The organism is Streptomyces sp. 3-6, assembly GCF_056323165.1.
Genome location: NZ_JBWHZP010000001.1, coordinates 1 through 57671, shown reverse-complemented (window position 1 = coordinate 57671; position 57671 = coordinate 1). Strand labels below are relative to the sequence as shown.

41 protein-coding genes, 1 tRNA gene and 2 pseudogenes (1 of these 44 running past the window's edge) are annotated in these 57671 nt (G+C 75.6%); 25 read left to right on the top strand and 19 right to left on the bottom strand.

Annotated elements, in window-relative coordinates:
• The 8 genes from AC02VZ_RS00220 to AC02VZ_RS00185 form a co-directional block, all read left to right on the top strand.
• Nucleotides 1-1014, top strand: the 3' portion of a protein-coding gene (locus tag AC02VZ_RS00220; protein WP_476474182.1) for an N-acetylglucosamine kinase. Its footprint begins 9 nt before the window's first position; the window shows 1014 of its 1023 coding nt (coding positions 10-1023); its start codon lies beyond the left edge, outside the window; it ends in the stop codon at nt 1012-1014.
• 380 nt (nt 1015-1394) lie between these two features.
• Nucleotides 1395-2876, top strand: a complete 1482-nt coding sequence (locus AC02VZ_RS00215) for a hypothetical protein (RefSeq protein ID WP_432055420.1) — start codon at nt 1395-1397, stop codon at nt 2874-2876.
• Nucleotides 2877-2887: 11 nt separating this feature from the next.
• Complete coding sequence (locus tag AC02VZ_RS00210; protein ID WP_476474181.1) at nt 2888-3946, top strand: glutamate ABC transporter substrate-binding protein; 1059 nt, start codon at nt 2888-2890, stop codon at nt 3944-3946.
• A 395-nt stretch (nt 3947-4341) separates the two neighbouring features.
• Nucleotides 4342-5697 carry a coiled-coil domain-containing protein gene (locus AC02VZ_RS00205; protein ID WP_432055422.1) on the top strand — a complete coding sequence of 452 codons (1356 nt, stop codon included), beginning with the start codon at nt 4342-4344 and terminating at the stop codon, nt 5695-5697.
• Between the two features lie 22 nt (nt 5698-5719).
• Entirely contained in the window at nt 5720-8392 is a 2673-nt protein-coding gene (locus AC02VZ_RS00200; RefSeq protein ID WP_476474180.1) for a serine/threonine-protein kinase, read from the top strand.
• Nucleotides 8393-9010: 618 nt separating this feature from the next.
• On the top strand, nt 9011-10378 hold the full coding sequence (locus tag AC02VZ_RS00195; protein ID WP_476474179.1) for a PP2C family protein-serine/threonine phosphatase: 1368 nt from the start codon (nt 9011-9013) through the stop codon (nt 10376-10378).
• Nucleotides 10379-10586: 208 nt separating this feature from the next.
• Nucleotides 10587-11954: a vWA domain-containing protein gene (locus AC02VZ_RS00190; RefSeq protein WP_476474178.1), complete on the top strand. Its 1368-nt coding sequence runs from the start codon at nt 10587-10589 to the stop codon at nt 11952-11954.
• Between the two features lie 81 nt (nt 11955-12035).
• A complete protein-coding gene (locus tag AC02VZ_RS00185; RefSeq protein ID WP_476474177.1) occupies nt 12036-13433 on the top strand; it encodes an FHA domain-containing protein in 1398 nt (465 codons plus the stop codon).
• A 252-nt stretch (nt 13434-13685) separates the two neighbouring features.
• Here the strand turns inward: AC02VZ_RS00185 and AC02VZ_RS00180 are convergent, their stop codons facing one another.
• Nucleotides 13686-14708, bottom strand: coding sequence for a methyltransferase domain-containing protein (locus AC02VZ_RS00180; protein WP_476474176.1), 1023 nt, complete (start codon nt 14706-14708; stop codon nt 13686-13688).
• 126 nt (nt 14709-14834) lie between these two features.
• On the opposite strand from AC02VZ_RS00180, the gene AC02VZ_RS00175 reads away from it, so the two are divergent.
• The 4 genes from AC02VZ_RS00175 to AC02VZ_RS00160 all read left to right on the top strand — a co-directional run bounded on the left by AC02VZ_RS00175 (nt 14835) and on the right by AC02VZ_RS00160 (nt 23008).
• A complete protein-coding gene (locus tag AC02VZ_RS00175) occupies nt 14835-15248 on the top strand; it encodes a globin (RefSeq protein ID WP_362089842.1) in 414 nt (137 codons plus the stop codon).
• A gap of 372 nt (nt 15249-15620) precedes the next feature.
• Entirely contained in the window at nt 15621-19001 is a 3381-nt protein-coding gene (locus AC02VZ_RS00170; protein ID WP_476474175.1) for an FtsX-like permease family protein, read from the top strand.
• Between the two features lies 1 nt (nt 19002).
• Nucleotides 19003-21909 (top strand): FtsX-like permease family protein, encoded by a 2907-nt coding sequence (locus tag AC02VZ_RS00165; protein WP_476474525.1) that lies wholly within the window; start codon nt 19003-19005, stop codon nt 21907-21909.
• 136 nt (nt 21910-22045) lie between these two features.
• A complete protein-coding gene (locus tag AC02VZ_RS00160) occupies nt 22046-23008 on the top strand; it encodes an ABC transporter ATP-binding protein (protein ID WP_432055430.1) in 963 nt (320 codons plus the stop codon).
• Between the two features lie 129 nt (nt 23009-23137).
• Here the strand turns inward: AC02VZ_RS00160 and AC02VZ_RS00155 are convergent, their stop codons facing one another.
• Genes AC02VZ_RS00155 through ettA form a run of 3 tightly spaced genes read right to left on the bottom strand, consistent with a single transcriptional unit; the run spans nt 23138 to nt 26079 of the window.
• Nucleotides 23138-23998 (bottom strand): DUF8010 domain-containing protein, encoded by an 861-nt coding sequence (locus tag AC02VZ_RS00155; RefSeq protein ID WP_476474174.1) that lies wholly within the window; start codon nt 23996-23998, stop codon nt 23138-23140.
• Complete coding sequence (locus tag AC02VZ_RS00150; protein ID WP_164350470.1) at nt 23995-24408, bottom strand: acyl-CoA thioesterase; 414 nt, start codon at nt 24406-24408, stop codon at nt 23995-23997. Before AC02VZ_RS00150 ends, AC02VZ_RS00155 begins: the two co-directional genes overlap by 4 nt.
• A 6-nt stretch (nt 24409-24414) precedes the next feature.
• Complete coding sequence (ettA, locus tag AC02VZ_RS00145; RefSeq protein WP_476474173.1) at nt 24415-26079, bottom strand: energy-dependent translational throttle protein EttA; 1665 nt, start codon at nt 26077-26079, stop codon at nt 24415-24417.
• A gap of 371 nt (nt 26080-26450) precedes the next feature.
• Between ettA and AC02VZ_RS00140 the strand changes: the two genes are divergently transcribed.
• The gene (locus AC02VZ_RS00140; RefSeq protein WP_476474172.1) at nt 26451-26969 is read left to right on the top strand and encodes an HAD domain-containing protein; all 519 of its coding nucleotides are present in this window, start codon (nt 26451-26453) and stop codon (nt 26967-26969) included.
• Between the two features lie 105 nt (nt 26970-27074).
• On the opposite strand, the gene AC02VZ_RS00135 is transcribed toward AC02VZ_RS00140, so the two are convergent.
• The 4 genes and pseudogenes from AC02VZ_RS00135 to AC02VZ_RS00120 all read right to left on the bottom strand — a co-directional run bounded on the left by AC02VZ_RS00135 (nt 27075) and on the right by AC02VZ_RS00120 (nt 34091).
• Nucleotides 27075-28490, bottom strand: coding sequence for a Cys-Gln thioester bond-forming surface protein (locus AC02VZ_RS00135; protein WP_476474171.1), 1416 nt, complete (start codon nt 28488-28490; stop codon nt 27075-27077).
• Between the two features lie 642 nt (nt 28491-29132).
• Nucleotides 29133-29579 (bottom strand): annotated as a pseudogene (locus tag AC02VZ_RS00130) (single-stranded DNA-binding protein); the annotation flags it as partial.
• Nucleotides 29580-29987: 408 nt separating this feature from the next.
• Nucleotides 29988-31982 carry a YfjP family GTPase gene (locus AC02VZ_RS00125; RefSeq protein ID WP_476474524.1) on the bottom strand — a complete coding sequence of 665 codons (1995 nt, stop codon included), beginning with the start codon at nt 31980-31982 and terminating at the stop codon, nt 29988-29990.
• Between the two features lie 483 nt (nt 31983-32465).
• Complete coding sequence (locus tag AC02VZ_RS00120) at nt 32466-34091, bottom strand: dynamin family protein (protein WP_432055437.1); 1626 nt, start codon at nt 34089-34091, stop codon at nt 32466-32468.
• A 323-nt stretch (nt 34092-34414) separates the two neighbouring features.
• Here AC02VZ_RS00120 and AC02VZ_RS00115 point away from each other — a divergent pair.
• Nucleotides 34415-34487, top strand: a tRNA-Arg gene (locus tag AC02VZ_RS00115).
• Between the two features lie 215 nt (nt 34488-34702).
• On the opposite strand, the gene AC02VZ_RS00110 is transcribed toward AC02VZ_RS00115, so the two are convergent.
• Entirely contained in the window at nt 34703-35452 is a 750-nt protein-coding gene (locus AC02VZ_RS00110; protein WP_476474170.1) for a ferritin-like domain-containing protein, read from the bottom strand.
• A 437-nt stretch (nt 35453-35889) separates the two neighbouring features.
• Here AC02VZ_RS00110 and AC02VZ_RS00105 point away from each other — a divergent pair, with 437 nt between their 5' ends.
• Entirely contained in the window at nt 35890-36195 is a 306-nt protein-coding gene (locus tag AC02VZ_RS00105; protein ID WP_432055439.1) for a chaplin, read from the top strand.
• A gap of 268 nt (nt 36196-36463) precedes the next feature.
• On the opposite strand, the gene AC02VZ_RS00100 is transcribed toward AC02VZ_RS00105, so the two are convergent.
• From AC02VZ_RS00100 to chpG, 6 genes are all read right to left on the bottom strand, one after another.
• Nucleotides 36464-37330, bottom strand: coding sequence for a tyrosinase family protein (locus tag AC02VZ_RS00100; protein ID WP_432055440.1), 867 nt, complete (start codon nt 37328-37330; stop codon nt 36464-36466).
• Nucleotides 37314-37919 (bottom strand): tyrosinase family oxidase copper chaperone, encoded by a 606-nt coding sequence (locus AC02VZ_RS00095; protein ID WP_476474169.1) that lies wholly within the window; start codon nt 37917-37919, stop codon nt 37314-37316. Before AC02VZ_RS00095 ends, AC02VZ_RS00100 begins: the two co-directional genes overlap by 17 nt.
• A 247-nt stretch (nt 37920-38166) precedes the next feature.
• Nucleotides 38167-38688 (bottom strand): hypothetical protein, encoded by a 522-nt coding sequence (locus AC02VZ_RS00090; protein WP_476474168.1) that lies wholly within the window; start codon nt 38686-38688, stop codon nt 38167-38169.
• A gap of 375 nt (nt 38689-39063) precedes the next feature.
• Nucleotides 39064-39348, bottom strand: a complete 285-nt coding sequence (locus AC02VZ_RS00085) for a hypothetical protein (protein ID WP_432055443.1) — start codon at nt 39346-39348, stop codon at nt 39064-39066.
• 264 nt (nt 39349-39612) lie between these two features.
• A complete protein-coding gene (locus AC02VZ_RS00080; RefSeq protein ID WP_432055444.1) occupies nt 39613-40551 on the bottom strand; it encodes a hypothetical protein in 939 nt (312 codons plus the stop codon).
• A gap of 249 nt (nt 40552-40800) precedes the next feature.
• A complete protein-coding gene (gene chpG, locus AC02VZ_RS00075) occupies nt 40801-41040 on the bottom strand; it encodes a chaplin ChpG (RefSeq protein ID WP_432055445.1) in 240 nt (79 codons plus the stop codon).
• Nucleotides 41041-41651: 611 nt separating this feature from the next.
• Between chpG and AC02VZ_RS00070 the strand changes: the two genes are divergently transcribed.
• The 9 genes from AC02VZ_RS00070 to AC02VZ_RS00030 all read left to right on the top strand — a co-directional run bounded on the left by AC02VZ_RS00070 (nt 41652) and on the right by AC02VZ_RS00030 (nt 52127).
• A complete protein-coding gene (locus AC02VZ_RS00070; RefSeq protein ID WP_432055446.1) occupies nt 41652-42017 on the top strand; it encodes a hypothetical protein in 366 nt (121 codons plus the stop codon).
• A 50-nt stretch (nt 42018-42067) separates the two neighbouring features.
• Entirely contained in the window at nt 42068-43456 is a 1389-nt protein-coding gene (locus AC02VZ_RS00065) for a glycosyltransferase (protein ID WP_432055447.1), read from the top strand.
• Complete coding sequence (locus tag AC02VZ_RS00060) at nt 43453-44901, top strand: sugar transferase (protein ID WP_476474167.1); 1449 nt, start codon at nt 43453-43455, stop codon at nt 44899-44901. Before AC02VZ_RS00065 ends, AC02VZ_RS00060 begins: the two co-directional genes overlap by 4 nt.
• A gap of 5 nt (nt 44902-44906) precedes the next feature.
• Nucleotides 44907-46265: an O-antigen ligase family protein gene (locus AC02VZ_RS00055; RefSeq protein WP_432055449.1), complete on the top strand. Its 1359-nt coding sequence runs from the start codon at nt 44907-44909 to the stop codon at nt 46263-46265.
• Between the two features lie 218 nt (nt 46266-46483).
• Nucleotides 46484-48385, top strand: coding sequence for a lipid II flippase MurJ (locus tag AC02VZ_RS00050; protein ID WP_476474523.1), 1902 nt, complete (start codon nt 46484-46486; stop codon nt 48383-48385).
• Between the two features lie 4 nt (nt 48386-48389).
• Nucleotides 48390-49160 (top strand): polysaccharide deacetylase family protein, encoded by a 771-nt coding sequence (locus tag AC02VZ_RS00045; protein WP_432055450.1) that lies wholly within the window; start codon nt 48390-48392, stop codon nt 49158-49160.
• Entirely contained in the window at nt 49157-50371 is a 1215-nt protein-coding gene (locus tag AC02VZ_RS00040) for a glycosyltransferase (RefSeq protein ID WP_432055451.1), read from the top strand. Before AC02VZ_RS00045 ends, AC02VZ_RS00040 begins: the two co-directional genes overlap by 4 nt.
• The gene (locus AC02VZ_RS00035) at nt 50368-51033 is read left to right on the top strand and encodes a YveK family protein (RefSeq protein WP_432055452.1); all 666 of its coding nucleotides are present in this window, start codon (nt 50368-50370) and stop codon (nt 51031-51033) included. The genes AC02VZ_RS00040 and AC02VZ_RS00035 overlap by 4 nt, the downstream gene beginning before the upstream one ends.
• The gene (locus AC02VZ_RS00030) at nt 51030-52127 is read left to right on the top strand and encodes a GNAT family N-acetyltransferase (RefSeq protein ID WP_432055453.1); all 1098 of its coding nucleotides are present in this window, start codon (nt 51030-51032) and stop codon (nt 52125-52127) included. Before AC02VZ_RS00035 ends, AC02VZ_RS00030 begins: the two co-directional genes overlap by 4 nt.
• Before the next feature lie 73 nt (nt 52128-52200).
• Here AC02VZ_RS00030 and AC02VZ_RS00025 read toward each other — a convergent pair whose 3' ends face one another.
• From AC02VZ_RS00025 to AC02VZ_RS00010, 4 genes are all read right to left on the bottom strand, one after another.
• Nucleotides 52201-53466 carry a glycoside hydrolase family 26 protein gene (locus AC02VZ_RS00025; RefSeq protein ID WP_476474166.1) on the bottom strand — a complete coding sequence of 422 codons (1266 nt, stop codon included), beginning with the start codon at nt 53464-53466 and terminating at the stop codon, nt 52201-52203.
• A 108-nt stretch (nt 53467-53574) separates the two neighbouring features.
• Nucleotides 53575-55119, bottom strand: coding sequence for a 4-hydroxyphenylacetate 3-hydroxylase N-terminal domain-containing protein (locus tag AC02VZ_RS00020; RefSeq protein ID WP_476474165.1), 1545 nt, complete (start codon nt 55117-55119; stop codon nt 53575-53577).
• Between the two features lie 99 nt (nt 55120-55218).
• Complete coding sequence (locus AC02VZ_RS00015; protein WP_476474164.1) at nt 55219-55830, bottom strand: alpha/beta fold hydrolase; 612 nt, start codon at nt 55828-55830, stop codon at nt 55219-55221.
• An 81-nt stretch (nt 55831-55911) separates the two neighbouring features.
• On the bottom strand, nt 55912-56541 hold the full coding sequence (locus AC02VZ_RS00010; protein ID WP_476474163.1) for a class I SAM-dependent methyltransferase: 630 nt from the start codon (nt 56539-56541) through the stop codon (nt 55912-55914).
• Nucleotides 56542-56578: 37 nt separating this feature from the next.
• Between AC02VZ_RS00010 and AC02VZ_RS00005 the strand changes: the two are divergent.
• Nucleotides 56579-57490: pseudogene (locus AC02VZ_RS00005) on the top strand (IS5 family transposase).
• Nucleotides 57491-57671 lie beyond the last annotated feature (181 nt).

Below are 57671 nucleotides of genomic sequence, written 5' to 3'. Positions count from 1 at the left end.
CCCGGGCCGACGCGCGGGGAGACGTCCCGGCCGGCGCGCGGGGAGACGTCCGGGCCCCCCCTCCTCGCCGTCGACGCCGGCAACAGCAAGACGGACGTGGCCGTCCTGACCGGTGGCGGGGAGGTGCTGGCCACGGCCCGGGGCGGCGGGTTCCGTCCGCCCGCCGTGGGCGTGACCACCGCCGTGGACGCGCTCGCCGGGACGGTCGGGCGGGCCCTCGCCGCGGCGGGCGTACGCGCGGTGGCCCACGTCTCGGCCTGCCTGGCCAACGCCGATCTCCCGGTGGAGGAGGAGCGGTTGACGGCCGCGCTGCGGGAACGGGCGTGGGGCGACTCCGTCGAGGTCCGCAACGACACCTTCGCGGTGCTGCGCGCCGGGGTCACCGAACCCCGGGGCGTGGCCGTGGTGTGCGGCGCGGGGATCAACTGCGTCGGCATGCTGCCCGACGGCCGCACCGCCCGCTTCCCGGCGCTGGGGCGCATCTCCGGTGACTGGGGCGGTGGTTGGGGGCTGGCGGAGGAGGCGCTGTGGTGCGCGGCGCGGGCCCACGACGGCCGCGGCGCCCCCACCGTGCTGGCGGACGCCCTGCCCGCCCACTTCGGTCTGGCCGGCATGCCGGAGCTCATCGAGGCCCTGCACCTCGGGGATCTGCCCCCCGCGCGGCGGCACGAGGTGACGCCCGTGCTGTTCAGCGCGGCGGCCGGCGGTGACGCCGTCGCGGGGGCCCTCGTCGACCGGCAGGCGGACGAGGTGGTGGCGATGGCGACCGTGGCCCTGGACCGGCTCGGTCTCCTCGGCGAGGAGGCGCCCGTCGTCCTCGGGGGCAGCGTGCTGGCCGCCCGGCACCCCCGGCTCGACGACCGGGTCCACGCGCTGCTCGCCGACCGCGCCCCGAAGGCGGTCCCCCGGGTCGTCACCGCGCCCCCGGTCCTGGGCGCCGCCCTCCTGGCCCTGGACCGGCTCGCCGCCCCGCCCTCGGCCGGGCGGCGTCTGCGGGCGCACTACGGGGCGTAGGGGCGCCGGGGCGTGCGGAGCAGGGGGCGCGTGCGCGGCGCGGTGGGGGCGTACGGGGGTGGGAGCGCACGGCCAGGGGAGCACCACGGGAAGGGACACCGGGACGCGGACGCCGGGGGCCGGACGCCGGATGCCGGATGCCGGATGCCGGATGCCGGATGCCGCCGAGGGTTTCCGTCTCCGTGCGGCGTGTCGCGGGAACCACGGCGCGTTCCCGGACGTGTTTCCGAGGAGGGGAGAAAAGGACCGCGGCCGGGCCGGGGTTCCGGGGGAACCGGGCAACAGCGCTGCGATCACATCAAGATCGCGTCACACCCGGTGCGGATGACGGCCCCGGCAGCGATACTGGCCCGCGACGGATGACCAGGGGGAGGTCAGCAGTGACACCGAGGCCGGACAGCGGCACGGCGCCGCCGGGCACGTCGCTGCCCGCCGTACCCTCCCCGCCCCCGTCCGGCCCGCCCGCGCCCGGCCTGCCCGCCGTCCCCGGTCAGCCTCGGCCCCCGGGCGGTGTCCGGCCCCGCCCCGCGCCCCCGCCGCCGGCCGTCCGGCGCTCCGCGTTCGCCGAGGGCGCCGAGCGCCTGCGCAGGGCCGCCACCACCGAGCCGGGCCGGCTGCGCATCATCGGCGCCGTACTGGCCGCCCTGGTCCTCGCCTTCGGCGCGGTCTCGGCGTGGCAGATGACCGAGCGGGCCGCCGCCGCGGACGACGTCCTGCACCGCAGTCAGCCGCTCAGTTCGGACGCCGCCGACATCTACCGCTCGCTCGCCGACGCCAACACCGCGGCCTCCAGCGGCTTCCTGGCGGGCGGGCAGGAGACCGCCGCCACCCGCGAGCGCTACGAGCGGGACATCCGCACGGCCGCGGCCAAGCTGGTCAACGCGGCGGCCAACTCCGACCCCGACTCCCCGTCGGCCGCCACCATCACCGAGCTCAACCGCCTGCTGCCCGAGTACAAGGGCCTGGTGGAGCGCGCCCGCACCTACAACCGCCAGGGCTACCCCGTGGGCGGTGCCTACCTGCGGTACGCGAACGAGAAGATGCAGAAGGAGATGCTCCCGGCCGCGGAGGACCTGTACCGCACGGAGAACCAGCGGCTGCGGGCCGACTACGCGGAGGCGACCCCCTACCCGTGGGCGGCGATCGCCCTCGGCGTGGTCACGCTGTCGGCGCTCGCCTGGGCCCAGCACCGCACCTACCGGCGCACCAACCGCCTGCTCAACCACGGCCTGGTGGCGGCCACGGCGACCGCTTCGGTGATCCTGCTGTGGCTGGCCGTCGGCCACACCCTGGCCCGCTCGGGCCTCCACGACTCCCGCGACCACGGCGTCCGTTCGCTCGAAGTGCTGCACGACGCCCGCATCGCCTCCCTGAAGGCCCGCGGCAACGAGAACCTCACGCTGGTGGCCCGCGGCGCCGAGACGCGCAAGGTGGGCGACGACACCGTCGACGCCTACGACCACGACTTCGGGCGCGAGATGGACGCCCTCGGCAAGGGGCTCGCGCACGCGCGGCGTCTCGCGGACGACGACGCCGGGGCCCGGCCGGTCACGGCGGCCCTCGCCGACATGCAGGAGTGGAAGAAGCGGCACGGGGCCGCCCGCGAGCAGGACGAGAACGGCAACTACCAGCAGGCCCTGGACATGGTCATCGGTGCCGAGGGCGCGACCGGCGAGTGCTTCGACGGCGTCGACGAGCAGTTGGCCGCCGCGCTCGCGCACGAGGAGTCGCAGTTCGCGCGGGCGGCCGGTGACGGCCGGGACGCGTTGACGGGGCTGCCCGCGGGCGCGGCGGTGCTCGCCGTGCTGGGGGCCGCCGGTGCGGTCCTGGGCATCGGACGCAGGCTGTCGGAGTACCGGTGAGAGGGGGCGCGATGCGTACCGCGCAGCGGGTGCGGTCCGGGCTGAGGGGCTGGGGCGGGGTCGGCGCGATGGCGACGGCCTGCGTCGTCGCGCTGGTCTTCGCACTGCTGCTGACCTGCACCGGTTCCGTCGCGCACCGGCCGGCCCGGTCCGGGGCGCCGGCCGGCCCGGCCGGCGGCGGGGTGGCCGGGGCGGAGCAGGCCGTGGCAGCCGAGGACTGCGCGGACCCGGAGAAGCAGACCCTGGCCCCCTCGGGCGACGACGGCCCCACCATCGAGGCGATCAAGAACCGCCCGGGCGAGAAGCGCAAGCTCGTCGTCGGCATCGACCAGAACAGCTACCGCTGGGGGTACCGGGACGCCAACGGCCCGGACAGCGCCCGGCTGGAGGGCTTCGACATCGACCTGGTGCACCGGATAGCCGAGGACATACTCGGCGACCCGGACGCCGTGCAGTTCAAGGCGATCCCCACCGACCAGCGCATACCGGCGATCCAGGACGGCCGCGTGGACATGGTGGTGCGGACGATGACCATCACCTGCGACCGCATCCGCGACGTCGCCTTCTCCGCGCCGTACTTCCGGACCGGGCAGCAGGTCCTGGCCCCCAAGTCCTCGCCGGTGAAGGGGTACTCCGCACTCGCCGACCGCAAGATCTGCACGGCGGCGGGTTCCACGGCGTACGCGAAGCTGGCGGCGGACAAGGAAGCGGGCCTGCTCCCGCGGTCCGCGGACATCGGCACCACGGTCCCCAACCAGCTCGACTGCCTGGTCCGGTTGCAGCTCGGCGAGGTCGACGCGGTGGTCACCGACGCGGCCCTCGCGGCGAGTCAGGCCGCCCAGGACCCGACGGTCGAGCTCAAGGGTGACGCCTTCACGACCGAGTATTACGGCGTGGCGATGAAGAAGGACGCGGACGACCTGGTGCGCCGGGTCAACCGGATCCTGGTGGACTTCCGCGAGGACACCGGGGGATGGCAGAAGTCCTACGACACATGGTTGTCGGCGACACTGGGCGGGGATTCATCGAAGTCGGAGCCCCCGGCACCGGCGTACCTGCGCACGGACTGAGGGCCCCGGACCGGCAGCGGCCCACGACGGACCCGCCCGCCCGGACCACCGCACCGACGCGCCCGACCGCACCGACCGCACGACGAGAGCCACCGCCCGACGAGAACGCCCCGCCGCACGACCCGACGACGACCGCCCGAGCACGACGGCCTCGACGACCGCCAGGCAACGAACAACCGACGACCGACAACCGACGACCGACAACCGCCCGGACCGACCTGCCCAGGGCCCGGCACAGCCACGAGACGGACCCGCACGCCGACACGGACCCGCACGACACGACGACCCGCACGACGAGACGGGCCTCACGACGAGGCCGCGCACGACCGGCCCCGGTCGGCCCGACCCGGCCGGCCGGCCACCAGCCACGACCGACCCGCAGCGAAAGGTGATCGATGGGCGACTCGGAGTCCGCCGGACCGGTGCTGGACCGGGACGAGGTGGACCGTGCGCTGGCCCGGCTCGGCGCGGAGCACGAGGCGATCGAGACCTCGCTCCTCGCCCTGCAGGACCATGCGGGCAGACGGCTCCTGGAGGGCGCCCGGCTCACCGGTGTGACCGCGGAGCGCTGGGCGGCCACCGAGGCGGCGATCACGCTGCTGTGGACGTACTTCGACGCCTACACGGACGCCCTGCGCACCGCCCGCGACATCCGGGCCCGCCGCCGCTGGTCCAGCCGCGAGGACCTGGTGGACCTCACCCACCTGCTGCGCGGCGAGTGCGTGACGCTCGCCGGGTCGGCCGCGGCCGTCGCGGGCGCCCCCGCGCCGTCCGCCGGGGCCGGGAGCGGGGTGCTGAGCGAGCGCTATTCGCTCGCCGCACTCGTGGACCGGATGAACGAGCTGTACGCGTCCTCCCTGGACACCGTGGTCACGGCGGACGCCGTCTGGTCGGCGCTGCCCGCCCGGATCGACCTGCTGGCCGCCGAACTGGGCCGCACCCGCAAGCTGGCGCACTCCGTAGGCGTGCGCCCCGGTGAGCACCCGGCGGGCGACGACCTGGAGCGGATCACCCGCACCCTGACCCGGCTGCGCGAGCAGGTGGTCTCGGACCCGCTGGCGTTCTGGACACCCGCGGAGGGCAGTTCCGCCCCCGGCGGGGGCCGGCCGGACACCACGGTCTACGACCGCGAGGCGCGCGCCCTGGAGGACGTGCGGCGGGAGATCGACGCGGTCCTGACGGTGCGCCAGGACGCCGAGAAGCGCATCGTGCGGCTGCGGGACGTGCTGTCCCGCGCCGACCGCACGCTGGCCGAGGCGCGCACCGCGCGCGGCGAGGTGCTGGCGAAGATCGCGGCGACGGAGGTGCCGGTGGTCAGCGGCCCGCCGACCGCGCTCCAGGAGCAGTTGTCGACGGCCGCCGAGTACCGGCGGCACGCGCAGTGGCACCGCCTGTCGCCGCTGCTGGAGTCGCTGGAGCAGAAGGCCGAGGACGAACTGCTGCGCGCCCGCGAGTCGTTGACCGCGGTGACCGCGCCGCTCGCGGTCCGCGCCGAGCTGCGCGGGCGGCTGGACGCGTACCGGGCGAAGGTCGCCCGGCACGGCCTGGCGGAGGACCCGCTGCTGGTCGAACGGTACGAGAAGGCGCGCCGGATGCTGTGGAGCGCGCCCTGCGACCTGCGCGCCGCCGAGCAGGCGGTGCTGCGCTACCAGCAGGCCGCGGCGGAGCTGTTCGCCACGGTTCCCCGGGTGCCGGACCAGGCGGGCCCCGGGCGCGGGGTGCCCGAGGACCGGACGGGGCCGGGCGCATGAGGGACACGGGGGAGGCGGCGTCGTGAGCGAGGCGCGGAACGAGGAGGGCACCGGGGTGCCGAACGGAGGGCCCGGCGGCTGTCAGCGGCCCGACTGCGGGGGCGCGTACGAGGACGTCGGCGGCGGCGAACTGTACTGCGACACCTGCGGTCTGGCCCCGGTGGTGTCACCGACCGGCTCGGTCGCCTCGCCCCCGACCGGCGTCACCGTCGGCGGCCGGGAGCCGCGGGGCACGTCCGGCAGCGGCGGCGCGGGCGGCGGCAGCGCCGGGGCGGCCGGCCCGTCCTCCCGCCCGTCGCACTCCTCCCGTTCCTCCCACTCCTCCCGCTCGTCGCGCTCGTCCCGCGCCTCGCAGTCGTCGAGGTCCCGGCGCTCGGTGTCGGGGCGGCTGTCGCGGTCGCTGTCCGGGCGGCCCTCGGCCCGTTCGGTGTCGGTGCGCAGTTCGGGGTCCGGGGCGGCGTCCTCCGGCCGGAGCCGGCTGGGCGCGGGCCTGGTGCAGGTGCCGCCGATCCCGCGCCCCGACCCGCGGGCGATGGTGCTGGACCGTGCCGAGGTGCCCGAACGCAAGCGGTTCTGCTCGCGGGCCGACTGCGGCGCCCCGGTCGGCCGGGCGCGCGGCGACCGGCCGGGCCGCACGGAGGGGTTCTGCACCAAGTGCGGCCACCCGTACTCGTTCGTGCCGAAGCTGTCGGCCGGGGACGTGGTGCACGGCCAGTACGAGGTCGTCGGCTGCCTGGCGCACGGCGGCCTGGGCTGGATCTACCTCGCCGTCGACCGGGCCGTCTCCGACCGGTGGGTGGTCCTCAAGGGCCTGCTGGACACCGGCGACCAGGACGCGATGGCGGCGGCGATCTCCGAACGGCGGTTCCTCGCCGAGATCGAGCACGCCAACATCGTGCGGATCTACAACTTCGTGGAGCACCTGGACCAGCGCACCGGCTCCCTCGACGGCTACATCGTCATGGAGTACGTGGGCGGCAAGTCGCTCAAGGAGATCGCCAACGCCCGCCGCACCCCGCAGGGCCGGCGGGACCCGCTGCCGGTGGAGCAGGCGTGCGCGTACGGCATCGAGGCGCTGGAGGCGCTCGGGCACCTGCACAGCCGCAACCTGCTGTACTGCGACTTCAAGGTCGACAACGCGATCCAGACCGAGGACGAGCTGAAGCTGATCGACATGGGCGCGGTGCGCCGCATGGACGACGACGAGTCGGCCATCTACGGCACCATCGGCTACCAGGCCCCCGAAGTCGCCGAGGTGGGCCCCTCGGTGGCGTCCGACCTGTACACCGTGGCGCGGACGCTCGCCGTGCTCACCTTCGACTTCCAGGGCTACACCACCGTCTTCACCGACTCCCTGCCCGACCCCGACACCATCGAGGTGTTCCGGCGGTACGAGTCGTTCTACCGCTTCCTGGTGCGCGCCACCGACCCGGACCCGGACCGCAGGTTCGCCTCCGCCCAGGAGATGGGCGAGCAGTTGACGGGTGTCCTGCGCGAGGTGGTGTCGCTGCAGACGGGCCGCGCCCGGCCGGCGCTCTCCACCCTGTTCGGGCCCGAACTGCGGGTGACGGACACCGAGTTGTTCCCGGCGCTCGACGGAGACGTGTCCCGGCTCGGCGCACGCGCGCCCCGGCCTCGACGCGTGCCCCGGCAGCGCGGCCGGCCCGCCGCCCCGGCCGCGGCCCCACCGGCCGCCCTGTCCCCCGCTCTCGTCAGACCCCTCGACACGGTCGCCGCCGGGCTGGCGCTGCCGGTCCCGCTGGTCGACCCGGGCGACCCCAACGCCGGTTTCCTGGCCGGTCTGTCGGCGTCCGCGCCCGGTGACCTGCTGCACGCGCTCGCCGCCGCGCCCGCGCCGTCCACCGAGACCCGGCTGCGGGAGGTCCGGGCGCGGCTGGAGACGGGCGACGCGCCGGCCGCGCTGGCGGTCCTGGGCGCCCTGGAGGAAGGGGACCCGGACGACTGGCGGGTGGTCTGGTACCGGGGCGTGACGGCCCTGGCGACCGGCGACCACGAGGGCGCCGCCCTCGCCTTCGACGCGATCTACGACGCCTTCCCGGGCGAGATCGCGCCCAAGCTGGCCCTCGGGCTGTGCGCGGAGGTACTGGGGCAGCTCGACAACGCCGCCGAGTACTACCGCCTGGTGTGGTCGACCGACCCGAGTCATGTGAGCGCGGCGTTCGGTCTCGCGCGGGTGCGGCTCGCGGCCGGTGACCGGCGCGGTGCGGTGGGGGCGTTGGAGTCGGTTCCGGAGTCGTCGATCCACTACACCGCGGCCCGGGTGGCGGCCGTACGCGCCCGGCTGCGGGGGCGGACGGCGGCCGAGGGCGACGTGCCGTTCCGGGACGACCTGTCGGCCGCGGCCGGGCAGGTCGAGGCCCTGGAGGCGTACGGGCTGGATCCGGCGCGCCGGGAGCAGTTGGCGGCCGAGGTCCTCGGTTGTGCCCTGGACTGGGTACTCTCCGGGGGCCGGGGTTCCGCTCCGGCTCCGGTGCCGGCCGCGGCCGGGACCGGCACACCGGACCGCGGCGCCGCCGGGGGACGGACACTGCTCGGCAGCGGGCTGGACGAGCGGGGCCTGCGTTTCGGTCTGGAGCGTGCGTACCGCACGCTGGCCCGGCTGGCGCGCAGTGGTGAGGAGAGGATCGACCTGGTGGAACGTGCCAACCGTTACCGCCCCCGGACGTGGGTGTAGTTCATGTCGCAGATGCCCCAGCAGGCCGCTTCGCCGACGTGCCCGAGCTGCGAGGAGCCCGTCGAGCCGGGTGATCGTTTCTGCGGTGCGTGCGGACACGACCTGTCCGCGGTTCCCGCCCGCCCGGCCGACCATCCGACGATCGCCATGAACGGCGCCGGCGCCGCCGCGCGGCCGACGGCGCGGCACGGCTACCCCCCGGCCCCGGCGGCACCGCCCGCCCCGGCGGCGCCCCCGGCCCGGCCCGGGGTTCCGCCGACGGCCGGACCGGTTCCGCCGCCGGCCGCCGCGAACGGCGTCCAGGTGCCCGGCGGGGCGCGGACGCCGGGAGCCGCACCGGTGCCCCCGCCGCCCCCACCGCCCGCGGCACCGCCCGCCCCACCGGCGGCGGCGCCGGCACCGGCACCGGCACCCACGGTTCCGGCTCCAGCTCCGCCGGTCGCACCCCCGTCGGCCGGTCCGGCGGCGACTCCCCCGGCCCACCCGGCTCACCAGCCCCATCCGGCCCACCCCTCTCACCCGGCCGAGGCCGCCCACGCCGGCCCGGAGGCCCCGGCCCCGGCGCCTGTCCCCGCCCCCGCCCCCGCCCAGGAGGCGGCTGCCCCGGCGGCGTCCGGGGTGCGCTTCGACCGGCGGGCCCAGGCGTCGTCCTGGGAGACGGCTCCGGCGGCCGGCCCCGAGCGGACACCCGGAACAACGATGTCCGGAGCGACGGCGTCCGGGGCACCAGGGACGCCAGGAACAGCAGGGACGCCCGGAGCAGCAGGGACGCCCGCAGCGACAGGCGCACCCGGAGCGGCGGGAGCCGCCTGGGAGGGGACCCCGCCCGAAGAGGCCGGAACCGCCCAGTCCGGCCGCGCGCCCGGCGGGAGCGACCCCGCCCGGGACGGCGGCGACTCCCGGGCGCCCCACGACGCCCCGGCCGCCCGTGAGCCGCGGCCGTCCGGTACGGCGCAGGCACCGTCCGGCGCCGTACCCGGCGGTGACGCGCACCGGCCCGGCCCGCCCGACGACTACCCCCTGCAGGCCCCGGACCCGCGGGTGGCGACGGAGCCCGCCCCGGCCGCCGGAGCCGCGGTCTGCGTGGCCTGCCGCGCGGGCCGGGTGGACGACGACGGCTACTGCGAGAACTGCGGTCACGCCCAGCCGCGCGAACGGGACCACATGGAACAGGAATGCGGCCCGGTCGCCGCGGTCAGCGACCGCGGCCTGCGCCACCACCGCAACGAGGACGCCTTCGCCGTCGGCACCACCACGCTGCCCGACGGCTCGCCGGCGTCGGTCGCCATCGTCTGCGACGGCGTCTCCTCGGCCACCCGCCCCGACGAGGCGTCCCTCGCCGCGTCCCGGACGGCCGGGGACGTGCTGCTCGCCGCCCTGCCGCGCGGGACGCACCCGCAGCAGGCGATGCACGAGGCGATCCTCGCCGCCGCCGACGCGGTCAACGCGCTCGCCGACGAGCCCGCCGCGGGCCACGAACGCGGCCCGCACCAGAACGCCCCCGCCTGCACCCTCGTCGGCGCGGTCGTCACCGACGGTCTGCTGGTCGTCGGCTGGGTCGGCGACAGCCGCGTCTACTGGGTGCCGGTGGACCGCTCCGCGCCCCCGGCCCGGCTCACCGAGGACGACTCCTGGGCCGCGCAGATGGTCGCCGCCGGTCTGATGGGCGAGGCCGAGGCGTACGCCGACCAGCGGGCCCACGCGATCACCGGCTGGCTGGGCGCCGACGCCTACGAGGTGGAGCCGCACACCGCGTCCTTCAAACCGGACCGGCCCGGAGTGGTCGTGGTCTGCACGGACGGACTGTGGAACTACGCCGAGTCGGCCGAGGACATGGCGCGGGTGGTCCCCCCGGACGCCGCCGTCCGCCCGCTGCACGCGGCCCAGGTACTGGTCGGGCACGCCCTCGACGGCGGGGGCCACGACAACGTAACAGTGGCGCTCGTGCCGTTCCCGGCCGTCCCGCAGGGGGCAGGATCGGCCTGAGGCCCGAGCACGGGAAGAGGGCGGAGCGAGTACGGGAAGAAGAGGCAAGGGACGGCGCGGCGGCGACGGGCGCGGCGACCGGAGGAGTACCGGCGGCCTCCCGCGGGGAAGCCTCAACGGCCGGAGGGGACCGGTCCGTCGGGCCGTCGCCGTCCCGCGCCACAGGGGCATCGGGGCAACGGGGCATCGGAGGGGGATCGCAGCAGGCATGGCCAACTTCGCGAAATCGAACGTGCCGCAGTTCTCGCTGGACGTGTACCAGAACGAGTACCTGCCGGAGGGCGGCACCGAGGTCAACGCCGTCGTCACGGTGACCGCGACCGGCGGCGGGACCATCGGCAGCGCGGTGTCCGCCCCGCACGTCTACGCGCCCGGTGAGGGACCGTCGGCGGCCGTCGTCCTGATGGTCGACTGCTCCGGCTCGATGGACTACCCGCCGACGAAGATGCGCAACGCGCGCGACGCCACGGCCGCCGCGATCGACGCGCTGCGCGACGGCGTGCACTTCGCGGTGGTCGGCGGCACGCACGTGGCCAAGGAGGTCTACCCGGGCGCCGGGCGGCTCGCCGTCGCCGACGCGACCACCCGGGCGCAGGCCAAACAGGCGCTGCGCGCGCTGAGCGCGGGGGGCGGCACGGCCATCGGCACCTGGCTGCGGCTGGCCGACCGGCTGCTGGCGTCGGCGGACGTGGCGATCCGGCACGGCATCCTGCTCACCGACGGGCGCAACGAGCACGAGTCGCCCGAGGACCTGCGGGCCGCCCTGGAGGCGTGCGCGGGCCGCTTCACCTGTGACGCCCGCGGGGTGGGCACCGACTGGGAAGTGAAAGAAGTCACAGCGGTCGCCTCCGCCCTGCTCGGCAGCGCCGACATCGTCGCCGATCCGGCCGGTCTGGCCGAGGACTTCACGCGCATGATGGAGACGGCGATGGGCAAGGAGGTCGCCGACGTCGCGCTGCGGCTGTGGACCCCGGCCGGGACGACTGTGAGATTCGTCAAGCAGGTCGCGCCGAGCGTCGAGGACCTCACCGGCCGCCGCACCGAGGCGGGCCCGCGCGCGGGCGACTACCCGTTGGGGTCCTGGGGCGACGAGTCCCGCGACTACCACCTGTGCGTCGAGGTCCCGCCCGCGGACCTCGGCCGGGAGATGCTCGCGGCCCGTCTGTCCCTGGTGATTCCCGGACCGCCGGGCCCCGGCGGCGACGGCGCGGGCGCCGCCGAGCGCCTCGGCGCGCAGGGTCTGGTGCGCGCCGTGTGGACGGACGACCTGGCCGCCTCGACGGCCATCAACCCCCAGGTCGCCCACTACACGGGACAGGCCGAACTGGCACAGGTCATCCGACAGGGACTGGATCTGCGCAAAGCGGGAGACAACGACGGAGCGACGGCCAAACTGGGCCGTGCCGTGCAGCTCGCGAGTGCCTCGGGCAACGCCGATACTGCGAAACTGCTTGCGAAGGTGGTGGACGTGGTCGATGCCGCGACCGGTACTGTGCGACTGAAGACGAAGGTCGAGGAGGCCGACGAGATGACTCTCGAGACCCGGTCCACCAAGACCGTCCGTGTGAAGAAGTGACCACAGCCAGACGAGCCTGACCCCTCGGGGTCGGAGAAATCCGGCCGCCCCGGCCGGACAGGGAGAGGGAGAAGCGCCGACATGCCGACCTGCCCGAACGGACACCAGTCGGGTTCCGACGACTGGTGCGAGGTGTGCGGTCACCGCATGGCCGGTGCCGTACCCCCACCGCCTCCCCCGCCGCCCGCGCCCGGCGGCGGCTACGGCTTCCCGCCCCCCGGTCCCGCGGGCCGGCCCGGCCCGAGCGGACCCGGTGGTCCCGGCGGACCCGGTGGTCCCGGCGGTCCCGGCGGACCCGGCGGACCCGGCGGACCCGGTGGTCCCGGCGGACCGGGTGGCCCCGGTGGGTACGGCGGCGGCGGGCCGGAGCTGTGCCCCCAGTGCCGCACCCCGCGGGAGGGCGCCGCTCCCTTCTGCGAGGAGTGCCGGTGGAACTTCCTCACCAACACGGCCACCTCCTACACCCCGGCCGCACCGCCCCCGCCGACCCAGGGGCACGGCCAGAACCAGGGACACGGGCAGGGTCAGGGACACGGCCAGGGACATGGGCAGGGCGGCCCGTTCGGGCAGCAGCCCGGCCCGTCGTACGGCGGTGCCGACTCCTTCGACTACCAGGGCTCGCGTCCCTCCCAGGTGAACCGCCCCGCCGAGCCGATCCCGCCGGGTCCGCACGGCTTCGGCGGCGACCCCGCGCACCAGGCCCCGCCGCCCCCCGGTCCGGGCGGCCACGGCGGCCACGGCCAGGGCGGTCACGGTGGTCCCGGGGGCCACGGCGGCCCCGGCGGTCACGGTGGCCAGGGCGGTCACGGTGGTCCCGGCGCGCCGCAGGGCTACCAGGGCGGGCCCCCGGCGCCGCCCGCGTACCCGCAGGACACCGGCCGGCCCCAGCAGGGCGGCCCGTCCTTCGGCGGCGGTGACGACGACTGGGTGATCTCCCCGCCCTCCGGCGGCCCCGGCGGCGGTGGCCCCGGCGGTCCGAACGGCCCCGGCGGGCGCGGTGGTTACGGCTACCCGCAGCCCGGTGCGACCCAGGCCCCGCCCGGCCCCGGCTACCCGCAGCAGCCGCAGGGTCCGACGACGTGGATCGCGACCATCGGCCCGGACCGCGAGTACTTCATGGCGATGATGCACCGCTCGGGGCCCGAGGCCGCGGGGCTGAACCTGCCCGCGTACTCGCCCGAGCAGCAGCGCACGCTGACCGGCAACCAGATCACCATCGGCCGCCGCCGGCACTCCACCGGCGACACCCCCGACATCGACCTGTCGACGCCCCCGGAGGACCCGGGCGTCTCGCACCAGCACGCGGTGCTGGTGCAGCAGCCGGACGGCAGCTGGGCGGTCGTGGACCAGAACTCGACCAACGGCACGACGGTCAACGGCGGCGAGGAGCCCATCCAGCCCTTCGTCCCCGTCCCGCTCCAGGACGGCGACCGGGTGCACGTGGGCGCCTGGACGACGATCACGATCCGCCGGGCCTGACGGGTCCGCGGGGACCACGGGAGGCCCCGGGGACCGACGGGTCGACCGGTGAGACTCCTGTGGGCCGTGAGGCCGTAGGGCCCCGTGAGACGTACGGATCCGAGGCGTGCGGGTCCGGCGAAGCCGTGCGGGCCCTTGAGGCCGTGCGGGTCCGGCGAAGCCGTGCGGGTCCGGTGAGGTTGCGCGGCTCCGACGAACGCGTCGTGGGGGCGGTACGGGCCGGCGCCCGGGTCGCCCTCCGCGACGGGGCCCTCAGCAGGCGGGCAGCGGCCAGACGTGCGGGCCCGCCGGGTCGTCCAGCCACGCCCGGGTGCCGTCCCCGCCGACGGTGAGGCCGTAGCGCTCCCGCCCCGGGCCGCCCTCGCGCTCCCACAGCGCGTACGCCTCCCGGGGGTCGACGGCTCCGGCGGTCAGCGTCAGCAGGAACCGGAACAGTTCGTGCCGGGTGGCCCGGCGCGGCAGTCCGCTCGTGTCGGGCAGCACCGGCCGGGCGCTGCCCGCGCCGCGCAGGGGCACGAAGTAGGCGGGCGTGGGCAGGAACCGGCCCTCTGCGTGGCCCGCGTCGCGCACCGTGAGGCGGATCAGCCCGGTGGCGTAGGGCGCGAGGATCCGGGCCCCCGGTCGGCACTGGCCGAGCCACGGGAGCGGTACCCCGGGCAGCGCGCAGGTGGCGATGATCCGGTCGTAGGGAGCGCGCGCAGGCACTCCGCGCGCCCCGTCGCCGGTGACGACGGCCGGACGGTACCCGGCGGCGTCGAGGTGGCGGCGGGCCGACTCGGTGATCTCCGGGTCGAGGTCGACCGTCGTGACGAGGTCGTGGGTGCGCAGGTCGTGGCCGCCGAGCCGGTGGGCGAGGAGGGCGGCGTTGTAGCCGCTGCCGGTGCCGATCTCCAGCACCCGCTGACCGTCCCGCACGGCGAGCGCGGTGAGCATCAGGGCCATCAGGGAGGGCTGGCTGCTGGAGGAGAGCAGTTCCCCGTCGCGCAGCCGGATCGCCAGCGGCATGTCCTCGTAGGCGCCCCGCAGCCACCGTTCGCGCTCCCGGGGGTCCGGGCTCTCGCCCCAGCGCCGTTCGTGACCGCCGACGAGGCCGACGTAGTAGTACGGCAGGAACAGGTGGCGCGGCACCGCCGAGAACACCTCCCGCCACACCGGGTCGGCGGCGAAGGCCCCGCTCGCGTCGATCTCCCGCACCAGCGCCGCCCGCGCCGTGGCGGCGGGATCGTCCCCGTCGGCCCGGCCGCCGGCGTCCTGCCGCCCCGCGTGCCCGCCCATCCCTCCACGGTACGAGCAGCGGGCCCGCGGGGGCGGTCGGCGGCGCCCCCGGGCCGGGCGGGGCGGGAGCGGCCGGGGTCCGGGGCAGTCCTAGGGCCGAAGTCCTATGCCGTGCTGTCTGAGAGCATGGACGGCGTGACAGAGATTCGGCGCGGCACGCTGCAGGAGCAGACGTTCTACGAGCAGGTCGGCGGGGAGGAGACCTTCCGCCGGCTGGTCCACCGTTTCTACCAGGGGGTGGCCGAGGACCCGTTGCTGCGGCCCATGTATCCGGAGGAGGATCTGGGCCCGGCCGAGGACCGGCTGCGGCTGTTCCTCATGCAGTACTGGGGCGGGCCCCGGACGTACAGCGAGAACCGCGGTCACCCGCGGCTGCGGATGCGGCACGTCCCGTTCAAGGTCGACCGGGCGGCGCACGACGCGTGGCTGAAGCACATGCGGGACGCCGTCGACGAGCTCGGCCTCTCCGAGGAGCACGAGCGCACCCTGTGGGACTACCTGACGTACGCGGCAGCCTCCATGATCAACTCGCCGGACTGACGGCACCACCAGCACCACCGGCACGATCGGCACGATCCGCACAGCCGGAGCGGCCGGCACGGCCGACGCGTCAGGTGTGCCCCCCGAGGGCCGCCGACCGGTGAGCGCGCGGCGGTGACCGGCCGAAGCCCGAGGGCCGCCGGTCACCGCCGACCGCGAGCCGCCGGCCGCTCGCGAGGGCGGAGTCGCCCCCACCGCACGTTTCCAGCCACGGACGTGCGCATTCCGGTCCCCCCGCACCGCATTCCGATCACGATCCGGTCAAGCCCGGTCCGAGAGCGCTTACTTCCGGGCCGTCGCCTCTGACACCATCGCCCCCGGGATCAAGCGGACACGGGACGGCCCGGGGTGGCACGGGGGGTGGGGGTACGGGTGGGGAGTGCCGGGGGGCTCACACGGTTCGTCCTCGCCCGGGCGCGCGCCCACCGGCCGCTGCTCGCCGCCGCCCTGCTGACCGTCCTGCTGACCACCGCGGTGCTGGCGACCCTCACCGCCTACTCCGGGGCGATCGGCGACGCCGCCCTGCGGCACGCCCTGCGCGACCCGCGCAACGCCGCCGACACCGCGCTCGTCGTACGGGCCGAGGTGCCCGCGGGAGAGCGTGACGCCGCCGAGGCCGCCGTGCGCGACCGGGCCCGCGCGGCCTTCGACGGCCTGCCGGTCACCCTCGGCTCCCTGACCCGCTCCGGCGCGTACGCGCTGCCCGGCACCGCCGGCCGGACCGACGGGCACGGGGGCACCGCCGGGACCACGGCCGGGGCGGCCGGGGAGGCGGACGCGGGGGGCGACGGCGGCCCACCGGGCGCCGGGCAGCCGGACCTCACGCACTTCGCGGCACTGGACCCCGGCCGGGTCCGGATCACCGGCGGCCGGATGCCCGCCGCGCCGGACGGCGACACGGTGGAGGCCGCGCTGCCGGAGACCGCCGCCGCCCGGCTCGGTCTGGAACCCGGCGCGCGGCTGCGCCTGACCGACCGCCTCGGCGGGCCGGCGGTCGACGTGCGCGTCACCGGCGTGTACCGGCCGGTGGACGCCACCGCGGCCTACTGGCAGCTCGACGACCTGCGGGGCCGCGGCACCGTCGAGGTCGACTTCACGACGTACGGGCCACTGCTCACCGACCCCGCCGTCCTCACCGGCGAGCGGGTCAGCGACGGCGGGACGGCCTGGCTGGCGTCGGCGGACTTCTCGACGGTCGGCACCGACCGGATCGACGCCCTGCGCACCGCCGTGCGGGACGGCACCGCCGCCCTGCGCGAGGACCCGGCCCTGGGCGGCTCCGCCGAGGTGACCGGCGCCCTGCCCACCGTCCTGGACCGGATCGAGCGGTCCCTGCTGGTGTCCCGCAGCACGCTGCTCGTCGTCGGGCTCCAGCTCGCCCTCCTCGCCTGCTGCACCCTGTTCCTGGTGGCCCGGCTGCTCAGCGCCGAACGCGCGGGCGAGAACCGACTGCTGCGGGCCCGCGGCGGGTCCCGCGCCCAACTGGCCCGCCTCGCGGGGCTGGAGGCGCTGCTGCTGGCGCTGCCCGCCGCGGCCGTGGCGCCCCTGCTGGCGGGCCCGCTCACCGGGCTGCTGGCCGGGCGCGGCGCGCTGGCCCGGATCGGTCTGCACCTGGACACCTCGGTCGGCGAGGTGGCGGGCCGGGGCGCGGTGTGGCTGGTGGCGGCGGGTGTGGCCCTGGGCTGCGCGCTGGCCGTGACGGTGCCGGCGCTCACCTCGTCGTTCGCGGCCGGCCGGGCCCGGCCACTGCCCGGCGCGGTACGGGCGGGCGCGGACCTGGGGCTGCTGGCGGTGGCCGCCGTCGCGTTCTGGCAGCTGAGCCGGCAGCCGTCCGGGGCCGTCGGCCGCGACCTGGAGATCGACCCGCTGCTGGTCACCGCGCCCGCCCTGGCCCTGCTGGCGGGCACGGTGCTGACCCTGCGGCTGCTGCCGCCGGTGGCGCGGCTCGCCGAGCGGCGGGCGGCCCGCGGACGGGGGCTGCCGGGCGCGCTGGCGGGCTGGCAGCTCAGCCGCCGCCCGATGCGCGGAGCGGGCCCGGTCCTGCTGCTGGTGCTGGCGGTGGCGCTGGGCATGCTGGCGATCGGCCAGGGATCGTCGTGGGAACGCTCGCAGAACGACCAGGCGGACTTCCGCGCGGGCGCCGAGGTGCGGGTGCTGGGCGCCGGGGACAGCGAACCGGGCCACACCCAGGCGTACGCGGCCGTGCCCGGCGTCGAGAGCGCCGCCCCCGCCCACCGCGGGTCGGTCCCGCTGTCCGGCAACCGGACGGCGACCGTGCTGGCCCTGGACACCGCGTCCGCCGCCGGCACCCTGCTGCTGCGCCCGGACCTCGCCGACCGCCCCGTCGCCCACCTGCTGGACGGCCTGGCGCCGAAGGGTCCGACGGCGGGCGTGCCCGTACCGGCGGACACCGCCCGGCTGTCGCTGACCGCGCGCCTCCGGGTCGCGGGCACCGCGGGCGGGGACGGGGACGCCGCGGACGACGGGGCGGGCACCCCGGCGGTCGGCGTGCTGGCCACGCTCGTGGACCCCTACGGCACCCCCTACAAGCTCCCGCTCGGATTTCTCGCCGCCGACGGCCGCCCCCACACGCTCGTGCTGGACCTCGCCGCGGCGGCCGTCGCCCCGCCCGGGGCGATGACGCTCACCGGGCTGCAGCTCGACCTCAGCCGGCCCGTCGGGACGTCCGAGGAGCACCGCTTCACCGTCTCCCGGCTGGTGACGACCGACACCGCCGGCCGGGACCACCCGGCGGAGCTGCCCACCACCTGGACCGCGACCGCGCGGGCGGGCACCCCGGCGCCGTCCGCCGACGCCGGCACCGGCCCCACCCGGCCGCGCGTCACCGCCACCGAGCCGCCGACCCTCGTCTACGGCACCGGCCACACCCCCCGGGACTCCTTCGGGGCGCCCACCCCGCTCACCGTGCGGATGCAGGTCCCCCAGCCCGCCGTGCCCGAGGTCGCCGCCGTCGCCACCGACCGCTACCTCGCCTCCACCGGCGCCCGGCCCGGGCAGCGCGTGGACGTCACCGTCGGCGGCTCCAGCGTCCCGGTGCGCCTGGTCCGCTCGGTGCGGGACCTGCCGTCCACGCCCACCGGCGGCACGGACGACGGCGGGGCGCTGCTGCTGGACCTGCGGGCGGTCAACCGGGTCCTGCAGGCCCGCCACGGCGAGGGCGTGCCGCCCACCGAGTGGTGGCTGCGCACCGCGTCCGGCGCCACCGACCGGGTGGCCGCCGCGCTGCGGGACCGGCCCGACGTCGAACCGTCCCGGGTAGTGGTGCGCGACGAGATCGCCGCGCAGTTGCGCGACGACCCGTTCGGCGCCGGACCCGAGGCGGCCTTCGGCGCGGCGGCCCTGGCCGCGGCGGCGCTCACCGCGGTGGGCTTCGCGGTGAGCGCGGCGGGCGCGCTGCGCGAGCGGACGGCGGAGTTCGCGGTCCTGCGCGCCCTCGGCACGTCCCGGCGGCGGCTGGCCCGGGTGGTGATCGCCGAGCACGGGGTGCTGGTGGGGCTGGCGCTCGCGGTGGGCGTCCTGCTCGGCGCGGTCCTCGCCCGGGCCGTGATCCCGCTGGTCATGCTGACCTCGGAGGCGGCCCGGCCGGTGCCGCAGGTGCTGGTGGAACTGCCCGCCGGGCGGGTGCTCGTCCTGCTGGCGGCGGTCGCGGCCGTCCCGCTGGCGGTGACGGCCGTACTGGCCCTGCGCCGCGCCGACCCGGTGACGTCGCTGCGGGAACGGGGAGGTGAGTGAGGTGACCGTCCGGTCCTCCCGGCCGAGGACGGCCGCGCCCTGGGTGCGCACCCGCCTGCGGGCCGCGCCCGGCACCGCACTGGCGCTGGCGCTGCTGGTGGCGGTGACCGCGTTCCTGGCCGCCGCGCTGCCCCGGGCGGTCGACCGCTACGGCGACGACGGCCTGCGCCGGGCCGTGACGTCGGCGGGCGCCGCACGCACCGTCCTGCAGTTCGCCGCCCCGCCGGACCCGCAGGCGTCCGGGCAGGAGGCGGAGGCGAGCCTGCGCGGAGCCGCGCTGGAGGACTACCGGACCCGGATCCTCGACGCGGCCGACCGCACCCTGCCCCTCGACCCGGGCCAGTCGGCGGCCGGGGTGCGCAGCACCGAGCCGCAGGAGATGCGGGAGCCGTGGCTGCCCCGCCCCGACGGGCTGCCCCCACGGCTCGACCTGATCGCCCAGAGCGGGCTCGCCGAGCACGCCCGGCTGGAGGCCGGGCGGTGGCCGCGTGCCGCCGGGGACGTCACCGCCCGGACCCCCCGGGTGGAGGCCGCCGTCAGCGCCGAGACCGCCCGGCGCCTGAACATCGAGGTCGGCTCCGTCCTGCGCTTCGCCGGGGAGCAGCGCGCCCCGCTCGCCGTGCGGGTCACCGGCATCGTCGCGCCCCGCGACCCCCGGGGCGCCTACTGGTCCGTCGAACCCCTGACGCGCACCCCGGCCCTGACGATCCTCAACGGCGACCCGGACCTGCGGGAGTACTGGAAGGCCGCGCTGCTGCTGCCGCCGGACGCCGCCCCCGCCCTGCTGGGCACGGCCACGGACCCGTACCGCTACTGGAACCTCGTCCCGTCCGTCGACGCCCTCCACGCCCACGACGTGCCCCGGCTGAAGACCGCGGTGGCGTCCACGGAGTCCGGCCCGGTGCTCCAGCGGGTGCGCGAGAAGACCTCACCCGTCGTGTCCGCGGGCACGGACCTGGACGAGGTGCTCATCCGCCACGAACGGCTGCGCGCGGCCATCGGCCCGCTCGTCGCGGTCGCCGCGTTCGGCACCGCCGCCGTCGCCACCGTGGTCCTCATGATGGCGGGCGGGCTGGCCGCCGACCGGCGGCGGGCCGAACTGGCCCTGCTGCGGGCCCGCGGCGGTTCGCTGGCCGGCCTCGGCGGCCGGCTGCTGGCCGAGACCTCGGTGGTGGCGCTGCCCGCGGCGGCCCTGGGCCTGACCGCGGCCTGCCTCGCCGTCCCCGGGGCCCGGCTGCCGTACGCGGTCGCCGCCGCCGGTGCCGTCGCGCTGCTCGGCTGCCTGGCCCTGCCGGTGCGGGCCGTCGCCGCCCACCGCGCCGTGCGCGTCCACACCGGGCGGGAGGACCTCACCGCGGCCCGCCCGTCCCGGCGGCGCACGGTCGCCGAGCTGACCCTGCTCGTCCTCGCCGTGGGCGCCGTGGTGGCCCTGCGCACGCGCGGCACCGCGGACGGGTCCGGTGCCTCGGGCGACCACCTCGTCTCGCTCGCCCCGGTGCTGGTCGGCGTGATCGCCGCGCTGCTCCTGGTGCGCCTGTACCCGCTGCCGCTGCGCGCCCTGGCACGGCCGGCCCGGCGGCTGCGCGGCGTCGTCGGCCCGCTGTCCCTGGCCCGCGCGGGCCGTGGCTCCGGCTCGGCCGTCCTGCCCCTGCTCGCCCTGCTGACGGCACTGACCACCGCCGCGTTCGGCGGCTCCGTCCTCAGCGGCGTCGCCGACGCCCGGGACCGCACCGCCCTGCACACCGTCGGCGCCGACGCCCGCGTGGAGTCCCTGCACGTCCTCCCGGCGGACCTGGCCGACCGGGTGCGGCGCGCGGAGGGCGTCGAGGACGTCACCGTCGCCGGTGTCTCCCACCACGCCCGCCCGCAGGACGGGTGGGACGTGGTGCCGGTGGCCGCCGTCGACCCCGGCCCCTACGCCGCGCACACCCGGCGGACGGACATCGGCGCGTTCGACGCGCGGGTGCTGGAGACGGGCGGCGAACCGTCCGGGGCGGGCACCACCCCGGGGGGCGGGACCGGGGGCGACGCCGGGGGCGGAAGCGCCTCCGGGAGCGGTGCCGGGGGCGCCGACGGTGGCGGCGGCGCCGGGTCCCCTACGCCGGCCGACGCCTCGGCACGGGCGGACGCCTCGGCGGCGACGGCCGCCGATCCGCTGCCCGCCGTGGCCTCCCCCAAGGTCGCCGAGCGGTTCGGCACCCGGCCCTTCCCGGTCCGCATGGAGGACCGGAGCATCGTCACCCTGCGGATCGTCGCCGTCCGGGAGCGGACGCCGGCGGTCGTCGGGGACCAGTTCCTGGTCGTGGACCGGGCCGGGCTCAGTGCCCGTGCCGCCCGGCCCACCACGCTGCTCGTCACCGGCGACGCCTTCGACCCGGCCGCGCTGCGCCGCACGGTGGGCGACGGCACACCGGTCCTGGTCCGCGCCGAGGAACGCGCCCGTCACGTCGACTCCCCGCTCCAGTCCGGCGCCGAGCGCGTCTACACGGCCGCCGTGACCGCGGGAGCCGGGTACGCCGTCCTGGCCCTGCTGCTCACCCTGGTGCGCGCCGCCCCCGAACGCGCCGCCCTCCTGGCCCGGCTGCGCACCATGGGCCTCACCCGCGCCCAGGGCCGCCGCCTGCTCGTCCTGGAGTCCCTCCCGCAGGCCCTGCTCGCGGCGGTCGGCGGCACCCTCACGGCGTGGGCCAGCGTCGTCCTGCTCTCCCCCGGCCTCGACCTGACGACGATGGCCGTCCCCGACACCGTCTCCTCCCCCGGCCGCGCCGCCCTGCGCACCGACCCGGTGTCGCTGCTGGTCCCGGCCCTGGTGGTGGTCGCCCTGACCGTCGGGGTCGCCGTCGTCCAGGCTTGGTGGACGGGCCGCCGGAGCGCGGTACGCGAACTGAGGGCAGGAGACGCGAGATGACCGGCACCGCACGCGCGAGGCGGGCCCACGACGGTCGCCCCGCTCACCCCGCACCCCGTCCCCCGTGGACCGCACCCCGTCCGCCACGGACCGCACCCCGGCCGCGACCGGCCGGCTCCCCTCCAGGAGACCGCCGATGACGACCCAGCCCACGCTCGCCGACCTCGCCCGCCGCGTCTCCGCCGACCGCGACCGCCCGGCCTTCGGGCACGACGCGCTGATCACCTGCGACCGGCTGGTCCGGGTCTTCACCGCCGACGGTGTGGAGGTCCAGGCGCTCCAGGGACTCGACCTGCTCGTACGGGAGGGCGAGTTGATGGCCCTGGTGGGCGCCTCGGGCAGCGGCAAGTCCACGCTGATGAACATCCTCGCCGGACTGGACACCCCGACCGCCGGCGCGGCCCGGGTCGCCGGCCGGGACCTGCTCACGATGACCGCGAGGGACCGCCTCGCCTACCGCCGCGAGGTCGTCGGCTTCGTCTGGCAGCAGACCTCGCGCAACCTCCTGCCGTACCTCACGGCCGTCCAGAACGTCGCGCTGCCCATGCGCCTGCGCGGCGGGCGGGGCCGGGTGGCACGCCGGGTGGGCACCGAACGCGCCCTGGACCTCATGGAGTTGCTGGAGGTCGCCGACTGCCGTGACCGCCGCCCGCACGAGATGTCCGGCGGCCAGCAGCAGCGCGTCGCCATCGCGGTGGCCCTGGCCAACGAGCCGTCGGTCCTGCTCGCCGACGAGCCCACCGGCGAACTCGACTCCCACACCGCGGAACAGATCTTCGCCGCGTTCCGCACCGCGAACGAACGTCTCGGCACGACCATCGTCATCGTCACCCACGACCAGGCGGTCGCGAGCGAGGTCCGCCGGACGGTCGCCATCAGGGACGGCCGCACCTCCACCGAGGTGCTGCGCCGCAGCGAGGTCGACGAGGCCACCGGTCACGAGACCCTGGTGGCCCGCGAGTACGCCATGCTCGACCGCGCGGGCCGCCTCCAGCTCCCCGCCGAGTACACCCAGGCCCTGGGCATGCGGGACCGGGTGGCCCTGGAACTGGAACCCGACCACATCGCCGTCCGCCCGGACGACAGCGAACGGGACTGAGCAGCGGCCACCGGATCCGCCTCGTGCCGGATGCGCATCGTGCCGGATCCGGATCGTGCCGGGGCCGGTCGGCGCGGGGCCGGCCAGTGCAGGGCCTTCCGGTGCAGGGCCGGCCGGCGTGGGGCCCGCTCAGCGCACGCTGAGCCCCAGCCCCGCCCCGAGCCCTTCACCGCGGACGGCGATCGACCCGTACGGGGTCCGCAGCCGCAGCCAGGCACCCGAGGCGAGGAGAACGACCTCCCCCGAGGACCCCCGGGGCTCCGAGGACCGGGCGGATCCGGCGGGCCGGGCGTACGCCGATGACCCGGCGGACTCAGGCTGCGCGTGAACGGCAGACCCGGACGCGAGGGCCGCCGGGGAAGGCCCGACGGACTGCGAGGTCCCCGAGTGCTCCGACACCCCGGAGGCCGTGGCGGACCCCGTCGGCCCGGTGGCCCGGAGGAAGCCGAGGGACTGGGCGGCGTGCACGGCACGTACCGGGAGGCGGGTGTCGCCGACGGTACGGGACCAGATGTCCCGCCCGATCGTGTCGAGTTCGGCGCGGGTCCGCGCCTCGGGCGCCAACTGCCCCGTCCGGGTGCGGAATTCCGTGACGGCCGCGGACACCAGCGCGCGCAGGGCGTCGGGTCCGGGCAGGCCCGGTTCGGCCGCCCGCCAGCCCCGGCGGGGTGGCAGCACCCCGGCCCAGGGCGGACCGGTCACAGCCGCGGGGACGTGCGCCGTGGCGGCCGTCTCGTCCAGCGCCTCCAGCAGCTCACCGGCGGACACGGTCACGTCGAGCGTGACGTCGAGCCCGTTCTCGTAGGGCTTGGCCAGCCGCACCGCGCGGATCGCCAGCACCTCGAAGGACGGCGGCCGTCCGAAGACGGCGAGGGCGGTGCCGGCCGCCTGGAGCCGCACCGCCGCCGCACGGTCGTAGTGGAGCAGCCGGGAGAGGAAGGCCGCGAGGTCCGCGGCCTCCCTCTCGTCGGCCAGGTGGAGGACCGTCATGCGGCGACGGCCTCCTCCTCGGCGTCGTCGGTGTACTCCCGCAGGAACTCCCGCTCCTCCTCGGTGAGGCGGCGCGGGCGCTGCGCCGCGAAGTCGAACGGCACGATGACCGTCGACGCGCGGACGTAGACCAGGTCGTCGTCCTTCACCTCGTAGGTGAGGGTGAAGGACGCCGCCCTTATCTCGGTGACCCACAGCTCGATGTCGACCGGCGTGTGCCGGTGGACGAGCTGGCGCTTGTAGTCGATCTCGTGGCGCGCCACCACGGACCCCTGCTGGAAGTCCTTCTCCGGGCGGAACAGGAAGTCGATACGGGCCTCCTCCAGGTAGCGGAGGAAGACCACGTTGTTGACGTGGCCGTACGCGTCCATGTCCGCCCAGCGCAGCGGGCAGCGGTAGATGTGCCGCAAGACCGATCAGCCCCGGGTCAGCTTCTTGTAGGTGGCGCGGTGCGGACGCGAGGCGTCCGGGCCGAGCCGCTCGATCTTGTTCTTCTCGTAGGACTCGAAGTTGCCCTCGAACCAGAACCACTTGGACTCACCCTCGTACGCGAGGATGTGCGTGGCGACGCGGTCCAGGAACCACCGGTCGTGGGAGATGACCACGGCGCAGCCGGGGAACTCCAGCAGGGCGTTCTCCAGGCTGCTGAGCGTCTCGACGTCCAGGTCGTTGGTCGGCTCGTCGAGGAGCAGCAGGTTGCCGCCCTGCTTGAGGGTGAGCGCCAGGTTCAGGCGGTTGCGCTCACCGCCGGACAGCACACCGGCCGGCTTCTGCTGGTCGGGCCCCTTGAACCCGAACGCCGACACGTAGGCGCGCGACGGCATCTCGACCTGGCCGACGTTGATGTAGTCCAGCTCGTCGGAGACGACGGCCCACAGCGTCTTCTTCGGGTCGATGTTGGCGCGGTTCTGGTCGACGTAGGAGATCTTGACCGTGTCGCCGACCTTGATGGTCCCGGAGTCGGGCTCCTCCAGCCCCTGGATCATCTTGAACAGCGTCGTCTTGCCGGCGCCGTTGGGGCCGATGACACCGACGATGCCGTTGCGCGGCAGCGTGAAGCTGAGGTCGTCGATGAGCAGCTTGTCGCCGAAGCCCTTGCTGAGGTTCTTCACCTCGACGACGACGTTGCCCAGGCGCGGGCCCGGCGGGATCTGGATCTCCTCGAAGTCCAGCTTCCGCATCTTCTCGGCCTCGGCGGCCATCTCCTCGTAGCGCGCCAGACGCGCCTTGGACTTGGCCTGCCGCCCCTTGGCGTTCGACCGCACCCACTCCAGCTCGTCCTTGAGGCGCTTCTGCCGCTTGGCGTCCTTGGCACCCTCGACCTTGAGGCGGGCCGCCTTGGTCTCCAGGTACTTGGAGTAGTTGCCCTCGTAGCCGTGCAGGCGGCCGCGGTCGACCTCGCAGATCCAGCCGGCCACGTTGTCCAGGAAGTACCGGTCGTGGGTGACGGCGACGACGGTGCCCTCGTACTTGGCGAGGTGCTGCTCCAGCCAGTTCACGGACTCGGCGTCCAGGTGGTTGGTGGGCTCGTCGAGGAGCAGCAGGTCCGGCGCCTCCAGCAGCAGCTTGCAGAGCGCGACGCGGCGCTTCTCACCACCGGAGAGGTTGGCCACGGGCCAGTCGCCGGGCGGGCAGCCCAGCGCGTCCATGGCCTGCTCCAGCTGCGCGTCGAGGTCCCAGGCGTTGGCGTGGTCGAGCTGCTCCTGCAGCTTGCCCATCTCGTCCATGAGCTCGTCGGTGTACTCGGTCGCCATCTGCTCGGCGATCTCGTTGAACCGGTCCAGCTTGCCCTTGACCTCGGCGACACCCTCCTGGACGTTCTCCAGGACGGTCTTCTCCTCGTTCAGCGGCGGCTCCTGCAGGAGGATGCCGACCGTGTAACCGGGCGTGAGGAAGGCGTCACCGTTCGACGGCTGCTCCAGCCCGGCCATGATCTTCAGAACGGTCGACTTACCGGCACCGTTCGGGCCGACGACTCCGATCTTCGCTCCCGGCAGGAAGCTCAGGGTGACGTCGTCGAGGATCACCTTGTCGCCGTGCGCCTTACGCGCCTTGCGCATGGTGTAAATGAACTCAGCCAAGAGAAACCGTCCGGCAGCTTGAAACAGGCAGTGGGCAGATACACCCCATCTTGCCGCACCGCCACCCCCGGGAGGAAACGCGTTCGGCGCGGACGCCCTGACCTGGGGTTTCGTCCGAGGCTCCCGTACGTGACCCGTCACTGTCGGTCGCCGTCGAGGCCCTGCGGCCCCTCCACCGCCCGGCCCGCCAGGGGTGCCCCCGGGAATCCGCCCCGGGCCCGGGCGGGTGGCCGCCCTCGCCCCACGTCGCGGCGACTCACGCCGACCGGGCCCGCGACGCCCCGCCCAGGGCCGCCTTTCCGGCCCCGTTACACTGCCGCGACGCCCGGGAGCGGGTCCGGCGCACGCCGGGACCGCGTTACCGTGCGACCGTGACCAGCGCAGCGGAGCGCCCTCTCCTCTTCCTCGACGTCGACGGCCCCCTGCTCCCGTTCGGGACGCCCACGGGTGGACCGGGCATCGCTGCGGTTCCCGCTCCCCCGGCGCCCGCAGGACGGGGCAACCCGTTGCTCGGCCGCCTCGACCCCGTGATCGGTGCACGCCTTCTGGCGCTCGGGTGCCGCATCGTGTGGGCGACGACCTGGAACGACGAGGCCAACACCGTCATCGCCCCGCGCATCGGTCTGCCCGAGCTGCCCGTGGTGGCGTGGCCGGACGCCGAGGGGGTGACGACTCCGCGGGGCCTGCACTGGAAGACCCGCCCGCTCGTCGAGTGGGCCGACGGCCGGCCCTTCATCTGGGTCGACGACGAGATCGGTCACACGGACCGCGTCTGGGTCGCCGCCGCCCACGCCGGACGGTCCCTGCTGCACCGGGTCGACCCGGCCGTGGGACTCGCCGACGCGGACTTCGCCGCGCTCGCCGCGTGGCTCGCGGACCTGGGCACGTGACGCCCCTCTCGCCGCATCCCGTCGTGGCGGGACGGCGGGCGGGACGGCGGGCGGCACGGCGCGTGCCTGTCGGTCCGTCCTCCGGGAAACCGGCCGCTTTCCCGGTCAGTTGTCGGAGGGGTTCTCCCGACGGCGGGCGATGAGGAGTCCGGCGCCGCCGAGGACGACCAGGCCGATGGCGGTGCCGGCGATCCACGGGGTGGCGTCGGAGGAGCCCGTCGCGGCGAGGTTGGTGTCGGCGGGGGTGCCGCCCAGCGGGGTGGGGCTCGGCGCGCTGTAGGTGCGGGCGGCGGTGCCGGTCTCGGCGGACCGGGTCAGGCAGTCGAGCATGCCGGTGAACCGCTGCTGGAAGCCGTCGGGCCCCTGGACGGTGAAGTCGTAGGGAGCGTCCTCGCTGAGCGCGACGGTCACCGTGCGGGACGCCCCCGGGGCGACCGTGTGCTTCTGGCCCACCAGTTCGAAGGTGAAGGGTTCGTCCCCCTGGTTGGACGCGGTGACGTCCACTCCGCCCTTGGCGCAGTTCTCCCGCGCGGACACCGCCGGGACGGCGCCCTCCTCCGCCCACGTGACGCTCGCGGTCGCGGACACCGTCGACTCGCTGGAACCGGCCAGGATCTGCGTCTGGCTGCGGCTCACGGAGGAGAAGGCCCGGCCGACCGGAACGGTGGTGGCGGCCTGCGCGGTGAGACGCGCCGTGCCGGCCGTCGCGTCCTCGGGAATCTCGAAGAAGATCTGGCTGCCGTTGACGGCGTCGGTGACGGGCTCGCCGTTCTTGTCGACGAGGCGCACCTCGTCCCGGGCGGCGTTCGCCTGCGGCGCGACCGTGACGCTGCGGGCGTCCGTGCGGACGGTCACCGGGCCCACCAGCTCTCCCGGACGCCCGGAGACGACCGGCGGGTCGAGGGTCAGCGAGGCCCGGGGCTCCTTCAGCTTCCGCGCGTTCTTCTCCAGGTAGTCGGCGAGCTGCTCGGCCTGCGGGTCGACGGCCTCCACGGTCACGTCGTCGGCGTACCGCCAGATGGCGACCTGGGTTCCGGCCGCCGCGTCCTCCTCGGTGAGCGAGCCGCGCACGCCCGCCTTCTTCGCGAGTGCCGCCAGGTCGTTCACCTGGGGGTAGGAGTTCTGCAGGATCCAACGGATGCGTCCCGCGTCGTCGTTGACGCCGAGGGACGTGCTGCTCCACGCGGCCTCGTGGTACTTGGCGTCCTTCTGCGTGGGGGTGTGGACATCGACGCAGTAGGTCTGGAGCATGCCCCCGCCGTCGACGGACATCTCGAACAGGCCCGCCGACACCTGCTGGTCGCTGCCGTCCTCCATGCGTATGACGGCCGCGCCGAAGGTCTTCAGTCCGCCTATGGTCGCCGTCGCCCCGCCCTGTTGCGGCGCCGTCTCACCGGCGGCGGCCGGGCTCGCGCCGACCGCCATCACGCCCGTGGCGGCGAGTCCGCACAGCAGCGTCCCGGCGGCGAGACGCACCCGTCCACGCCCGCGCACGGACCACGCAGAAGACGAAGCAAACACCGAATTCCCTTCCGAGCAGGACCCGTTGACGTGGGGGCACGGTCCCACCAGCAGAATCACCGGCCCCGAGAGTCCCGGTGGCCATGCCCGGCATCCTAAGGAGGCCGCGCACCGCGCCTGCCGGTGATCGCTTCGGACGACTGATCCGATCCGCAATCGTTATCGCCGGGGCCTCCGAAGGCAGGGATTGTCGACAAATCCCTCCGGGAGCCTTCGGTGTGCAGCCTCCGACAGGCCGTACTTCGGTCGACGTCGGCAGCCACGCGGACGGCGGGAGGCCGGCAGGAGGGTCACCGGGTTCCAGGTTCCGGGCGGCGGTGGCAGGGGCAGGGGACGCTTGCCCCTCGGTGCTCCAGGGCGCAGCCGACGGTGGGCCACCGGAGAGGGACGAGGACGGGCGGGAGTGACGCGCCGTCAGCAGTTACTGGCCATGGCGGCGGTCGGCATCGGTCCGGGCGGTGCTGATGACGCCGCCGGCGCGGAAGGCGGTACGGAGGGTGCGGAGAGTGCGGAGGGTGCCGAGGGTGCTGTCGGGGCGGTCGCAGGTGCCGCGCCGGCGACCGGTTCCGGACCGGCCAGGGCTGTCGTCGGAGGAGTCGCCCGGGGGCCCGACGGTGACACGAGGGCTCCGGCGGGCGTGGCGGGCGGTCCCGCTGTGCCCGTCGGCGGTGTCTCCCAGGTGGGCTCGGGGCGCTCGTCGGCCGTGGTGGTGGCCGCCGGCTGTTCCGGACGGCCCGAGCGCCGGAACGCGGAGGTCCCCCGCGCGAGGTCGTGCCCGATCGTCACGGCGTCGAGGTCGGCGGAGACACGGCTCTGCTGTCCGTCCCGTTGTTCCGTGCGCACCTTCAACCGGCCCTGGACGACCACCGGGTCACCCACCGAGAGGGACGCGGCGGCATTGGCGGCGAGCTGGCGCCTGGCCCACACCGTGAAGAAGTTGGTGTGCCCGTCCGTCCACATGCCCTTCTCCCGGTCCCAGTACCGCGAGGTCACCGCCAGCCGGAACCGCGCCGACGGCCCCGACGCCAGGTCCCGGTACACCGGCGACGTCGCCACGTTGCCCACCGCGCAGATCATCGTCTCGTTCATCGCGTCTCCTCCCCGGCCCGGAGCCGTTCGCGGCCCGGGCGGATACGCGTACGGGCCCCTCCCGTACGGCTCTGTCCGGTGCGACGACCGCGCCTCACGCGTCATGCGTCATGCGTCATGCGTTACGCGTTACGCGTTACGCGTTACGCGTTACGCGTGCGTCGTGCGTCGTGCCGTGGTCATCGCGAGAGCCAGACTGCCGTGGACGGGAAGAGCCCGCTGGGGGCTGTGGACACCTCTGGAGCTGTGGAAAACCCGGCCACCCGTGTGGGTGAACCGGGTGAGTGAAGCCGGGCGGCCGGACAGCCCCGGCGACCGGGCCGCCGGACCACCGACCAGCAGGCCACCGGGCCACCAGAGGCGGTGGCGGCCGGTGTCCGCCGCCAGGACGGGCGAGGACTCGCCTCCTCACCGGGCCGAGGCAGTCCCCACGACCCGTACGTACTGTTCCCGTACCTCCAGGTACCGCAGCAGTTCCGCCGCCACCGGATCGAGCACCCGCGCCCGGCCGCACCCGGCGGCCGCCTCCCGCAGCCGTCTCTCCGCGTCCTGTCCGTAGCGCCGGGCCGGACCGCGGGCCGCCATGCGGCAGCTCCACTCGATGAGCGGGCCGCCGATGATGCCGATCAGCATCAGCAGCACCGGCACGCCCAGGTTGGGTGACATGAACCCGATGATCTGGCCCAGCAGCCACAGTCCGCCCAGGAACTGCAGGATCGTCATCGACGCCTGCGCCAGGACGGCCGCCGGCCACCACCCGGGCCGCGGAGGCTTACCCGGGGGGAGTCCCGCACGCGCCGTCAGCTCGTCCAGCGCCTCCGGCAGCCCCTGGGCCCCCCGCACCGCGGCCTCGCGCACCGCTTGAGCCCACGGCGTCGGCAGACCGGCGGAGGCGCGCTCGGCCACCGTCCGGACCGCCTGCTCCACGCGCTGGCGGGCCGTGGCCTCCTCGTCGGGCTGCTGCGCGCGCAGCGCATGGCGTCCCGTGGGCGGCTCGCCCCGGTCGTTGTACCAGCGCCACAGCCGCAGCCAGGGTGTGCCGCACGCACGGTTGGCGTTGCGCAGCCACGCGCGTTCGGCCGCCTCGCCCGCCGCGGTGGCGCCGACGGCGTCCGCGAGCCGGGCGGAGAACTCGTCCCGCGCCTCCTCGCTCAGCCCGCAGCGCCGGCGCGTGGCGTACACGGGCCACAGCCTGGCCGCCGCGACGTCCACGTCGGCGCCGATCCGGCGGCCGGCCGCTCCGCGTTCGGACACGAACTGGCCCAGCGCCTCGCGCAGTTCGTCCACGCCGTCCCCGGTGAGCGCGGAGAGGGCCAGGACCGTCGTGCCGGGTTCGTCGTACTCCCCCAGGGCGACGCCGTCCTCGTCGAGCAGCCGCCGCAGATCGTCCAGGACCTGCTCGGCGGCGTCGCCGGGCAGCCGGTCGATCTGGTTGAGGACGACGAACATGACCTCCGCGTGGGCCGCCATCGGCCGCAGGTACCGCTCGTGCAGCATGGCGTCGGCGTACTTCTCCGGGTCGACGACCCAGATGACGGCATCGACCAACGTCAGCACCCGGTCCACCTGTTCACGGTGCTGGACGGCGGCGGAGTCGTGGTCGGGAAGGTCCACCAGGACCAGCCCGCGCAGCTGGTCGTGCGCGTCGGCCATGGTCTGGGACGGGCGGCGACGCAGCCGGGGCGGGATGCCGAGGCGTTCGATGAGCCCGGCCGCGCCGTCGCTCCAACTGCACGCGATGGGCGCGGACGTGGTCGGACGCCGTACGCCGGTCTCCGAGATGGGCACTCCGGCCAGGGCGTTGAACAGCTGCGACTTGCCGCTGCCGGTCGCCCCGGCGATCGCGACGACGGTGTGCTGCCCGGAGAGACGGTGACGGGCGGTGGCCTCCTCCAGCACCCGGCCCGCCTCGGCCAGGGTCCCGCTGTCGAGCCGGGTGCGGGACAGCCCCACCAGTTCGCGCAGCGCCTCCAGCCGTGACCTGAGGGACGGGTCGTACGTCAGGGGCGTGACGGTCTGCGGCGCGGGTGCCCGCGTCTCCGCCCCCGCCGGTGCGGGAGCATGCTGGTCGGTCGCGGGGGTCGCCCCGTTCACCCGCCGCGCGATGAGCCCGTCGTCCCAGGGCCCCTGGGCGGAGTTGCGCTCCCCGGTGTCGTCGGCCCGCCCGGGATTGTCGCCCGCGGCAGCCGGCACCGCCGGGGTCTTCCTCGCTTCCCTGCGCCCGCCGCCGTCCTCGCCGCCACGCCCGTCACGGCCGCCCCGGGCGCCACGGTCGTCACGGCCACCGTCGTCGCGACCGGTGTCACGGTTTCCGTCACGGTCGGCGTCACGGCTGCTGCGGCCGTCCTGGCGGTCACGCCGCCCGTCCGGTCCGGACCGGCCGAACCGACCGAAGCGGGCCAGCCGTCCGGCCCGCTCGGCGAACCGGGAACCGTCGGCGTCGCCGCCGTCGCCCTCGGCACCCTCCGGGTCCTCGGTACCGCCGGAATCACCAGGAACTCCGGAACCATCGAGGTCCTCCGCGCCCCGGGAGCCGTCGGAGTCCCCGGAACGGTGGGAGGCGTCCAGGTCCGCGAAGTCCTCGGAGCCGTGGGAACCGTGGGAGCCGTGGGAACCGTCGGAGTCTTCCGACCGGCCGGTGGCCCGGGGCCGGCCCTGGTCGTCGGGACGCTCCGCAGAACGAGAAGGCTCAGCCTGCTCGGAACGCCCGGCCTCCTCCCGGTTCCCGGCCTCCTCCCGGTTCCCGGAGTTCTCGGGGGTCCGGGAGTGCCCCGGGCTCCGGGACTGCCCGCGGTCCTGAGGCCGCCCGGGGTCCTGGGGCTGTTCGGCCTGCCCGGGGTGCTTCGGGTGCTCGGTGTGGTCCTGGTCAGTGACGGCGGTCACCGGTCACCTCTCCTTCTGCAGTACGGACAACGCGGCGATCAGCTCGGCCTGGGGTTCCGCGTGCACGTCGAGTCCGTCGAGCGGGGCGAGGCGGCGCTCGCGCTCGGCGTCCATGATCCGGTCCATGTGCTCCAGGAGCAGCCGTCCGCCCTTGTCGCGGAGCCGCAGCGCACCGTGCGCGCCGATCCACTCGGCGAGCCGCTCCCCCGCGGTGCGGGTGCGCCGTCCGCCCAGCAGCACCGTGGCCACCAGGGCGGCGACCGTCTCGGGGTCGGGGGCGAGGTTGCGGTCCAGCTCGCGCACCTCCTCCTCCGCGTACTCCTCCAGCTCCCGCCGCCAGCGCCGGACGGCGAGGCCGATGCGGTGCTCGGCGCTCTCCGTGGGTCCGTCCTGGTCGGGGCCGTCGCGGTGGTCGCCGAGTTCCGGAGCCTCGGCCGCCGGTTCGCGCCGCCACGCCTCGTCCACCCGTTCGTCGGCCGCCGTGACGGCACAGAGCAGCAGGGCGCCGAGGCTCTCCACGAGGGTGTCGAGGAGTTCGCCGGCCGTGCAGTCGAGGGGGAAGGCGCGCCACCGTTTGAGCGCGTCCCCGGCGAGGACGGCCCCGGCCTGGAGCCGGCCGCGCACCCGCGTGTACTCGCTGTCGTACGCGCTCTCGACGGCGGCGGTGAGCCGGAGGGCGGCGGCGTACTGCGCGGCGGCGGCGCCGGCCAGCTCGGGCATCCTGGAGTTGAGGGAGTCCAGGATCCCGTAGGCGGTGCGGGCGATGACCTGCCGGCGGGCGGCCGGGTCCTGCGTCTGGTGGACGAGCCAGGTGCGCAGGGACGCCACCGCGCTGGCGGGCAGCAGGCCGCCGCCCCAGGCCGACTCGGGCAGTTCGGGCACCGTGAACCGGGGCACGTGGCCGAGTCCGGCCTTGGTGAGCAGGGCGCCGTACTGCCGGGAGACCTCGGCCACGACCTGGTGGGGCACCCGGTCCAGCACGGTCACGAGGGTGACGTCGTACTCCTTGGCGGTGCGCAGCATGTGCCAGGGCACCGCGTCGGCGTAGCGGGCCGCGGTGGTCACCATGATCCAGATGTCGGCCGCGCAGATGAGCTCGGCGGCGAGGACCCGGTTGTCGGTGACGAGGGAGTCGATGTCGGGCGCGTCGAGCAGGGCGAGGCCGGGCGGCAGGGTCTCCGTGGTCTCGATGCGCAGCACGCGGGTGGGGTTCTCGCCCGGGAGGAGCAGGTCGTCCGTCGGTTCCCGCTGGGGCACCCAGACGCGCGTGAGGTCGGGCAGCACCCGCATGCCGCTGAACCAGTGCTGGTCCTCCGGATGGCAGACGAGGACCGGGGTGCGTGTCGTGGGCCGCAGCACCCCGGCCTCGCTGACCCGGCGTCCCACGAGCGAGTTCACCAGCGTGGACTTCCCGGCACCGGTGGAGCCGCCGACGACGGCGAGCAGCGGGGCCTGCGGCTCCCTCAGCCGGGGCACCAGGTAGTCGTCGAGCTGCGCGAGCAGTTCGTCGCGGTTGGCACGCGCACGTGGCGCGCCCGTCAGAGGCAGCGGGAAGCGTGCGGCGGCGACACGCTCGCGCAGGGCGGAGAGTGCGTCGAGCAGCTGAGGCCGTACGTCCAAGGTCACCACATGGGAAGAATGCCCAATTTCAGGGGAATTCTGAAGCATATGAGCATGCCTGCGCGCCGATAGAACACATCGGACGCAAGGGACGACTGGGACACGGTCGCATCGGAGGCATAACGAGTGCACAACACCCGATGCACACGGCACCAAAAAGCGATGCACGATTCGCACCTGCCTGCGATTATCGTGACCGCTTCACCCAACCTCCACATCGAGCCACGGAGGCGAGGCGACAGGGGCGAGGATGCGGGAGCCCTATCCTTGTCCCCGGCACCGTCGTGGACCGCCCCCCACCAGGGCACCGCGGCGCCAGGCCACCCACACCGGCCCCCGTAGCTCAGTGGATAGAGCAGGCGCCTTCTAAGCGCTTGGCCGCAGGTTCGAGTCCTGCCGGGGGCGCTGCCGGCCTCTCACCTGCGGAAGCGTGTGAGGGGCCTTTTTCGTGTCGGGACGCACATCGATCCGGAGCAGGCGCCTTTCGCCTTTCCGCCCTCGCAGGGACGGGGCAGCGCCCCACCGCGCGGGTGCTGCCGGGGAAGTCCCACGGCGCGGGCGTGCCGCCCACCGGGTGGGGGCTGCGCGGGCCCGTCCGTCTTCGGCGAGACGTTCAGCACTCAGCGCGGCGTACGGCCGGGCCCCCGGGCACCGGGTGCGGCAGGGCGGGGTGTCAGCACCGCGGTGACGATGTCGGCCGACGAGGCCAGGACGTCGGCCACGAAACGGCGCCGGCCGGGGCCCAGCAGGCGCAGGGCCCGGCCGTGTCCGGCGGCGACCACGACCGCGGCGGCCAGCAGCAGCACACGCCACAGCGCCATCACCGGGCGGCGCAGCGGCCGGGGCAGACCGGCGAGGGAGGTGTGCAGCCGGTCGCAGTGGAAGGGCACGTGGCGTTCCTCGTCGGCGAGGATGCGGGCCGCCACCTCGGTGGTGAGGGGGTCGGTGGTGCCGTCGCGCAGGGCGCGGTAGTACCGCAGGGCGACGACCTCCGCGACCATCAGGACCAGCAGTTCGGTGCGCAGGCCCAGCAGGCGCCGCAACCGGACGAAGACCGCGTCGCTCCAGTGACCGCTCAGCGTCGGCGCGCCGGCGGCGGCCAGCAGCCGGGCCAGGAGGCGGGCGTGGTTCTGCTCCTCGGCGACGAAGAGACGCACCGCCCGCGCGTAGTCGGGGTCGCCCGCCCGGTCCGCCTTGCCGATGAGGTTGGTGCCGTCACCGTCCTCGCCCACCTGGAACCGCTGGATGCCCGCCCGGACGGCGGGGTGCAGTGTCGCACCGCGGCTGAAGTCGGGGTCGCCCAGGGCGTCCCGGCGTGTGCGTTCGTCCTCGAAACGTATGACCCACCGGGCGTGGTCCGCCACAGGCACCGGCCCTCCCTCCTCGTTCCGGGACACGACCGTCGGGCCCCGCACAGGTGGGGACGCCGGGGGGAGCCGGGCCGTTCCCGGGGCCACTGCCGTGCCCGGGTCCACTGTCGTTCTCCCGGGGTCCTGCCCTGGCCGGCGCAGGACGGGTCCGGTCCGGCGCAGGACGGGTCCGGTCCGGCGCAGGACGGGTCCGGTCCGGCGCGGGACAGGTCCGGTTGGCTGTACTTGGGGGCCGGGCCGTGGGGGCCGGCCGCTCCGCCTCGTGGTGGCGACTCGCACCGTGCGAGGACCGGTCGGAGGGGGCACGGGAGCCTCAACCCGTTCAAAAAGGGTGATCCGTGCCGGAACCCCCGTGACCCGCCGGGTCCCCCCGCGTTGAACGGGGCGTGCGGCAGCGTCCTGTGCCGCCGCGCTCAACGAGTCAGAAGGAGAACGTGATGTCGCGCATCGCGAAGGTGGCCGGTGTCGCTCTCGGCACGGGTGCCGTGGTGCTGGCCGGTGCCGGTGGAGCCATGGCGGACGCGGGCGCCCAGGGCAAGGCGGTCGGCTCGCCCGGCGTCGTGTCGGGCAACGCCATCCAGGTTCCGGTCAACGTGCCGATCAACCTGTGCGGGAACACCATCAACGTGGTCGGTCTGCTGAACCCGGCCTTCGGCAACACCTGCGCCAACGTCGACGGCGACAACCACAAGGGCAACCCCGGCCCCGGCAGCCACGACGGCGGTTACGGCTACGGGAACTGACACCCGCACCGCACCCCACGAGCGGAGCCCCGGCACCTCGAGCGCCGGGGCTCCGCCCTTTGTTCCCCGTGAACGCCGAGGTCGTACGAACACACCGAGGTCCCACGATCACCGAGGTCCCGTGGATCAGGCGGCCCCGTGGATCACGTGCATCACGTGGGCCCATGGACTCCTGGATCACGTGAGCCACGGGGCCCACATGGGTCCCGTGGCTCAGGTGGGCCCCGTGGATCAGGGGTCCCGGCCCCGCCGCTCCCCCGCGGTGCCCTCAGACGTACCGGTAGATCCGGTCGTGGCCGTCCAGGGAGTCCGGGGTCACGTTCCACGGCGGCATCCGCTCGTGGCGGGCCACGATCCGGCGGTACTGCGGGTCCTTCCGCCCCGGCGGCTCGGCCGGCAGGTAGCGGTGGGTGCGGTGGCGCTCCTGCCAGCGGGACCACTGCAGGTCGATGAAGGCGTGGTGCAGCCAGAAGACCGGGTCGTTGACGGAGGCGCCACCGACCATGGCGCCCCCGACCCAGCGGTGCACCCGGTTGTGGTTGCGCCAGGAGACGCTGCCGCGCCCGCTCCCCCAGCCCTCCAGCTTGTTACGGAAGCCCTTCGTGGCCGTCGAGTCCCAGGGCGGGGCGTCGTAGACCGGGTCCTTGAGGGCCGCCTCCAGATCCGCCCGGGTGGGCAGATCGATCGGGTCACGGGACCGGCCCAGGTCCCGGGTGAGGTAGTTCTCGTCGGTGACGTTCTCCCGCAGCGTCCAGTTGCCCCCCGCGAACGCGAACGGGCCCGTGGTCACCCTGCGGTCCGAGCGGCGGCCGTTGCCGCCGAGCAGGTCGTCGGTCCACGGCGGGCCGTCGGGGCTGCGGTCACGGGTCCAGTCCCAGTAGGGAACGGTCACCGAGTCGTCGACCCGGCGCAGCGCGTTCTCCAGGTCCAGGAGGAAGCGACGGTGCCAGGGCAGGAAGGACGGCGCCATGTGCGCGGCACGCAGGCCGCGTTCGCCGTCCGCCGTGTAGTACTCGATGTGCATCCGTACGAACTCGTCGTACTCGCCGCGCCGTTTGACCGCCAGCAGCGCGTCGACGAACCGCCGCTTCTCGGTGCGGGTCAGCGCGGTGACGTTCTTACGCGTGTACGCCACGGTCGCTCCCTCCTCCCGGCCCGTGCCCGGCGCCGGGGTCGCGCAGCCGTCGCCCGGGGCCCAGTTCGTCGACGGCGGCGCGGGCCGCGGCCAGCGGGGTGGGGTAGGAGGCGTAGTGGTCGACCATGGTGAGCCAGGTGCCGTCGGCACGGCGCATCAGGTGCAGGGGGCGGTCGTCCACGGTGACCCGCCAGGTCCCCTCGCCCCCGGTCCCGTCGGCCGCGCGGTCGGTCGTCGACCGGATGCCGCGCAGCCGGCGGCCCCGGTAGACCTCGTCGAAGACCACCTGCCCGGAGGCGTCGCCGTGCGGCGGCTCCCCGGGGCGCCCGTCGTCGGCGGAGTGCCGGCCGGCGTGGACCCCGGTGGTTGCGGAGCCGCACGACGTGACGGCCGGGGCGAGCACCGCCGCGAGCCCGGCGCCCAGCAGCCCGCGCGCCAGCTGCCGTCTGGTCCCTCCGGCGTCCGGCCCGCCGGTTCTCACCGCGGTGCCGCCGCCGGCCCCGTCGCGCCCGCCGTCCCCGACGGCCGTGCCCCGGCCGTCCCCGCCCTGCCCGTCCCTGTCGTGCCCGATCATGTCGCGCCCGGCCATGTTCCGTCCTCCCGCGAGTGCGTGCGTCCAAGCGTCCACAGCGGTAACCGCGCGGAGGCCCCCGTGGTCACCGCCGGGAGGGCCGTACGGGTCGCGCCCGGCTCGGCCGGGCCCGCACGACTCGGGGCACGACGGAGGTCCTGCGGGCGGAGCCGACCCACGGGTCCCGGAGCTGAGCGTGGTCCGCCCCGGCACACCGGACGGTCTCCGGGAGGCCCGTCCCCGCGCGTCCTCTCGGGGCCGCGGCCTACCGCTCGGGGCCGAGCACCACGTCGAGTGCCGGGACCGTCCGCACCGTCGGGGCCAGGACTCCGGCCTCCGGCAGCTTGGCCTGCGGCAGGCCGGGGCTCCCGGCGGCCGGCCGGGTGAGCGGCGGGTCCACGGCCAGGCCGGGGGTGAGGGTGCGCAGATCGGCGGCGGGGACGTCGACGCCGATCCGGTCCGAGCCGTCACCGAGGAGGTGCGGCACCGGGGACCGCACGTCGACGCCGGGCAGCCCTCCGTCGAGCGGGAGCTGCGGAAGCGTCTCCTCCGGCATGAGGCGGCCCGCGGTGAACTCCGGCCCCTCCGGGGTGCCCGCCGTGAGCACCGGGACCGCCCCGGCGACCTCGGGCAGTTCGACCCCGAGCGCCTGTTCCGCCCCGCCGAGCGGCACGGGTACGGGAACCGTCCCGACGGCGGCGGCGGGCGTCGCCGCGAGGGCGCCGGCGGCCGCCGCCATCGTCGTGAGCACGGCGGCGAGGGTTCCTCGGGTGGTGGTCGACTTCATCTGCGGCACGGTCCTTTTCCAGGTGCGGGGCTCGGCATGCGTACCGAGTAACGAGCCGGGGGGCCGTGCGACGCACACATCCACCGGATGCCGCAGTAGTACGAGCAGTACGACAGGCACGACGGGTGCGACTGGTGCGACCCGGCACAGCGTGCGCGGGAGCGCGGGTGCGAGCGCGCGGGTGCCCCGGTCCCTCTGTCCCTCTGTCCGCCGGTCCGCCGGTCCGCCCGTATGCCGGTCCGCCCGTACGCCGGTCCGCCCGTCCGCCCGTCCGTCGGCCCCGGGTGCGCCTTCCGGGACCGGGCCGGGACCGGGCGGAGCGCCGACGGACGGGACGGCGGGCGGGGCGGACGCCGCTGCGGCCGGCGGCGGGGCTCAGCTCGGCAGCGGCAGGCCGCCGAGGAGGCCGCCGGTGGAGTTGAGGGCGTCGGTCGCGTCGTTCACGGTGCTCAGCGGGGAGTCCGCGTTCTCGGTGTTGAGCGCGTCGGACTGGTGCTTGAGCGGCATCACGTCGATCGGGCCCTGAGTGAGGGTGTTGACGGCACCGTTGAGGCTGGTGGGGGTGAGGTCGGAGGTGCTGTCGTAGGCGAACGCGGGCGCCGCCGCTCCGGCGACGACGAGGGAACCGGCAACGACGGCGGCGGCCTTCAGGGACTTCATCACGGTCCTTTCTGCGGTGACCGCGAAGCCGCTGATCCTTCGATGATCCTCGGGCGCCGTCACCAGGAAGCAATCTGACGCCCTGCCCAACGACCTCCGACCGCGGGGGAAACCCCGAACGGCGAAAACACCGCCGGAAGGAGGCTTTCGAGGGAGCGCACAGGCCGGCGACAACGACGCCGTCGCCCCGGTCACCGTGACCGGGGCGACGGCGGACGGGCGGGCAACGGCTTTGCCAGCAGGGCGTGTTCGGCAGTCGCCGGTTCAGGCGGGCGGCTGCGCCACCGTCTCGGGCGCGGCCGGCACGGCAGCCGAAGGGGCCGTGCTCGGAGCGGTGGCCGGAGGAGCCGTGGTGGAGGTCCCGGAGGTCTCCGGGGAAGCGGGCTGCGCCTGCAGGCCCTCCAGGGTGGGGGCGGGCAGACCGCTGCCGACGAGGGTGGCGGCGATGACGTTGACGAGGCCGTTCACCGCTTCCCTGACCGCGGGGGCGACCTGGGCGGCGTCGTCGCCCGTCGCGGCGGCGACCACCGCGTCGACGGCCTTCTGCAGGGCGGCGAGCGCCTCGACCGTGAGGTCGGCCGGTGCCTGCGCCCTGACCGGGGCCGGGGCCTTGGCGTCACCGGTCGTCGCGCCGGCCGGTGTCACCGGGGCGGCGGGCACCGCCGGGGCGGGCAGCGTCGACGCCTCCGGCACGGTCACACCGGGCGTGGCCGCACCGGGCGTGGCCGTACCGGGCGTGGCCGCACCGGGCGTCGTGGTGCCCGGGGCAGCGGGACTCGGGGTGGTGGAGTCCGGCGCCGTGATGCCCGGGGTCGCGGTGCCCGGCGTCGTCGTGGAAGGGCTCGTCGTGGAGGGGGTCGTCGTGGACGGCTGGGCGGCCGGGGCGTTGGCCGCCGCCTGGGCGATGGCCTCCTCGACCGCGGCGCTCAGTTCGGTCGCCTGCGCGTCGGGGAGCTGGCCGTTGTCCGACTTCAGCACGGTGTCGAGGAGTTGGGTGACGGGCGTGAGGACGCCGCCGAGGCCGGCCACACTGCCGACCTGTCCGAGCAGCGCGTCGGCTTCCGGTACGGGCGCCTGGGAGGACACCTGGGCGCGTTCCCGGTGCGCGTCGCCGTGGGCCGCGACGGCGGCCGGTCCGGTGACACCCAGGACGAGTGCGGCACCGAGAGCGGTGGTCGCGAGACGGCGGGCGGGCAGACGCATGGGAGATCCTTTCGATGGTGCGTCGGGTCTTGTGCCCACCGTGGGAGCACCGACCACCCTCCGCAACCGTTCGAATACTCCGCGCTCCTCCCGTCTACTCAAAGGCGGCCTGTCACCGCTGGTGGGGCCGCACGCCTCACCCGTCCGGACGCGTCGTCCGCCCCACCCCCATCGGGGGCAGCACGAACCGGCCGCCCGCCCGTGGGGAGACCACGGACGGACGGCCGGTGCGGATGAGCCGGAACGACGTCAGTCGTTCACGCACGTGTTGCCGAACGCCGGGTTCAGCAGACCGATGACGTCGATGGTGTTGCCGCAGAGGTTGACCGGAACGTGGACCGGCACCTGGATGACGTTGCCCGACAGCACGCCCGGGGAGTGGGCGGCGGCGGCCTGCGCGCCACTGTCGGCAACGGCGACACCGGCAGTGCCGGCGACGGCGGCGGCGGCAACGGAGGTCAGGGCCAGGCCCTTCGCAATACGCGACATGGAGAGGTGCTCCTTGGGAGTTGACACAAACATCCGGGCGGATACCCGGCGTTGTGTCAACGCGTGGGGCCCGCTCGGGTTGTGCCGCCAAAGGAGTGATCCCGCGCCGCGCGGCGCCCTCACCGGACGCACGCCCCCTTCGAGCGCCCTCCCGCCGACCGTCGCTCCGATGTGCGCCCGACCCGCACCCCGCTGCCGTCGTCCGCCACCTCGTCGGGCCCCGGTGGGGCCTCGGTCGGGCCTTGACCGGGCCCTCGTCCGGCCTTGATGGATCCGGCCCTCCCCAGCCCCCTGTCCGACCTCGACCCACCCCCGATCGGCAGTCGACCAGCCGCCGCCCGCCGCCGGCCCGCCCCACGCCCGCCGCCGAGCCGCCCCGCGCCCCCGCCGCTCAGCCACCCTCCCGAACGCACATCCGGCGGACGACACACTCTGCCCGATATCGGAGGGTTCACCCGCATAAGGGCTAGAGTTGCGGCGCTCCCGACGCCCTGCCGACACGGGCGCAACGCACTCATGACGGCCCCCTGACACACCGCCGGACGCCGCTCGGGACATCGGCCGGTCGGCCGGACGGCCGGGGGGCGCTCTCCGAAAGGGTGACGCCGGTCGTGTGCATTCCCCCGGTTCCGCTGCCCCGCCGCGACCGCGCCGGAGCGGGCGGCGCGCTCCGCCTCCGCTGCGCACCGCCCCACCGGTACCCGGCCGCCGCAGCCGTCGGCCGCCGTCCCGCGCCTCGAACGACCGACCGCCGCGACCTCCGTTCGGGCGGCCGGGATGCGGTCCTCGCCGGACCGGAGGGGGCGCTCGCCGGGCCCGTCCCGTCGGAGGCGGACATCCCCGGCCACGAGTCGAACGGGTTCGGTCACGCCCGGCTGCCGGGGATCACGGGTGACCAGGTGGCCGTCCGGCTCGTTGCCCAGCCGGACGCGGCAGGGCACGGCACGCACCGTGCCGCCGCCGACACCCACGAGTGAGGCGCGTTCCCGCCCGTCCCGAGCACCGTCCGCGAGCGAGGAAACCGCGCATGCACCAGTCACCGACCGACCCCCGGCCGCGGGTCCTGCACCTGACGCAGCCCGTGGACGGCGGCGTCGCCCGGGTCGTGACGGACCTGACCCGGGCTCAACTGGCCGCCGGGTGGCGGGTCGCGGTCGCCTGCCCGGGCGGGACCCCGCTGGCCGACGCTCTGACGGCGCTCGGTGCCGACGTGCGGCCGTGGGACGCCGGCCGCTCGCCGGGACCGTCCCTGGCCGGTGAGGTGCGGCGGCTGGCGCGGCTGGTGGCGGAGGTGGCACCGGACCTGGTGCACGCGCACAGCGCGAAGGCCGGGCTCGCCGGACGGCTCGCGGTCCGGGGCCGGATCCCGACCGTGTTCCAACCGCACGCCTGGTCGTTCGAGGCGGTCGGCGGGGTCACCGGCGCGCTGGCCGTGCGCTGGGAACGGTGGGCGGCGCGCTGGACGGCGCACACCGTGTGCGTCAGCGAGGCCGAGCGGCGGCGCGGGGCGCGGGCCGGGATCCGCGGCCCGTCCGCCGTCGTCCCCAACGGCGTCGACACCGCCCGCTTCCGGCCGACCGCAGCCGCACCCGGCGCACCTTCCGTACTCGCCGCACCCGGCGCACCCGGCGCACCTTCCGTGCTCACCGCACCCGCCGAACCTGCCGTACTCGCCGCACCTTCCGCGCTCGCCGCCCCCGCCGAACGCGCCGAACCCGCCGCACCTCCAGCACCCGGCGCGGTCGGTTCCCCGCTCCCGGGCCCCGCCCCGGCCACCCCGCCCCCGCCCGTGGCGCCCTCCGCCCGGTCCCGCCTGCTGCCCGGGGTCGACCCGGCGGCCCCGTGGGTGGTGTGCGTGGGCCGGCTGTGCCCGCAGAAGGGCCAGGACCTCCTCCTGCGCGCCTGGGACACGGTGCTGCGGCGGGTGCCCGGGGCCCGGCTGGTGCTGGTCGGCGACGGACCGGACCGTGACCGGCTGCGTGCCCTGGCACCGGGGTCCGTGGCGTTCGCGGGAGCCGTCGCCGACCCCGTGCCCTGGTACCGGGCGGCCGACCTGGTCGTCCTGCCCTCGCGCTGGGAGGGGATGGCGCTCGCGCCGCTGGAGGCGATGGCCTGCGGGCGGCCGGTGGTGCTGAGCGACGTGGACGGCGCCCGGGAGAGCCTGCCGCCGTCCCTCGCGCCGCACTGCCTGGTGCCGCCGCGGGACCCGGACGCGCTGGCCGCCGCCGTCACCGCCCTGCTGCTCGACCCGCCGCTGCGCGCCTCGCTGGGCGCGCGGGGGCGCCGGCACGTCCTGTCCACGCACGACGTACGGCACACCACGCGGGCGGTCGCGGCCCTGTACCGCGACCTGCTCGGCACGGTGCCCGTGACGTCCGTCGCGCCCACCGAGTGCAGGGAGCCGATCCCCTCGTGACCGCGGAAAGCACCGTCCCCACCCCCGCCACCCCGGCCGGCCGGCCCCGGGACGCCGGGCGGCACCCGGCCGTGTCGGTGATGCCGCCGCGCGGCTCGGCCGCCGGCTTCCGCTTCCCCGCCCGGCGGCCACCGGTCCGCCCGGAGTCGCCGCTGCCGCTGATGGCCGCGGACGGGTCGGCCGCGCTGCTGGGGGCGCTGGTCCTGACCGGCGACCGGCGCGGACCGCTGGTCGTGGCGGGGCTGCTGGCGGGACTGGTCACCGCCTCGCTGCTGCTCGTCCCGCACCGGCCCCGCCCGGTGGCCGGGGTGCTGGACGAACTGCCCGCCGTCTGCGGACGGATCGCCGTGGTGTGGCTGGCGCTCGGCGCGCTGGTCGCCGCGTACGCGCCGCAGCAGGCGCTGACCGCGCCGACCCTGCTGCTGGGGTTCGCCGTGCAGGGCGCGGCGGGCTGCGCGGGCCGGGGGCTGGTCCACCGCCGGCGCCGGGCCCGGCTGCTGCGCCGGCCGCGCGCCGCACTGGTCGTGGGCCCGGCGCCGCTCGCGCGCCGGGTGGCGGCGGCGCTGCTGCGCCATCCGGCGTGCGGGGTGCGGCCGGTGGGGATCGTCACGGAGGAGCCGGACGGCGTCGACGGGCTGCCGGTGCTGACCAGCGGCGAGGAGGTCGAGCGCGCCCTCATCCAGAACGGGGTGCGCGAGGTCGTCGTCGTGCACCCCTCGGTCCGGCTGCGGCAGGGCCCGCTGCTGCGGGCGCTCGACGAGTCGGGGTGCGCGGTCCGTGAGGTCGACGTGGACAGTCCCTCGCCCGGCTCCCCGGAGCGGCTCGCCGGGTTCCCCTGCCGCCGCCTGTTCCCGGGCTCCGCACACCCCGGCGGTGCGGGCAAACGGATGCTGGACGTGACCGTGTCGGCGGTGCTGCTGCTGCTCGTCAGTCCGCTGCTGCTGGTGTGCGCGGCGGTGCTGCGCGCGACCGGCGGCCCCGGGGTGGTGTTCCGGCAGGAGCGGATCGGGCGGGACGGACGCCCGTTCACGCTGCTGAAGTTCCGCACCCACCGGCCGGTCGACGCGCACGAGGCGGCCACCCGGTGGAGCGTGGCGGACGAGCGCCGGATGCCGTGGTTCTGCCGCTTCCTGCGCCGCACCTCCCTGGACGAGCTGCTCCAGTTGTGGAACGTGCTGCGCGGCGACATGAGCCTGGTCGGCCCGCGTCCCGAACGGCCGTACTTCGTCGCCAAGTTCAGCCAGACCTACCCCGGCTACGCGGCCCGCCACCGGATGCGGACCGGCATCACCGGGCTCGCGCAGGTGCACGGGCTGCGCGGGGACACCTCGATCGAGGACCGGGCCCGGTTCGACAACGCCTACATCGACAACTGGTCGCTGTGGCAGGACGTCTGCATCCTGCTGCGCACCGCCGCCACGCTCGTCCGGCCGACGGGGAGCTGACCACCATGACCCACCCGGTGCCCGCGCCCAGCGGGCGGGGCGTGACGCCGGTGCTGCCCGTGGTGGCGGTGGTGGTCGTCCTCGCCCTGCCGTTCGGCGCGGGCGGCGGGGACGGTCCGGGCCCGGCCGACGCGGTGTCCGCGCTGGTGGTGCTCGTCTGCGCGGTCCGGCTGCTGCGGGAGCGGCGCCGGCCCCTGCCGCGCACGGCGGCCGTGGTGTTCGGGCTGCCGGTGCTGGGCCTGGCGGTGGCCGCGGTCACCGCGGTGTCACCGACGGCCGGGCTGTCGGGGATGGGCCGCTACCTCCAGGTGTTCGTGCTGGTGCCGACGGCCGTGCTGCTGCTGATCCGCGACCGGCGCGACTTCCGGCTGCCCGCCTGGGCGATGGTGGGGCTCGCCGTGTGGCAGGGGGCGGTCGGGGTGCACCAGTACGTGACCCGGACGGGCGCCTCCTACCAGGGGCAACCGGTGCGGGCGGTGGGCACGTTCGGCGCGCAGGACGTGATGGGCATGGCGACGGTGGTGTCGCTGGGCCTGGTGTGCGCCCTCGGTCTCGCGCTGGGCCGGTCGCCGCTGCGGGAGCGGCTGGTGGCCGCCGGGTTCGTGCTCGTGCTGCTGCCCCCGCTCGCCCTGTCGTTCAGCCGGGGCGCGTGGATCGCGACGGCGGTGGCGTGCACGGCGCAACTGGCGCTCGCCGGGCTGCGGCGGGCGGTGACGGCGGGGGCGGTGGCCGTGGCGGCGGCGGTCGTCCTGGTCGGCGGCTTCGGGGTGGGCTCGTCGATGCTCCAGGAGCGCGTCGGCAGCATCACGAGGGTCACCGACGCGCCGGACCAGTCGGTCACCGACCGGTACACGATGTGGGCGGCGGCGACCGCGATGTGGCGCGAACAACCCCTGACGGGCGTCGGGTTGAAGGGCTTCCCGGAGCACCGGGACACGCACGCCTCGCTCGCGCTGTCCTCGGGCAGCGACACGGAGGGCGCGGGCGCGGCGTTCCGCCGGCAGCCCCTGCTCTCCCCGCACAACATGTATCTGCTGGTGCTCGCCGAACAGGGACTGCTCGGACTGCTCGCCCTCGCGGGCGGCTGGCTGGCCCTGCTGGGCTGCGCGGTGCGGAGGGTGTGGCGGGTCCGCCGGAGCGGCGGGCCGGGCCTGGACTGCGGGCTGATCGCCTGCGGGCTGCTGGTCCGGCTGCTGACCGACTTCTCCTACGCGGACATCGGGGGCCCGTCCACCGTGCTGACGGCGGTGTGCCTGGGCCTGGCGGCCTGGTGGGCGCTGACCGGGAGCACCGGGCCCCGCCCGGCCGGACCGGGTCCCGTCCCGGCGGCTCGCGGCACGGCCGAGGGGGCGGGGGCGCGATGACGGCGACTCCGCCGCGCTCCCTGGCGGCCGCCCCGCCCACCCCCTGGGGCACCACCCGCACGGCCTCGGGCATCGCCCGCTGGCGGCCCGCGACCACCCGGGGGGCGTCCCCCGGCGGCGCCCGGGCGGAGGCGGGGGGCCCTGCGGCCCCGGCAGTCCCGGCGGCTCCGGCAGTCCTGGCGGCTCCGGGGGTGCCGGTGGCCCCGGCAAGCGCGGGACTGCCGCCGGCCCCGCCGCCTCCGGCCACCCCGGCCACCTCGCCGACCCCGGCCACCCCGCCGACCCCGGCCGTCCCCACGGGCGGCACCGCGGGCCGCACCCCCGGCGCCGGGCCGGCCCCGGCAGCCCCGACCGGCACCGGTGCTCCCGCCCCCGCGCGCCCCACCCCGACCGCCCACGACGCCCCCGCTCCCGCCCCCGAGCGGGCCGCCGCGCAGCCCCACGGCACCCCCGCCACCCCGCAGGCCGGCGCCACGACGCGTCCGTCGCCCCCATCGCCGCCGTCGCCCCCCGCGCGCCGCCCGCGGGGTGCCGGCGGGCACCTCCCTGGGGGGTTCCTCGGCCGGGCCGCGCTGGTCACCGCCGTGCTGTCGGTGGCCGGGGCGTTGCTCGGGCTGGTGCGGGACCAGGCGCTGGCCCGGCTGTTCGGGGCCGGGAGCGAGACCGACGCGTTCCTGGTGGCGTGGACCGTGCCGGAGTTCGGGGCGACGCTGCTGATCGAGGACGGGCTGGCCATCGCGCTGATCCCGGCGTTCAGCCTGGCGCTCGCCCGGCAGGCGCGGGGGGCCTCGGGCGACCCGGTCCGCGCGCTGGTGGCCACCACGCTGCCCCGGCTGTCGCTGGCCTTCGTCGCGGTCGGCGCGCTGCTCGTGGCCGCCGCCCCGCTGGTGGTCGCGGTCCTCGCGCCCGGCCTGTCCGACCCCGGCCTCGCCGTGGACTGCACTCGGCTCACCGCGACCTGCGTGCTCAGTTTCGGGCTCGCCGGGTACTGCAGCGCGGCCCTGCGCGCGCACCACCGCTACCTCGCCCCGGCGGCCGTGTACGTCGTCTACAACACCGGCATCGTCGTGGTGATGCTCGCCCTCGGTGAGCGCTGGGGCGTGCGCTCGGCGGCCGTCGGGGTGGCCGTGGGCGGCTGCCTGATGGTGGCGGTGCAACTGCCGGACCTCCTGCGCCAGTTGCGGAAGGGTGCCGCGCGGGCGAGGACCGCGGTGGGCCGGGGTCCCGGGCCGTCGATGGGCCTGGGGCTGCTCCTCGCCGTCCTGCTGTTCGCACTGTGCCGCCAGTCGCAGGTGCTGGTGGAGCGCTTCCTCGGCTCGTCGCTGCCCGCCGGGTCCATCTCCCACCTCAACTACGCGCAGAAGGTGGCCCAGGTCCCGATGACCTGGTCGCTGATGCTGGTCACCGTCACCTTCCCGGTGGTGGCCCGCGCGCTGGCCGACGGGGACACCCGGCGGGCGCGGGCGCGGGTGGAGCGCGACCTGGCGCTGGCCGCCTCCGTCGTCCTGCTGGGGACGGCCACCGTCGTCGCGTGCGCGCCGCGGATCGTCGGACTCCTGTTCCAGCGCGGCGCGTTCACGGCCGCCGACACGGCGGCCACGGCCGGTGTGCTGCGGGTGTACGCGCTCGGGCTGCTCGCCCAGACGCTGGTCGGCGTGCTGATCCGCTCGTACTTCTCGGCCGGCCGGGCCACCTGGTACCCGCTCGTCGCGATGGCCGTGGGGCTGGCGGTCACCGCCGGGGCCGGTGCCGGGGCGGTGGGCCCGTGGGGGGTGGCGGGGATCGCCGCCGCCAACGCCGCCGGGATCACCGTCACCGCCGTGCTGCTGCTGTGCGGTCCGGGGCCGCGCGGCATCGCGGTGCGCACCCGCCGGGTGGTGGCCGGGCTGCTGCGGCCGGTGGCCGCCGCGACGGCCGCGACGGCGGCCGGCCTGCCGGTCGCCCAGCGGTGCGGCTCCGGCGTCCTCGCCCTGGTCGCCGGGGTCCTCGTCGTGGCCGCCGTGTTCCTGCTGTGCGGCCGGGCCCTGGGCGACCAGGGCTGTGTCACCGCCTGCTCCGCCGCCCGCGCCGCAGCGCGCCGGGCGGCCCGGCCCCTTGCCCGCACCCTCACGCGAAGGTGACGCCATGCCCGCACCCGCACCCGTGTCCGCAGACCGCCCCGCACCCGCCGCCCGCCCGGCCGGGCCCGTGCCGTGGGTGGCGATGTACCACTCCGTCGGCGACTGCGCCGACGACCCGTACCGCGTCACCGTCACGCCCGAACGGCTGGACCGCCAGCTGGGGTGGCTGCGGCGGCGCGGGCTGCGGGGCGTGTCCATGGCCGAACTGCTCGCCGCCCGCGCCCGGGGCGGGGACCGCGATCTGGTCGGCCTGACCTTCGACGACGGGTACGCCGACTTCCTCACCGGCGCCCTGCCGGTGCTCACGGACCACGGGTGCACCGCCACCCTGTTCGTGCTGCCGGGCCGACTCGGCGGCGACAACGCCTGGGACCCGCTCGGGCCGCGCAAGCCGCTGCTCAGCGCCGACGGCGTCCGCCGCGCCGCCGCCGCGGGCGTGGAGATCGGCTCGCACGGGCTGATGCACACCGATCTGACCCGGGCCGACGACGCGACGCTCACCGCCGAGGTCGCCGACAGCAGAGCACTGCTCTCGAAGCTGACGGGTGCTCCGGTCGAGGGGTTCTGCTACCCGTACGGCACCCTGGACCGCCGCGCCGTCGACGCGGTGCGCGACGCCGGGTACGCCTACGCCTGCGCCATCGACCCCGGCCCGCTCACCGGCCCGCACGCCCTGCCCCGCGTGCACGTCGGGCAGCGGGACACCTCCGTGCGGCTGTACCTGAAGCACCGGCTGCACCGGTTGCGCCGCCGTCCGGTGGAGGACGCGCGGTGAGGGCGCTGCACGTCATCACCGGTCTGGGCGTGGGCGGCGCCGAGCAGCAACTGCGGCTGCTGCTGCGGCACCTGCCCGTCGACTGCGACGTGGTGACCCTGACGAACCCGGGCGCGGTCGCCGACGGACTGACGGCCGACGGGGTGCGGGTCACCCACCTCGGGATGGCCGGCAACCGCGACGTGGGCGCGCTGCCCCGGCTGGTGCGGCTGATCCGCGCCGGTGGCTACGACCTGGTGCACACCCACCTCTACCGGGCCTGCCTGTACGGCAGGATCGCCGCGCGCCTGGCCGGCGTGCGGGCGGTGGTCGCCACCGAGCACTCCCTCGGGCGGACGCAGATGGAGGGGCGCCCGCTCACCCCGGGCGTGCGCGCCCTGTACCTGGCCGGGGAGCGGCTGGGCCGTACGACCGTCGCCGTGTCCGCCACCGTCGCCGCCCGGCTGGCCCAGTGGGGGGTGCCCGCGTCGCGGATCGCGGTGGTCCCCAACGGCGTGGACGCGGACCGCTTCCGCTTCGACCCGGCCGGCCGGGAGCGCACCCGGCGCCGGCTGGGGCTGCCCGAGGGGGCGTTCGTCGTCGGCGGCGTCGGCCGGCTGGTGCCGGGCAAGCGCTTCGACGTCCTGATCCGCGCCCTGGCCCTGCTGCCCGCCGACACCTGGCTGCTGCTGGTGGGCGGCGGGGAGCAGGAGAGCGTGCTGCGGCGCGTCGCGCGGGAGGCGGGGGTGGCCGGCCGGGTGCTGTTCGCCGGCGAGCGGGCCGATCCGCCCGCCGGGTCCCCGGGGCCCGGCCTGCCCTCGCTGACCGCCGCGATGGACGTGTTCGCCTCGCCGTCCCCGCAGGAGGCGTTCGGGCTGGCGGTCGTGGAGGCCCTGGCGTCCGGTCTGCCGGTGCGGTACGCCTCCTGCCCGGCGCTGGAGGACCTGCCCGCGTCCGCCGCGCCCGGGGCGCTGCGGGTCGAGGGCGGGCCGGAGGCGTTCGCGCGCGCCCTGGCGGAGGTGCGCGACCGCGCGCGCCACCGGGGGCCGGCCGCCCCGTCCCGGGAGGTGCCCGAGGCCGTCCGGCACTACGCCGTCACCCGCACCGCCGGCCTGCTCATGGACGTCTACACGGCCGCCCTGGCCAAAGCGGCCCCGCCGCCGTCGCCCTCACCGGCACCCCCGGTGCCGTCGCCGTCGTCCCCGTCACCCGAGGGAGTCAGTTCGACATGACCGAGAACCCAGCGAAGCCCGCCGGGCGGCGCCGCCCGGCCGCCCCCCTGGTCCGGCTGCGGGCCCTGCCGCCCTGGTCGCTGCCCGCGGCCGGGGTCGTCGCCGGAGCGCTGCTCGGCACCGCCTACGGGCTGGCCGTCACCCCCACGTACACGGCCACCAGTTACGTGGTGGCGGTGCCGAAGGAGAACTCCGACCCGGGCACCGCGCTCGGCTTCGCCCAGGCGTACGGCCGGGTGGCGGGCCAGCTCGCGGTGCTGGGGGACGCCCAGGTGTGGGCGGGCGTGCCGGTGAGCACGCTGCGGGACGGCGTGCGCACGGCGACCTCGCCGGACGCGCCGATGGTGTCGGTCACGGCGACCTCGTCCCGCCCGGACGTGGCCGCCGACATGGCCAACGCCGTCTCGCGCGCGCTGACCCGGCACGCGGCGGGCGCCGCGGACGCCACCCGCGTGGAGCTGCGGCAGTTCGCCCGGGCCACCGAGCCCACCGAGCCGTCGTCGGCGCCGTGGACCGTGACCGGGGCGGTCGGGGCGAGCGCCGGGGGCCTGCTGGGCGGCCTGGCCCTGCTCGCGCGCCCCCGGCGTGCGGTGCCGGGACCGGCGCCCGCGCCGTCGGTGCCGGGTCCGGCGCCCGCCGCCGACGTGCACGGGCAGCTGTGACGTACCGCGTCGAACGGGTCACCGACGACGATGCCTTCGCCTCGCTCGGCGACGCCTGGACCCGGCTGTACCGCCGGTGCCGGGAGGCCACCCCGTTCCAGAGCCACGCCTGGCTGTCGTCCTGGTGGCACACCTACGGCCGGCCGGGGGACCTGCGGCTGCTGCTGGTGCGCGAGGGCGGGGAACTCGTCGCCGCCGCCCCGCTGATGCGGGTGCGGCGGCCGTGGCCGGCGCTGGTGACGCTGGGCGGGGCGATCTCCGACTACGGCGACGTGCTGCTGGACGACACGTGCGGGCAGGGGGCGGTGGACGCCCTCACGGCCGCGCTCGCGGGGGCCGCCCGCACCGCGCTGGTCGACCTGCGGGAGGTGCGGCCCGGCGCCGCCGCCGAACGGCTCCTCGCCCGCTGGCCGGGGCCCCGGCAGCGGCTGGACGACTCGCTGTGCCTGGAGCTGCCCGCCGTGCCGATGGGTGAGCTGGTCGCCCGGCTGCCGTCGGCGAAGGCGCAGCAGCGGGTGCGGGCCAAGCTGCGCAAGCTGGACCGGCTGGGCGTGCAGCGGCACATCGTCCCGCCCGGCGGGGTGGACGGGGCGCTGGCCCGGCTGCTGGAGCTGCACCGGCTGCAGTGGGCGGGCCGCCGCGTCACCCCCGAGCACCTGCGGCCGCGGTTCCGCGCGCACCTGGTGGGCGCCGTCGGCCCGATGGTGCGGGCCGGGGACGCGGTGGTCACCGAGTTCCGGCTGGACGGGGAGGTGGTCGCCGTGGACGTGACGCTGATGTCGCCGCGGGTCGCGGGCGGTTACCTGTACGGGGCCCATCCGCGGCTGCGGGAGGTCCGGGCGGACGTGGCGGTGATGCTGCTGGACGCGTGCACCACGCACACCAAGGACGGTGCCCACGCGACGCTGAGCCTGCTGCGCGGCGACGAGCCGTACAAGCACCACTGGCGGCCGGAACCGGTGCGCAACGGCCGGCTGCTGCTGGCCCGGCGGCGCACCGCTCCGCTGCTCGCGGCGGCGGTCGGGGACGCGGCGGCCCGGCGGCGCGGCCGGGAGCTGAAGCGGCGCGGACACGACGCGGGCGGCGGGCCCTGACCCGGTCCGCCGCCGCACCGCCGTCCGTGCCGGCCGGGGCCGCCCGGCCGGGTCGCGGGCGCCCCGGGCGGGGTCACCGGGCGGCCCGCGACCACCAGTCGAGGCGCAGGCAGAGCCGGCCGCCCATCCAGTACTCGACCCACTGCCCCAGGTCGAGCGGCGTGCAGCCGGCCGGTACGGGAGCCGCCGGCGGGACGGTCGGGGCGGCGGACGGCACCGGCTGCGGGGTGGCCGACGGGGTGGGGCCGGTGCCGCGGCCGGACAGCACGGAGCGGTAGACGGCGGAGGACTCGGGGTTGTGGCCGCACTGCCACACGCCGTGCGGGCAGTAGTCGGTGAGCGTGTTGTAGAGGGGCTTGTGCTCGTCCATCCAGGCGAGCATGCCCTTCATGTACTCCGCGTTGTCGCCGTTGCGGAACAGTCCCCATTCCGGATAGGAGATGGGCTTGCCGCGGGACTTCGCGAACTCGACGTGGTGCCGCAGGCCGTAGGGTTCCGTCACCTGTTCGTCGAACGGCATGCCGCGCGGCTGGTCGTAGGAGTCCATGCCGATGATGTCGACCGTGTCGTCGCCCGGATAGCACTCGGTCCAGGCGATCGCGTCCCGCCCCCGGCTCGGGGTGAAGTCGAAGCGGAAGTCCTGGCCGGGCACCGCGCGCATGGTGGTGACGATCCGGTTCCAGTACGTCTTCCACGCCTGCGGGTCGGGGCCGCAGCGGTGGGTGTAGGTGATGCCGTTCATCTCCCAGCCGAGCACCAGGACCGTGTCCGGCACCTTCAGCTCGACCAGCCGCTCGGCGAGCGCGCGGAAGTGGTGGTCGTAGCGGCCGGCGGCGCCCTGCCGCAGCAGGCGGCGCACCTCGGCGTCGCCCAGGCCCTCCTCGTTGCGTTCCAGCATGGGCACGTTGAGGACGAGCATCCGGTCGTCGGCGCCGCGCCGCCAGTTCGCCCAGACGTCGAGGAATCCGGGGCGGCCCTCGATGTTGCTCCACCGGTCACCCGGCAGGTACGTGTGGCCCACGCGCAGCCGGGCGCCGCCCAGCCACTGGCTGAGTTCGGCCATGCGGGTCACCCCCCGGGGCCCGTAGTCGAGGTAGGCGCCGAAGGCGGGCTCGGGCTGTGCGGGCGCCGGGGGTGACGGGGTGGCCGGGGGCTCCGTGGGTGGCGACGGGGCCGGCGGCGCCGGGGCCGAGGGGCTCGGCGCCGCCGGGCCGGGCGTGGGGTCCGTCCGCTCGCCGGCGGCGAAACCGGGTCCGGCGGCCAGGGTGGCGGCCGCGGTGACCGTCGCGGCGAGACACGCCAGCCGCCGCAGCCGGGGTCGTCGCTGGGGTGGGGCCATGCCTGCTCCTCGGGTTCGTCGCCGCGGCGGCGCCGCGCCCGGGTGTGCGCCGCTCCCCACGTCTGCGTGTCGTCCTGCCCTACTGACACCCAGTCATATGAAGGACGATCACGCCACCGCCGCTACGGCTTTCGAGTGCTCCCGTCGCCCGCACCGGTGACCGAACCGAGGAAAGGCCCCCTGCCGGATCAGTTCGTGGTCGCGGCTCCCAGCAGGCGTTCGGCGAGGGCCTCCGCCTCGCGGGTCTTCGGGGCGTGGAAGAACTGCACCCTGCCGATGATCGGGTCGCCGGTGTAGTAGCGCTCGTAGAGGGCCTGCCGGGCGGCGAACGGACTGCACGTCATGTCCCAGACCATCCGCATCACCCGCAGCCGCCGCTCGGCGCTCACCCCCGGCCCGTGGACGTAGGTGTCGACGAGGTGAGCGATGTCCTCGTGAACGCAGGTCGCCCTCCGTCATCACGATCGCGCCACTGCCCGCGATCATCCGCAGCACCTCCACCGCCCGGGCGATCGCCGACGGGAAGAAGAACGTCAGCGCCGCGATGCCGACCCGCGATTCCTCACCCGGCAGGCCGTGCCCGCGCCGCACCGACGCGGGGTCGCGGCGCTCGCCGATCCGCCGGCTCAGGTCGAGCGCGGCCCCGTCCAGCAGGCCCTCGGCGACGTTCAGCAGACCCACGACCTCGCCGATCTCCTCCTGGTGCCGGCGCGACTCGGCCCGGCCCGTGGTCCGCGCGGCCACCGTGGCCAGCCCGGTGAGGAACTTCAGCTTGGCGGTGCTGCGCGCCGCGCCCTGCAGCGGCCCGTAACCGACCGCGTTGCGCACCACGTTGTTGTAGGCGTCCAGGTCACCGGCGACGATCACCCGGTCCCGCGGGACGAACACGTCGTCGAAGACGAGGATCGCGTCACCCTCGTCGAACCGGCCGCTCAGCGGGGTGTCGAACAGGCCGTCCCCGCGGTCGTAGGCCTGCCGGCAGAGGATCTTCAGGCCGGGGGTGTCCAGCGGGAGGGTGCAGACCAGTGCGTAGTCCTCCTGCCCGGGCCGGCGCGGGACGTACGGGCCGACGAACACCTCGTCGGCCACCGGGGCGAGGGTGGACAGCAGACGGGCGCCGCGGATCACGATGCCGTCCTCGCGGCGCTCCACGATGCGCACCGCCTCCGGCGGGGCGTCCTGCGTGGAGCGGTCGCTCTGCGGGTCCACCAGGGTGTGGGTGACCGCGAGGTCCTCCCGCCGCAGCCGGTCGAGGCAGGCGTCCATCCGGGCCGCCTCCTCGTGCTTGCCGACGTGGGTCAGACTGCTCTTCACGTCGAGCAGGTAGGCGTTCATGAAGTCCGGCAGCCGGCCCATCATGCCGTAGGTGAGTTCGGTCCGGAGGCGGTCGCACCGCTGCCGGGCCAGCACGTCCTCGTGGTCCCGCGCCTCGAGCAGGGTGGTGCTGTAGCGCTCCCCGGTCGCGGGGTCCCGCACCGTCAGGACGTCGGCGAACTCGGGGTCCGACTGGGCGTCGTAGAGTCCGGCGAGCGTCGCGAGCACGCCCTGGAAGGCGGGGTGGGCGGTGACGTCGTCGACCCGCTCGCCGTCGACGTACAGGCTGCGCCCGTCCCGCAGACCCTTCAGGTAGGCGGCACCAGAACGAACTCCCATGTCGTCACTCCTTGCGGTGAGGCTTGGTGGGCGCGTCCGGCTCCGGTCCGCCGGGGCGGGGCGGCCGGGCCGTCGCGGCGACGGCCGGCCGGGGCGGGGTCAGCGGCCGAGCAGGAAGTCCAGCTGGATCCGGTCGAAGGTCTCGGTCTGCTCGTACTGGGGCCAGTGGCCCGCGTTCTCGATCACCGCGAGCCGGCCGCGGGGGATCAGGTCCGCGATGCGGCGGCCCTCGTCGACCGGGCCCGACGGGTCCTTGGTGGTCCACACGACGAGCGCCTCCGCCCGAATGGCGCGCAGGTCGTCGTCGCTGAGCATGTTGCGCTTGCGGATCTCGAGGTCCTGCAGCGCCATGTTCATCCGGCAGGCCGTCTTCCAGTCCGGCTGCTCGAAGATCGCCTGCCGGGTCCTGATCAGGTCGTCGGTGACCATCGACGGGTCGGCCATCAGCCACTCCAGGCGCGCCTTGACCCGCTCCCACGACGGGTCCTCGGCGGCCTGCGTGGACAGCGTCAGCAGCCGCTCCATCACCTTGGGGTTGGCCATCGTGCCGCCCATGGTGTTCAGCACGATCCGCTCGGTGCGCTCCGGGTGGAGCTGCGCGAACCGGGCGGTCACCCAGCCGCCGAGCGACTCCCCGCTGAAGTAGGCGCTGTCCTGGCCGAGTGCGTCGAGCACCTCGTGGACCTGGTCGATGTAGAGCCTGTCTGACAATTCGCGTTAGATCAGCGAACCTCTGCCGAGTTGGCAGTCCCGAGTTGCGCTGGCAGTCCGGCAGGTATTTCCGGGCAGGACCTACGCGCGGCGGGCCAACAGATGAGCGTCGAGGAAGCCCCGCTCGGAGGCCGGATCGTGGAGCAGCCGGGCGAAAGGAACGAGCCCGGCATCGGCCAGTAGTTCAGCGAGGCGATCCGTCGGCCAGCTGTAGGCAGGCGCCACCTTGTGGTCGAACTGGACCGGTTCCTGTCCGTCGGCCCCGAAGAAGGAGACCAGGAGCAGACCATCCGGCGCCAGGACGCGTGCCTGCTCGGCGAGCAGCTCCGGTAGTTCTCCCGGAGGGGTGTGGATCATCGAGTAATGGGCCAGCACGCCGCCGAGCGAGGCGTCCTCGATCGGCAGGGATTCCATCCGCGCCTCCTGGAAGCGCAGCGTCGGATGGGCCTGCCGGGCGTGGTCGATCATGCCGGGGGCGAGGTCTAGTCCGAAGGCGTCCAGGCCCAGTTCGTGCAGCATGGCTGTCAGATGTCCGGGTCCACACCCGACGTCGGCTGCCCGCGGGTTGCCCGTAGCGCGCACCAGTTCGGCGAAGGTGCCGATCATGGTCCGGGAGAATGGCTGTTCCTCCAGCCGGTTTGCGAACAGCGATGCGTACAGCTCGACGACTCCGTCGTAGGCCGCCCTGGTCTCGTCCTGATGATTCGCCACGGGCAGGACTCTATATGGCGGTCTGATAATTGATCTTGTGGCAGGTCGAGGTGAATTGGCAGATGCGGCGTGGGAGCGAATTGAGCCCCTGTTGCCGCAGTTGGACGGGCGCGGCCGTCCGTGGCGTGATCACCGGCAGGTGGTCAACGGCGTCCTGTGGCGACTGCGGACCGGGGCTCCTTGGCGCGACCTGCCGGAGCGGTACGGGCCGTGGCAGACCGTCTACGAGCGGTTCGCCCGCTGGGAGGCCGACGGCACGTGGGCGAAGTTGCTGGAGTACGTCCAGGTCCGTGACGACGCGGTGGGCCGGGTGGAGTGGACCGTCGCCGTTGACTCCACGGTCAACCGGGCCCACCAGCACGCCGCGGGCGCCCGTAAAAGGGGGACGCGGCCGGGGACGAACTGGATGATCCGGGCCACTCGCAGGCGCGCCAGGCCCTCGGCCGGTCCCGCGGCGGGCTATCCACCAAGATCCACCTCGCCGTCGACGGCCGGGGTCTGCCGCTGTCGATTGTGCTCACACCCGGAAACGCCCACGATGCCACCACGTTCGCTGATGTCCTTGACGGGATCCGCACCCCGCGGGTGAGCACAGGACGGCCGCGCACGAGACCGGATCGTGTGTTGGGTGACAAAGCCTATTCCAGCAGGGCCATCCGTCACCTGCTGCGGCATCGGGGCATCGCCGCCACGATCCCCGAGCGCCGTGACCAGGTAGCCAACCGCCGACGCCGGGGACGCCGCGGTGGCCGGCCACCCGCCTTCGACTCAGAGATCTACCGCGACCGCAACGTGGTCGAACGATGCTTCGCCCGCCTCAAGCAGTTCCGTGCAATCGCCACCAGGTTTGACAAGCTCGCGGACCGCTACCGCGCAGGAGTCATCCTGGCCTCCCTGATCCTCTGGCTCCGCGAAGCGGCCAGGTGATCATTTGTCAGACAGGCTCTAGTGCCAAGGCCGTGAAGTTTGCGGGCTGGGTGGGGTTGTCCAGGGGTTGTGAACTGCGGTTTCGCCGGACATGAGGAGCGGAGCCCCGGTAGAACTGGCAGTCGACCAAGACAAGCCGTTCACAAGTACCGGAGGCTCCGCTGTCCGAACAGTGTGCCATCACGCGTGTCGTCACGGTGGCC

Bases quoted from the DNA above. Each gene is read 5' to 3' on its own strand.
- AC02VZ_RS00210 (WP_476474181.1), top strand. From the start codon at position 2,888: ATGCGTACCGCGCAGCGGGTGCGGTCCGGGCTGAGGGGCTGGGGCGGG.
- AC02VZ_RS00205 (WP_432055422.1), top strand. From the start codon at position 4,342: ATGGGCGACTCGGAGTCCGCCGGACCGGTGCTGGACCGGGACGAGGTG.
- AC02VZ_RS00190 (WP_476474178.1), top strand. From the start codon at position 10,587: ATGGCCAACTTCGCGAAATCGAACGTGCCGCAGTTCTCGCTGGACGTG.
- AC02VZ_RS00185 (WP_476474177.1), top strand. From the start codon at position 12,036: ATGCCGACCTGCCCGAACGGACACCAGTCGGGTTCCGACGACTGGTGC.
- AC02VZ_RS00180 (WP_476474176.1), bottom strand. From the start codon at position 14,708: ATGGGCGGGCACGCGGGGCGGCAGGACGCCGGCGGCCGGGCCGACGGG.
- AC02VZ_RS00175 (WP_362089842.1), top strand. From the start codon at position 14,835: ATGGACGGCGTGACAGAGATTCGGCGCGGCACGCTGCAGGAGCAGACG.
- AC02VZ_RS00160 (WP_432055430.1), top strand. From the start codon at position 22,046: ATGACGACCCAGCCCACGCTCGCCGACCTCGCCCGCCGCGTCTCCGCC.
- AC02VZ_RS00155 (WP_476474174.1), bottom strand. From the start codon at position 23,998: ATGACGGTCCTCCACCTGGCCGACGAGAGGGAGGCCGCGGACCTCGCG.
- AC02VZ_RS00105 (WP_432055439.1), top strand. From the start codon at position 35,890: ATGTCGCGCATCGCGAAGGTGGCCGGTGTCGCTCTCGGCACGGGTGCC.
- AC02VZ_RS00095 (WP_476474169.1), bottom strand. From the start codon at position 37,919: ATGGCCGGGCGCGACATGATCGGGCACGACAGGGACGGGCAGGGCGGG.
- AC02VZ_RS00090 (WP_476474168.1), bottom strand. From the start codon at position 38,688: ATGAAGTCGACCACCACCCGAGGAACCCTCGCCGCCGTGCTCACGACG.
- AC02VZ_RS00085 (WP_432055443.1), bottom strand. From the start codon at position 39,348: ATGAAGTCCCTGAAGGCCGCCGCCGTCGTTGCCGGTTCCCTCGTCGTC.
- AC02VZ_RS00080 (WP_432055444.1), bottom strand. From the start codon at position 40,551: ATGCGTCTGCCCGCCCGCCGTCTCGCGACCACCGCTCTCGGTGCCGCA.
- chpG (WP_432055445.1), bottom strand. From the start codon at position 41,040: ATGTCGCGTATTGCGAAGGGCCTGGCCCTGACCTCCGTTGCCGCCGCC.
- AC02VZ_RS00065 (WP_432055447.1), top strand. From the start codon at position 42,068: ATGCACCAGTCACCGACCGACCCCCGGCCGCGGGTCCTGCACCTGACG.
- AC02VZ_RS00055 (WP_432055449.1), top strand. From the start codon at position 44,907: ATGACCCACCCGGTGCCCGCGCCCAGCGGGCGGGGCGTGACGCCGGTG.
- AC02VZ_RS00045 (WP_432055450.1), top strand. From the start codon at position 48,390: ATGCCCGCACCCGCACCCGTGTCCGCAGACCGCCCCGCACCCGCCGCC.
- AC02VZ_RS00035 (WP_432055452.1), top strand. From the start codon at position 50,368: ATGACCGAGAACCCAGCGAAGCCCGCCGGGCGGCGCCGCCCGGCCGCC.
- AC02VZ_RS00025 (WP_476474166.1), bottom strand. From the start codon at position 53,466: ATGGCCCCACCCCAGCGACGACCCCGGCTGCGGCGGCTGGCGTGTCTC.
- AC02VZ_RS00020 (WP_476474165.1), bottom strand. From the start codon at position 55,119: ATGGGAGTTCGTTCTGGTGCCGCCTACCTGAAGGGTCTGCGGGACGGG.